Annotated in this window: 54 protein-coding genes and 2 tRNA genes (2 of these 56 running past the window's edge); 26 read left to right on the top strand and 30 right to left on the bottom strand. The window is 44.8% G+C overall.

The annotated features are described in order from the left end of the window. The 4 genes in view from purN to VC82_RS06200 are tightly spaced (at most 27 nt apart) and all read left to right on the top strand, a layout consistent with a single transcriptional unit that may run on beyond the window. Positions 1–459, top strand: the 3' portion of a protein-coding gene (gene purN / locus VC82_RS06185; protein WP_045801598.1) for a phosphoribosylglycinamide formyltransferase. It extends 111 nt beyond the left edge of the window; 459 of the gene's 570 nt are visible here — the last part of the coding sequence; its start codon lies beyond the left edge, outside the window; the stop codon is at positions 457–459. After that, entirely contained in the window at positions 452–1,084 is a 633-nt protein-coding gene (locus VC82_RS06190; RefSeq protein ID WP_045801599.1) for a ribonuclease H1 domain-containing protein, read from the top strand. The genes purN and VC82_RS06190 overlap by 8 nt, the downstream gene beginning before the upstream one ends. Positions 1,085–1,111: 27 nt before the next feature. Continuing rightward, a complete protein-coding gene (locus VC82_RS06195; RefSeq protein ID WP_045801600.1) occupies positions 1,112–2,053 on the top strand; it encodes a PfkB family carbohydrate kinase in 942 nt (313 codons plus the stop codon). A gap of 26 nt (positions 2,054–2,079) precedes the next feature. Next, positions 2,080–3,993: an amidophosphoribosyltransferase gene (locus tag VC82_RS06200; protein WP_045801601.1), complete on the top strand. Its 1,914-nt coding sequence runs from the start codon at positions 2,080–2,082 to the stop codon at positions 3,991–3,993. A gap of 658 nt (positions 3,994–4,651) precedes the next feature. Here VC82_RS06200 and VC82_RS06205 read toward each other — a convergent pair. Further along, entirely contained in the window at positions 4,652–5,260 is a 609-nt protein-coding gene (locus VC82_RS06205) for a superoxide dismutase (RefSeq protein WP_045803289.1), read from the bottom strand. 138 nt (positions 5,261–5,398) lie between these two features. Here VC82_RS06205 and VC82_RS06210 point away from each other — a divergent pair, with 138 nt between their 5' ends. The 4 genes from VC82_RS06210 to VC82_RS06225 all read left to right on the top strand — a co-directional run bounded on the left by VC82_RS06210 (position 5,399) and on the right by VC82_RS06225 (position 13,950). Beyond that, entirely contained in the window at positions 5,399–8,470 is a 3,072-nt protein-coding gene (locus VC82_RS06210; protein ID WP_262491914.1) for a UvrD-helicase domain-containing protein, read from the top strand. A gap of 12 nt (positions 8,471–8,482) precedes the next feature. After that, entirely contained in the window at positions 8,483–9,676 is a 1,194-nt protein-coding gene (gene kbl, locus VC82_RS06215) for a glycine C-acetyltransferase (RefSeq protein ID WP_045801603.1), read from the top strand. Positions 9,677–9,789: 113 nt separating this feature from the next. Next, positions 9,790–11,130: an OmpA family protein gene (locus VC82_RS06220; RefSeq protein WP_045801604.1), complete on the top strand. Its 1,341-nt coding sequence runs from the start codon at positions 9,790–9,792 to the stop codon at positions 11,128–11,130. A gap of 66 nt (positions 11,131–11,196) precedes the next feature. Continuing rightward, complete coding sequence (locus tag VC82_RS06225) at positions 11,197–13,950, top strand: PD-(D/E)XK nuclease family protein (RefSeq protein ID WP_045801605.1); 2,754 nt, start codon at positions 11,197–11,199, stop codon at positions 13,948–13,950. Here the strand turns inward: VC82_RS06225 and VC82_RS06230 are convergent, their stop codons facing one another. The 3 genes from VC82_RS06230 to VC82_RS06240 all read right to left on the bottom strand — a co-directional run bounded on the left by VC82_RS06230 (position 13,951) and on the right by VC82_RS06240 (position 15,750). Next, positions 13,951–14,661, bottom strand: coding sequence for an SDR family oxidoreductase (locus VC82_RS06230; protein WP_045803290.1), 711 nt, complete (start codon positions 14,659–14,661; stop codon positions 13,951–13,953). It abuts the gene before it with no gap. A 132-nt stretch (positions 14,662–14,793) separates the two neighbouring features. Further along, positions 14,794–14,867: transfer RNA gene (locus VC82_RS06235), tRNA-Ala, on the bottom strand. A gap of 85 nt (positions 14,868–14,952) precedes the next feature. Beyond that, positions 14,953–15,750 carry a universal stress protein gene (locus tag VC82_RS06240; RefSeq protein ID WP_045801606.1) on the bottom strand — a complete coding sequence of 266 codons (798 nt, stop codon included), beginning with the start codon at positions 15,748–15,750 and terminating at the stop codon, positions 14,953–14,955. 53 nt (positions 15,751–15,803) lie between these two features. Here VC82_RS06240 and VC82_RS06245 point away from each other — a divergent pair, with 53 nt between their 5' ends. The 5 genes from VC82_RS06245 to VC82_RS06265 all read left to right on the top strand — a co-directional run bounded on the left by VC82_RS06245 (position 15,804) and on the right by VC82_RS06265 (position 20,553). Further along, positions 15,804–16,304, top strand: coding sequence for a GNAT family N-acetyltransferase (locus VC82_RS06245; protein ID WP_045801607.1), 501 nt, complete (start codon positions 15,804–15,806; stop codon positions 16,302–16,304). A 5-nt stretch (positions 16,305–16,309) separates the two neighbouring features. Beyond that, positions 16,310–17,650, top strand: a complete 1,341-nt coding sequence (locus tag VC82_RS06250) for an MATE family efflux transporter (protein WP_045801608.1) — start codon at positions 16,310–16,312, stop codon at positions 17,648–17,650. Between the two features lie 19 nt (positions 17,651–17,669). Beyond that, positions 17,670–18,437, top strand: a complete 768-nt coding sequence (locus VC82_RS06255) for an enoyl-CoA hydratase/isomerase family protein (protein WP_045801609.1) — start codon at positions 17,670–17,672, stop codon at positions 18,435–18,437. A gap of 145 nt (positions 18,438–18,582) precedes the next feature. Continuing rightward, positions 18,583–19,764: a Gfo/Idh/MocA family protein gene (locus tag VC82_RS06260; protein ID WP_218917639.1), complete on the top strand. Its 1,182-nt coding sequence runs from the start codon at positions 18,583–18,585 to the stop codon at positions 19,762–19,764. A gap of 21 nt (positions 19,765–19,785) precedes the next feature. Beyond that, positions 19,786–20,553 (top strand): UDP-2,3-diacylglucosamine diphosphatase, encoded by a 768-nt coding sequence (locus VC82_RS06265; protein ID WP_045801610.1) that lies wholly within the window; start codon positions 19,786–19,788, stop codon positions 20,551–20,553. 226 nt (positions 20,554–20,779) lie between these two features. Here the strand turns inward: VC82_RS06265 and VC82_RS06270 are convergent, their stop codons facing one another. Genes VC82_RS06270 through VC82_RS06280 form a run of 3 tightly spaced genes read right to left on the bottom strand, consistent with a single transcriptional unit; the run spans position 20,780 to position 24,163 of the window. After that, positions 20,780–22,030: an MFS transporter gene (locus tag VC82_RS06270; protein ID WP_045801611.1), complete on the bottom strand. Its 1,251-nt coding sequence runs from the start codon at positions 22,028–22,030 to the stop codon at positions 20,780–20,782. 6 nt (positions 22,031–22,036) lie between these two features. Further along, positions 22,037–23,725 carry a single-stranded-DNA-specific exonuclease RecJ gene (gene recJ, locus VC82_RS06275; RefSeq protein WP_045801612.1) on the bottom strand — a complete coding sequence of 563 codons (1,689 nt, stop codon included), beginning with the start codon at positions 23,723–23,725 and terminating at the stop codon, positions 22,037–22,039. 9 nt (positions 23,726–23,734) lie between these two features. Next, positions 23,735–24,163, bottom strand: coding sequence for an OsmC family protein (locus tag VC82_RS06280; protein WP_045801613.1), 429 nt, complete (start codon positions 24,161–24,163; stop codon positions 23,735–23,737). A 49-nt stretch (positions 24,164–24,212) separates the two neighbouring features. Here VC82_RS06280 and VC82_RS06285 point away from each other — a divergent pair, with 49 nt between their 5' ends. The 3 genes from VC82_RS06285 to VC82_RS06295 all read left to right on the top strand — a co-directional run bounded on the left by VC82_RS06285 (position 24,213) and on the right by VC82_RS06295 (position 25,560). After that, positions 24,213–24,815, top strand: coding sequence for a carboxymuconolactone decarboxylase family protein (locus VC82_RS06285; protein WP_045801614.1), 603 nt, complete (start codon positions 24,213–24,215; stop codon positions 24,813–24,815). Between the two features lie 140 nt (positions 24,816–24,955). Beyond that, the gene (locus VC82_RS06290) at positions 24,956–25,366 is read left to right on the top strand and encodes a hypothetical protein (protein WP_045801615.1); all 411 of its coding nucleotides are present in this window, start codon (positions 24,956–24,958) and stop codon (positions 25,364–25,366) included. Then, positions 25,363–25,560, top strand: coding sequence for a helix-turn-helix transcriptional regulator (locus tag VC82_RS06295; protein ID WP_045801616.1), 198 nt, complete (start codon positions 25,363–25,365; stop codon positions 25,558–25,560). Before VC82_RS06290 ends, VC82_RS06295 begins: the two co-directional genes overlap by 4 nt. Here VC82_RS06295 and VC82_RS06300 read toward each other — a convergent pair. The 3 genes from VC82_RS06300 to VC82_RS06310 all read right to left on the bottom strand — a co-directional run bounded on the left by VC82_RS06300 (position 25,544) and on the right by VC82_RS06310 (position 27,544). Continuing rightward, complete coding sequence (locus VC82_RS06300; protein ID WP_045801617.1) at positions 25,544–26,119, bottom strand: uracil-DNA glycosylase family protein; 576 nt, start codon at positions 26,117–26,119, stop codon at positions 25,544–25,546. The two genes, VC82_RS06295 and VC82_RS06300, sit on opposite strands and share 17 nt — an antisense overlap. Further along, positions 26,119–26,790, bottom strand: a complete 672-nt coding sequence (gene rsmI, locus VC82_RS06305; protein WP_045801618.1) for a 16S rRNA (cytidine(1402)-2'-O)-methyltransferase — start codon at positions 26,788–26,790, stop codon at positions 26,119–26,121. The genes VC82_RS06300 and rsmI overlap by 1 nt, the downstream gene beginning before the upstream one ends. Before the next feature lie 67 nt (positions 26,791–26,857). After that, positions 26,858–27,544, bottom strand: a complete 687-nt coding sequence (locus VC82_RS06310; protein ID WP_045801619.1) for a hypothetical protein — start codon at positions 27,542–27,544, stop codon at positions 26,858–26,860. 156 nt (positions 27,545–27,700) lie between these two features. On the opposite strand from VC82_RS06310, the gene VC82_RS06315 reads away from it, so the two are divergent. The 6 genes from VC82_RS06315 (at position 27,701) to VC82_RS06340 (ending at position 34,533) form a co-directional block, all read left to right on the top strand. Next, the gene (locus tag VC82_RS06315) at positions 27,701–28,345 is read left to right on the top strand and encodes a thymidine kinase (RefSeq protein ID WP_045801620.1); all 645 of its coding nucleotides are present in this window, start codon (positions 27,701–27,703) and stop codon (positions 28,343–28,345) included. Continuing rightward, positions 28,338–29,444, top strand: a complete 1,107-nt coding sequence (gene alr / locus VC82_RS06320; protein WP_045801621.1) for an alanine racemase — start codon at positions 28,338–28,340, stop codon at positions 29,442–29,444. Before VC82_RS06315 ends, alr begins: the two co-directional genes overlap by 8 nt. Positions 29,445–29,517: 73 nt before the next feature. Then, positions 29,518–29,913 (top strand): large conductance mechanosensitive channel protein MscL, encoded by a 396-nt coding sequence (mscL, locus tag VC82_RS06325; RefSeq protein ID WP_045801622.1) that lies wholly within the window; start codon positions 29,518–29,520, stop codon positions 29,911–29,913. Between the two features lie 254 nt (positions 29,914–30,167). Continuing rightward, a complete protein-coding gene (locus VC82_RS06330) occupies positions 30,168–31,157 on the top strand; it encodes an aspartate-semialdehyde dehydrogenase (protein ID WP_045801623.1) in 990 nt (329 codons plus the stop codon). 171 nt (positions 31,158–31,328) lie between these two features. Beyond that, positions 31,329–33,482, top strand: coding sequence for a prolyl oligopeptidase family serine peptidase (locus VC82_RS06335; protein WP_045801624.1), 2,154 nt, complete (start codon positions 31,329–31,331; stop codon positions 33,480–33,482). Between the two features lie 67 nt (positions 33,483–33,549). Then, entirely contained in the window at positions 33,550–34,533 is a 984-nt protein-coding gene (locus VC82_RS06340) for an ABC transporter ATP-binding protein (protein WP_045801625.1), read from the top strand. 16 nt (positions 34,534–34,549) lie between these two features. Here VC82_RS06340 and VC82_RS06345 read toward each other — a convergent pair whose 3' ends face one another. The 7 genes from VC82_RS06345 to pdxA all read right to left on the bottom strand — a co-directional run bounded on the left by VC82_RS06345 (position 34,550) and on the right by pdxA (position 40,745). Further along, positions 34,550–35,662: an NAD(P)/FAD-dependent oxidoreductase gene (locus tag VC82_RS06345; RefSeq protein WP_045801626.1), complete on the bottom strand. Its 1,113-nt coding sequence runs from the start codon at positions 35,660–35,662 to the stop codon at positions 34,550–34,552. A 32-nt stretch (positions 35,663–35,694) separates the two neighbouring features. Continuing rightward, positions 35,695–37,047, bottom strand: coding sequence for an acetyl-CoA carboxylase biotin carboxylase subunit (gene accC, locus VC82_RS06350; RefSeq protein ID WP_045803292.1), 1,353 nt, complete (start codon positions 37,045–37,047; stop codon positions 35,695–35,697). A gap of 93 nt (positions 37,048–37,140) precedes the next feature. Continuing rightward, entirely contained in the window at positions 37,141–37,632 is a 492-nt protein-coding gene (gene accB, locus VC82_RS06355) for an acetyl-CoA carboxylase biotin carboxyl carrier protein (RefSeq protein ID WP_045801627.1), read from the bottom strand. Between the two features lie 25 nt (positions 37,633–37,657). Next, positions 37,658–38,647, bottom strand: a complete 990-nt coding sequence (locus VC82_RS06360) for a beta-ketoacyl-ACP synthase III (RefSeq protein ID WP_045801628.1) — start codon at positions 38,645–38,647, stop codon at positions 37,658–37,660. Between the two features lie 178 nt (positions 38,648–38,825). After that, complete coding sequence (gene rpmF, locus VC82_RS06365) at positions 38,826–39,026, bottom strand: 50S ribosomal protein L32 (RefSeq protein WP_045801629.1); 201 nt, start codon at positions 39,024–39,026, stop codon at positions 38,826–38,828. Positions 39,027–39,032: 6 nt separating this feature from the next. Then, complete coding sequence (locus VC82_RS06370; RefSeq protein ID WP_045801630.1) at positions 39,033–39,563, bottom strand: YceD family protein; 531 nt, start codon at positions 39,561–39,563, stop codon at positions 39,033–39,035. Positions 39,564–39,692: 129 nt separating this feature from the next. After that, complete coding sequence (pdxA, locus tag VC82_RS06375; protein WP_045801631.1) at positions 39,693–40,745, bottom strand: 4-hydroxythreonine-4-phosphate dehydrogenase PdxA; 1,053 nt, start codon at positions 40,743–40,745, stop codon at positions 39,693–39,695. 47 nt (positions 40,746–40,792) lie between these two features. Here pdxA and VC82_RS06380 point away from each other — a divergent pair, with 47 nt between their 5' ends. After that, entirely contained in the window at positions 40,793–41,380 is a 588-nt protein-coding gene (locus VC82_RS06380; RefSeq protein WP_045801632.1) for a riboflavin synthase, read from the top strand. Here the strand turns inward: VC82_RS06380 and VC82_RS06385 are convergent. From VC82_RS06385 to VC82_RS06395, 3 genes are all read right to left on the bottom strand, one after another. Further along, positions 41,322–45,146 (bottom strand): DUF3857 domain-containing protein, encoded by a 3,825-nt coding sequence (locus tag VC82_RS06385; RefSeq protein WP_045801633.1) that lies wholly within the window; start codon positions 45,144–45,146, stop codon positions 41,322–41,324. The two genes, VC82_RS06380 and VC82_RS06385, sit on opposite strands and share 59 nt — an antisense overlap. A 180-nt stretch (positions 45,147–45,326) precedes the next feature. Then, a complete protein-coding gene (locus VC82_RS06390; RefSeq protein WP_045803293.1) occupies positions 45,327–46,424 on the bottom strand; it encodes an acyltransferase family protein in 1,098 nt (365 codons plus the stop codon). Next, complete coding sequence (locus VC82_RS06395) at positions 46,424–48,235, bottom strand: sodium:solute symporter family protein (protein WP_045801634.1); 1,812 nt, start codon at positions 48,233–48,235, stop codon at positions 46,424–46,426. Before VC82_RS06395 ends, VC82_RS06390 begins: the two co-directional genes overlap by 1 nt. 84 nt (positions 48,236–48,319) lie before the next feature. On the opposite strand from VC82_RS06395, the gene VC82_RS06400 reads away from it, so the two are divergent. Next, positions 48,320–49,060 carry a sulfite exporter TauE/SafE family protein gene (locus VC82_RS06400; protein ID WP_045801635.1) on the top strand — a complete coding sequence of 247 codons (741 nt, stop codon included), beginning with the start codon at positions 48,320–48,322 and terminating at the stop codon, positions 49,058–49,060. A gap of 216 nt (positions 49,061–49,276) precedes the next feature. On the opposite strand, the gene VC82_RS15535 is transcribed toward VC82_RS06400, so the two are convergent. The 8 genes from VC82_RS15535 to mce all read right to left on the bottom strand — a co-directional run bounded on the left by VC82_RS15535 (position 49,277) and on the right by mce (position 54,144). Next, positions 49,277–49,450, bottom strand: a complete 174-nt coding sequence (locus tag VC82_RS15535) for a hypothetical protein (RefSeq protein ID WP_157518001.1) — start codon at positions 49,448–49,450, stop codon at positions 49,277–49,279. Positions 49,451–49,642: 192 nt separating this feature from the next. Next, complete coding sequence (locus VC82_RS06405; RefSeq protein ID WP_157518003.1) at positions 49,643–49,888, bottom strand: hypothetical protein; 246 nt, start codon at positions 49,886–49,888, stop codon at positions 49,643–49,645. A gap of 245 nt (positions 49,889–50,133) precedes the next feature. After that, positions 50,134–51,666, bottom strand: coding sequence for an ATP-binding response regulator (locus VC82_RS06410; RefSeq protein ID WP_045801637.1), 1,533 nt, complete (start codon positions 51,664–51,666; stop codon positions 50,134–50,136). Next, positions 51,659–52,156, bottom strand: coding sequence for a Rab family GTPase (locus tag VC82_RS06415; RefSeq protein WP_045801638.1), 498 nt, complete (start codon positions 52,154–52,156; stop codon positions 51,659–51,661). Before VC82_RS06415 ends, VC82_RS06410 begins: the two co-directional genes overlap by 8 nt. Further along, positions 52,143–52,994 (bottom strand): hypothetical protein, encoded by an 852-nt coding sequence (locus VC82_RS06420; protein WP_045801639.1) that lies wholly within the window; start codon positions 52,992–52,994, stop codon positions 52,143–52,145. The genes VC82_RS06415 and VC82_RS06420 overlap by 14 nt, the downstream gene beginning before the upstream one ends. An 18-nt stretch (positions 52,995–53,012) precedes the next feature. Continuing rightward, positions 53,013–53,369 carry a hypothetical protein gene (locus VC82_RS06425; protein WP_045801640.1) on the bottom strand — a complete coding sequence of 119 codons (357 nt, stop codon included), beginning with the start codon at positions 53,367–53,369 and terminating at the stop codon, positions 53,013–53,015. Positions 53,370–53,605: 236 nt separating this feature from the next. After that, a tRNA-Ile gene (locus VC82_RS06430) sits at positions 53,606–53,679 on the bottom strand. A 48-nt stretch (positions 53,680–53,727) separates the two neighbouring features. After that, positions 53,728–54,144, bottom strand: a complete 417-nt coding sequence (gene mce / locus VC82_RS06435; protein ID WP_045801641.1) for a methylmalonyl-CoA epimerase — start codon at positions 54,142–54,144, stop codon at positions 53,728–53,730. 108 nt (positions 54,145–54,252) lie between these two features. Between mce and rbfA the strand changes: the two genes are divergently transcribed. Further along, complete coding sequence (gene rbfA, locus VC82_RS06440; RefSeq protein ID WP_045801642.1) at positions 54,253–54,645, top strand: 30S ribosome-binding factor RbfA; 393 nt, start codon at positions 54,253–54,255, stop codon at positions 54,643–54,645. A gap of 2 nt (positions 54,646–54,647) precedes the next feature. Next, on the top strand, positions 54,648–55,859 hold the full coding sequence (locus VC82_RS06445) for an ABC transporter permease (protein ID WP_045801643.1): 1,212 nt from the start codon (positions 54,648–54,650) through the stop codon (positions 55,857–55,859). Positions 55,860–55,941: 82 nt separating this feature from the next. Here VC82_RS06445 and dusB read toward each other — a convergent pair whose 3' ends face one another. Further along, the gene (dusB, locus tag VC82_RS06450) at positions 55,942–56,934 is read right to left on the bottom strand and encodes a tRNA dihydrouridine synthase DusB (protein WP_045801644.1); all 993 of its coding nucleotides are present in this window, start codon (positions 56,932–56,934) and stop codon (positions 55,942–55,944) included. 75 nt (positions 56,935–57,009) lie between these two features. Continuing rightward, positions 57,010–57,671: the 3' portion of a M20/M25/M40 family metallo-hydrolase gene (locus VC82_RS06455; protein ID WP_045801645.1), read on the bottom strand. It continues 562 nt past the right edge of the window; only the last 662 of its 1,224 coding nucleotides appear in the window; its start codon lies off the right edge, out of view; its stop codon occupies positions 57,010–57,012.

The raw sequence follows: 57,671 nt of genomic DNA on the forward strand, positions 1-57,671 counted from the left end.
TCTGAAGCAGCAGTGCTGCAACGGTGCGACCGTTTGGGCATACCGGCCCTTTACTTCAACAGACATGCCTTTCGGGCCGGGGCCGTGCTAAATATGGTACGGTCAGAAAATCCGGATTTGATCGTATTGGCAGGATTTTTATGGAAAATCCCGGCAGGTTTCATAGAGGCCTTCCCAGATAGGATCATCAACATACACCCGGCATTGCTTCCCAAATATGGGGGCAAGGGCATGTATGGCAACAAGGTGCACGAGGCCGTTAAGAAAAATGGCGAAAGAGAAACGGGCATCACCATTCACTATGTCAACGAACAGTATGATGAAGGGGCCATCATCCATCAGGCAAAAACAGCAATCGACCAGCACGATTCGGTAGAGGCCATTGCCGAGAAGGTTCATGCCCTAGAATACGAACACTATCCGAGAGTCATCGAAAAACTATTGCGAAACAATGGCTAAGAAGAAGTTTTATGTGGTCTGGAAAGGAAAGCATCCTGGCATTTATGAGTCATGGGATGATTGCAAGGCACAGATAGCTGGCATCAAAGGGGCGCAGTACAAGTCTTTTGCAACCTTTCAGGAAGCAAAAAAGGCCTATAACAGCAACTATCTTGAATATAAGGGAAAGAAAAAAGGGAAACCCAAGCTCTCACAAGAAGAGCTCTTGAAAATAGGGGAGCCCAACTACCACTCCATCGCCGTTGATGCCGCCTCAAGTGGCAATCCAGGTGTTATGGAGTATCAAGGCGTGGACACCAAAACAAAGAAGGTATTGTTCAAACAGGGTCCTTTCAGGGAGGGAACCAACAACATTGGTGAATTTTTGGCCATTGTACATGGTCTTGCATTCCTAAAAAACCAGAAAAGCGACCGCATTATTTATTCCGATTCGAGAATTGCCATTGGCTGGGTGCGTAAAAAAAAGTGTGGCACCAAGTTGAAGCCCTCGAAAAAGAACCAAAAAGTATTTGAGTTGATTGCCCGCGCCGAAGAATGGCTGAAGACCAACCGATACAACACCCCGATCGTCAAATGGGAAACCGCTGCCTGGGGTGAAATTCCAGCAGATTTTGGCCGGAAATAATTGTATCTTTGCACCAAAATTTGCTTGATGGGCAAACTCTTGATTGTAGGCACCTTGGCCTTTGATGCCATTGAAACGCCTTTTGGAAAAACCGATAAAATTTTGGGGGGCGCCGCAACCTTTATAGGCTTGGCCGCTGCTCAGTTCGAAATAGCCTCTGCCATTGTATCGGTAGTCGGAGACGATTTTCCCGAATCGTATCTCGACCTGTTGAAAGACCGAAACATTGACCTGTCAGGGGTCGAAATCGTACAAGGAGGGAAAACGTTCTTTTGGAAAGGCAAATACCAAAACGACCTGAACACCCGAGATACACTGGTGACCGAATTGAACACCCTGGCCGATTTCAAACCGGTGGTGCCCGACAATTTCAAGGATGCCGATGTGGTAATGCTCGGCAACCTTCACCCAAGCATACAGATGAGCGTCATCGACCAAATGACAGAACGGCCAAAACTTATCGTTCTCGATACCATGAACTTTTGGATGGACAATACTTGGGATGAGCTGATGCAGGTCATTGGAAGAATCGACGTCATCACCATCAACGATGAAGAGGCCCGGCAGATGACCAAAGAGCATTCGTTGGTGCGTGCTGCGGCCAAGATTCAAGAAATGGGCCCCAAATATGTGGTCATCAAAAAAGGTGAGCATGGCGCCCTATTGTTTCATAAAGAACAAATATTTTTTGCCCCTGCCCTGCCGCTCGAAGAAGTGTTCGATCCAACAGGGGCGGGCGACACTTTTGCCGGTGGTTTTGTCGGGCACCTGGCAGAAACGAGAAACACCACCTTTGAAAATATGAAGAACGCGGTGATACACGGCTCAAACCTTGCCTCTTTCTGTGTTGAAAAATTCGGCACAGAACGAATGCAGCAACTGAAAAAAGACGAAGTCAATCATAGACTGTTGCAGTTTAAAGAATTGACACAGTTCAATATTGAGTTAGAACAACCCCATGCCCTGTAGACACAGGGTATTTTTATTTTAATGATATGAGCGATGCCATTAAGCACGAATGCGGAATTTCATTGATACGCCTGCTAAAGCCCCTAGAATATTATCAAGAAAAATACGGGTCTGCCTTTTACGGTGTCAACAAGATGTATTTGATGATGGAAAAACAGCACAACCGTGGGCAAGACGGCGCAGGGTTTGCCAGCATCAAATTGAACATGGACCCAGGTGAGAGGTATATGAGCAGGGTGCGTTCGGCACAGCAGCAGCCCATTCAAGATATTTTTGACCAGATCAATGCCCGTATCAATACCGCAATAAGCGAGAACCCCGATCACGCTGATGATGTGGCCTGGCAAAAAAAGAACATTCCCTATATCGGCGAACTATTGTTGGGCCATGTTCGCTATGGCACCTTTGGCAAGAACAGCATTGAAAGTGTGCACCCGTTCTTGAGACAGAACAATTGGATGCACCGAAACCTCATCGTGGCGGGCAACTTTAATATGACCAATGTAGATGAGCTCTTCGGAAATCTAGTCGAATTGGGGCAACACCCAAAAGAAATGGCCGATACGGTGACCGTAATGGAAAAAATTGGTCACTTCTTGGATGATGCAGTGGCCAAATTGTACAAACAAATCAAGAAAGAAGGTTTTAACAAACGTGAGGCCTCGCCCTTGATCGCCGAGCGGCTGAACGTGGCCAAGGTTTTGCGAAAATCATCGAAAAATTGGGATGGCGGCTATACCATGGCCGGTCTTTTGGGCCATGGCGATGCCTTTGTGTTGAGAGATCCGGCCGGCATCAGACCTGCCTACCACTACCAAGACGATGAGATCGTGGTGGTTGCCTCAGAAAGACCGGCCATACAGACAGTTTTCAATGTTCCCTACGAGGGCGTAAAAGAACTAGACCCAGGACATGCCATCATCATCAAAAAAGATGGCGGTGTGTCGGTCAAAGAAATCATAGAACCGGTCGAGAAAAGGGCATGTTCGTTCGAACGGATCTATTTTTCGAGGGGCAGTGACAAAGAAATCTATGAAGAACGAAAAAGATTGGGGCAGTTGGTGTTTCCACAAATATTGCAGGCCGTCGATGGCGACCTGTTGAATACCGTGTTCTCATACATCCCCAACACGGCCGAAACGTCGTTTTTTGGTATGGTGAAAGAAGCCCAAAACTATTTGAACAAGAAAAAGGAAGACCAAATTTTGGCCTTGGGCCCGGGCATCACAAAAGAACAGCTCCACGAGATTCTTGATATTAGGCCACGTATTGAGAAAGTTGCCATTAAAGATGCCAAACTGCGAACTTTTATTACCCAAGACAGCAGCAGGGATGATCTGGTGGCCCACGTATACGATGTTACCTACGGCTCTGTCAAAGAAACGGATAACCTAGTCATTATTGACGATAGCATTGTACGGGGCACTACCTTGAAAAAAAGTATTCTCAGAATGCTGGATCGTTTAAACCCGAAGAAGATAGTAGTGGTTTCTTCGGCGCCCCAGATCAGGTATCCCGACTGTTATGGAATCGATATGGCCAAACTGGAAGATTTTGTTGCCTTCAAGGCCGCTTTGGCCCTTCACAAAGAACAGGGCTGCATGCACCTTGTCGACGAAATCTACTATAAGTGCAAAGACCAAATTGAGTCGAAGGAAAAAGCCCCTATCAATTACGTACAGGATTTTTATAAGCCATTTACCGCCGACCAGATTTCAGATAAAATCGCCGAGATGCTCAGTTCAGAAGACGTAAAGGCCGAGGTCAAGATCATCTATCAGACCATTGAAAACCTTCACGCGGCATGCCCGCAGAATTTGGGCGACTGGTATTTTACGGGCAACTATCCAACGGCCGGGGGCAACAAGGTTGTAAACCGCGCCTTTGTCAACTTTTACGAGGGAAAAAACCAAAGAGCGTACTCTGAAATTACCATTTGACGGAAGATTCTTGCTTTTTGTCGATGAAAATGACTTTTTACCGTCTTTTTGTACCCATTGGCACAACATAGGCTTACCTTAGTTATTGCCATAGCATAAGTAGGTTAAGTTCATGGTAAGATTTGGGGCAAAAAAGGTGGAGACTTCTCCACCTTTTTTATTTCGTACGACTGCATGCCAACGGCCGTAATACTTTTCTTCAGCAATTATAATCCGTTTTGATATAGCTGGCATTTCAACTGATTAAAGGGGCGTTTGTCTAAAAGCTTTTTTGGTTCACAAGCCTTGGAATACATTTGGAAAACCATAGCATAAGTAGGTTAAGTTCATGGTAAGATTTGGGGAAAGAAGGCGGAGTTAACTCCGCCTTCTTTATGTTTGAAACTCAACCACTTAATATTGTTTTATGTTGGAATTTTCTGTCAGAAGACATTTTTCCAATGAAAAAAATGTTAAAATTCCTTTGTTATTTTACACAATACCAGTAATTTAGTACTGCCATAGCATAAGTAGGTTAAGTTTATGGTAAGATTTGGGACGAAAAGGGTGGGGGCTTCCCCGCCCTTTTCTATTATATAAAAACAACCTTTTTCAGGCAACAAAAAAGGGGAGGGCCACTCAGGCCCTCCCCTTTTCCTGTAATGAATCTTACTGCCGCCTATTTGTTGTCGGCATATCGTTTTGCGACCTCATCCCAATTGATGACATTGAAAAATGCCGAGATATAATCAGGTCGTCTGTTCTGATAGTTCAGGTAGTAGGCATGCTCCCATACATCAAGCCCCAAAATCGGATACCCCCCACATCCTGTGTTGGGCATCAAAGGGTTGTCTTGGTTCGGGGTAGAGCAAATTTCAAGCTTGCCGCCCTTGTGTACACACAACCAGGCCCAACCTGAGCCGAACCGGCTTCCTGCGGCAGCACTGAACTTGTCTTTAAACCCGTCAAAAGAGCCAAAGGCATCGTTGATGGCATCGGCCAGTTCACCAGATGGGTTTCCGCCCCCGTTAGGCGACATTACCTCCCAAAAAAGGCAGTGGTTAAAATAACCGCCCCCATTGTTTCGAACCGCTGAGTTCGACATGTCCAAATTCTTCAAGATATCCTCGATTGACTTGCCCTCCAAGCCTGTGCCTTTTACGGCATCGTTCAGTTTTGTGGTATAGCCATTATGGTGCTTGGTATGGTGAATTTCCATGGTACGTGCATCGATATGTGGTTCCAACGCATCATAGGCATAAGGCAAATTGGGTAATTCAAAAGCCATAATTTTCTCAATTTTTAAGTTAATATTGTTCTTCTTCAAAAGTACGATTTTAACAAATAAATACTCAAAATGTTATGTTAAGAAGACGATAAGAATCAGTACTTTGCAATTAAAAACCTACCCATCGAAACCTTTAAGATATATAATGCTTCAGCTGGTTCTGGCAAGACCTATCAACTTGCCAAAAACTACTTGGGATTATTGTTAGACCCCAAGCGGCGCGTGGGCCATCGGCACTTACTCGCCATCACTTTTACCAACAAGGCCGTTGGCGAAATGAAAGAGCGCATTTTGGGCAACCTACAGCTTTTCTCTGAACTGGATGATTTAGGGGCGAACAGTATGGCGTGCGAACTCTGCGAAGAGCTTTCGATATCTATCGATGAGCTGAGAGAACGCTCGAAAAACGTTTTGAAAATCGTGTTGCACAACTATTCGCTGTTCGAGGTTTCGACCATCGACCGGGTAACCCATAACATCATCAGAACCTTTGCCCGCGATCTAAAGATTTCGCAGGGTTTTGAGGTGACCCTCGAAACGGATCTGTTGCTGGAGGAGGCCGTTTCCCGTACTCTCGGCAGGGCCGGTATTGATGAAGGTCTTACGGAATTTTTGATGGACTTCTCTTTGGAGAAAATAGAAGATGACAAGAGCTGGAATATTTTTAAAGACCTCTTTGATATGGGGAAACTGTTGTTTGAAGAGGTTCATGCCCATCACTTAAAAAAGTTGAAAAACAAGTCGTTGGATGATTTCAGGCAGCTTCAGCAAAAACTGAAGACCGACATCTGCACAAAAGAGCAACAGATTCAAAAGGCGGCCGACAAGGCGCTGGATATTATTGCATCGAACAGTTTGGCGTTTTCAGACTTTACCGGGGGCTACTTTCCAAAATTTATGCAAACATTACAAGAAGGCAATTTCAATGTCAATTTTAATGCCGCATGGAAACAAGACTTCCGCGAGAAGCCCCTTTATAACAAAAGTGCCCCCCAAGGCATTAAGGATGTACTCGACACCCTTCATGAAGCCTTCGCGGAAATCTTTGACCAAATCAAACATAGGTTCTGGGAGCGCTCCTTTCTAAAAAATTGCTATAAGAACCTAGTGCCCATGAGCGTTCTGAACGAAATTTCCAAAGAGGTGAAAAGCATTCAGGCCGAACGTGACATACTGCCAATCTCTGATTTTAACTCCATTATCGCCGAGACCATCAAAGACGAACCCGTGCCCTTTATCTATGAACGCCTGGGCGAAAAGTTCAGGCACTATTTTATAGATGAATTTCAAGACACCTCTGCCATGCAATGGCAAAACCTGATCCCGTTGATCGCCAATGCCCTTGAGGGTGCAAACGAAGAGCAACAAAAGGGATCGTTGACCTTGTTGGGTGATGTAAAGCAATCGATTTATCGATGGCGGGGTGGCGAGGCCGAGCAATTCTTAAGGCTTATCAATGGCGAAGAAGCGCCGTTTGTGGTAAAGCCTTCGATAAACGATCTTGTCTCGAATTGGCGTAGCCATGATGAAATCATAGCCTTTAACAACTCGTTCTTCGCCCATGCTTCCAAATTTCTGATCAATGGTTCGTACCGTCAATTGTACGAAGGCGCCACCCAGCAGCAATCCCGATCAAAAAAGGGCGGTTTTGTTGAAATCTCCTTCCTTGAAAAAAAAGAAGACCTAGACCCCTATTGCGTCAAAACCCTTGAGATCATTGGGCAAGTAACTGACAAAGGCCATAATTACAGCGATATTTGCATTCTGGTAAGGGACAATAAGAAAGCGGCCCAGATGGCCACCTTTTTAACAGCGCAAAACGTTCCATTGGTATCGCCAGACTCTTTGTTGCTCAAAAACAATGGGGAGGTACGCTTTCTATTGGCCTTGCTCCAATGGCTCGAAAACCCCAAAGACAAAGAATCGTGCTATGATATTTTGGTGTTTTTGTTCGCACAAAAAAAAGAACTGCACGATTGTTTGGTACCACACTTGTCTTCCCTTGAAACACATCTTGCGGAAACCTATGGATTTGACCGAAAAGCCTTGTCTTCAAAATCCACATATGATATACTGGAGCTTGCCATAGCCAAATTTGGCCTTCACGGGCCCTCTGATGGGTATCTCTTTTCCTTGCTTGATGAGGCCTTTATGGTACAGGGCAAACAGGGGCCACAAATCACGTCGTTTCTTGAGCATTGGCGATTAAAAGAAGATTCCCTCAGTCTGACCTCGCCCTCTGGTGTCGATGCCGTGCAGATCATGACCATCCACAAGGCCAAAGGGCTCGAGTTTGAGATAGTCATATTTCCCTATGCCGATGCCAAATTGATAGATGGCAAGGCCAAAAAACTGTGGGTATCCGTAGAGGCCGAGAAATTTCTGGGCTTTGATCGCCTCTTGTTGAGTTCGAACAAGATGATGACCCATTTTGGGGAGAGCGTGGCAAACATCTACCAAGAAGAGCAGGAAAAGACCCAACTAGATGCTTACAACGTGCTGTATGTAGCCATGACCAGGGCTGTAAAAGCGCTATACATACTGTCTTCTGCGGAGGTCTCATCACAAACAGAAACCTATTCGGGACTTTTCAAAAACTTTTTGGACGAAAAAGGCCTTTGGCAAGACAACCAGCTTACATATACTTTCGGAAATCTTACCGGGCAAACAGAAAAACATTCCCCGAAAGACCGGGAGAACGTTCCGTTAATGCCCACCGCAATAGAGTATTCGACCCTAAAAAGGGCACTATCGCATATGGCCTTGGCATCTCCTAAGAGAAAAAAGGCCCTGGCCAAGGGCAATCTGTTACACAATGCCATGAGCCAAATCAGGTATCGGAATGAAATCCCTGAAACCATTAAAAGAATCCAATCGCAGAGCGACCTATCCAAAGAAGACGTTGAATTCCTACAACAAAAGATAGACGAGATCGTCAACCATGAAGAACTTAGGGCTTTTTTCATGGATAATCTAGAGGTATTTAACGAGCAAGATATCATTGGTCCAGACAACCAGTTGATGCGGCCGGACCGAATTGTCATTAAAGAGGGGGTTGCTTCCGTGATTGACTACAAAACGGGCAATCCCTCAAAGAGCCATCAAGACCAATTGCAGGCCTATGCCCAAATCTTGGCCGATATGGGGCTGACCATTGAAAATAAGGTGTTGATATATATTAATGATTCGATAACCCCGATATTTGTCTAAAACCAGAAAACCATGTACGGAAAGATCAAAGACCATCTTCAGAATGAATTGGAAGAAATAAAGAATGCCGGGCTGTTCAAGAAAGAACGCATCATTACTTCGCCCCAAGATGCGGTCATCAAGATTTCGACCGGCCAAGAAGTCATCAATTTTTGTGCTAACAATTATCTGGGCCTCTCATCGCACCCAGAAGTGATAGCAGCTGCCAAGGCCACATTGGACTCACATGGTTTTGGCATGTCGTCGGTACGCTTCATCTGTGGCACCCAAGACATCCACAAAGAGCTTGAAGCCAAAATTGCACAGTTCTACGGCACAGAGGATACCATTTTGTATGCCGCTGCCTTTGATGCGAACGGTGGGGTGTTCGAGCCGCTTTTAACGGCAGACGACGCCATTATTTCAGATTCGCTCAACCACGCTTCAATCATCGATGGGGTACGCCTGTGCAAGGCCAAGCGGTATCGGTATGCCAACAATGATATGGCCGATCTTGAAAACCAGCTGAAACAGGCCGTGGAAGATGGGGCAAGGTTTAAGATCATTGTCACCGATGGCGTGTTTTCAATGGATGGATTGTTGGCCCCACTCGACAAAATCTGTAATCTGGCCGAAAAATATGATGCCCTTGTAATGGTAGATGAATGTCATGCTGCCGGCTTTATCGGTGAAACAGGTCGCGGCACCCTAGAGGAAAAAGGGGTCATGGGCCGTGTTGACATTGTTACGGGCACCCTTGGCAAGGCCCTGGGTGGTGCCATGGGCGGCTACACAACAGGCCGAAAAGAGATTATTGAAATGCTTCGCCAGCGATCAAGGCCATATCTGTTCTCAAACTCCCTGGCTCCCACCATTGTTGGTGCTTCCATCAAGGTTTTTGAAATGCTCGAGAACGACACCAAGTTGCGCGACACCCTTCAACAGAACACAGAATACTTCAAAAAGGGTATGAAAGAAGCCGGATTTGACATTATTGACGGTGACTCGGCAATCGTACCCGTAATGCTGTACGATGCTAAACTCTCCCAACAAATGGCCGATATGTTACTTGAAAAGGGCATCTATGTGATCGGTTTTTTCTATCCGGTTGTGCCAAAGGGAAAGGCCCGTATAAGGGTGCAGTTGTCGGCGGCCCATACCAAAGAACATCTTGATAAGGCCATAAACGCATTTACCGAAGTTGGAAAGGCTTTAAATGTCGTTTAAGTGCATTAAAAAATCCATGAAATGCGCAAAAAAAAATAAGTGATTGATTTTGTTAATAGTTTTTAACAACTTACATTTGCAGCTGATAAACACTTAAACTTAAAATTTTGAACATGAAACATCTTAGCAAATTAGTAGCCATTGCGGTTGTCTTTTTTGGCTTGAACAGCATACAGGCTCAAGACGAGAATAACCCCTGGCAGGTAAGTATCGGTGCCAATGCTATCGACGTATACCCTACAGGTGATGTTAGCTCCTTTGGTAATGAGTTTTTCAATGTTAACGACCACTGGAATATTATTCCTTCGGTTTCGTACATTTCGGTTTCTCGCTATGTAGGTGATGGTTTCTCAGTTGGTGCTAGAGGATCACTTAACAGAATTGATAAGCTTGGAGATGTTAGCGTAGACGATTTGTCTCACTATGCCATTGATGGTACCATTAAGTACAACTTCTTGAAGAACACCAAACTAGACCCCTTCTTGGAAGTAGGTGGTGGTTATACTTGGGTTGACGAAATCGGTGCCGGTACCGTAAACGGTGGTGTTGGTTTGAACTACTGGTTCTCTGACAACTTTGGTTTCACGCTTCAAACACAATACAAGCACGCCTTTGAAGATTACGGCGTGAAGCACTTCCAGCACTTGGCCGGTTTCTCTATCAAGTTTGGAGGCACCGACACAGATGGTGATAGCATTTATGACAAAGATGATGCCTGCCCAGAGGTCGCTGGCCTTGAAGCATTCAACGGTTGCCCAGATTCAGATGGTGATGGTATCGAAGATGCCAAAGACGACTGTCCGAATGCTGCTGGTTTGAAAGAATTGAACGGTTGCCCAGATGCTGATGGTGACGGTGTTGCCGACAAAGACGATGCTTGTCCGAACGAGGCTGGTCTTGAGTCTTTGGCAGGATGCCCAGATGCTGATGGTGATGGTGTTGCCGATAAAGATGACGAGTGCCCTAACGAGGCCGGTCCTGCTGAGAACAAAGGTTGCCCATGGCCTGATGGTGATGGCGACGGCGTTCTTGACAAAGACGATGAGTGCCCAGAAGTTGCTGGTACTGTTGCCAACAACGGTTGCCCAGAAGTGACCGAAGAGGTTCAGAAGCAATTAAACGATTACGCCAGAACTATCTTGTTTGACACCGGTAAGGCAACCTTGAAGCCAGAATCTACTAGTGTATTTGTTGACATCATCAGGATTCTCAACGAATATCCTAACGCTAAGTTTACTGTTGAAGGACACACTGATAGCGTAGGTAGCGCTAAGTTGAACCAGCAACTTTCTGAGAAGAGAGCTAATTCAGTACGTGATTTCTTGATCAACGAAGGTATTGCTGCCGACAGATTGACTGCGGTTGGTTACGGTGAAGACAAGCCTATCGCCACCAACAACACCAGAGCAGGTAGAGCCCAGAACAGAAGGGTTGAAATCAACTTGGTGAAGTAAGGAATAAAAACCTTTTTCGATATATCAAAAAGCTCCGCAAATGCGGGGCTTTTTTTATTTTTAAGAATGCAATCTTTTTTAGAGGACGTAGCCGACGACATTCAAAAAAACCACCCCTCCCTTCAAGGATTGGTGCTTATATTGCCCAGTAAAAGGGCCGGCGTGTTTTTGAGAAAGTACCTCACAGAGCGTATAGAAAAGCCCGTCTTTTCACCTACCATACTGTCGATTGAAGAGTTCATCGGTCAAATTTCGATATTGGTGCCCATTGCCGAGCACAACCTGTTGTTTGAACTGTACGGTGCTTATTCCGAGGTGGTGAAAAAAGACCGCGATGACTTTCAAACCTTTATGGGATGGGCACCCACACTGCTGCAAGATTTCAATGAGGTTGATAGGTATTTATTGGATTACAAGCGTTTATTTGGTTATTTGGCAGAAATCCACCGAATAAAAAGTTGGAGTCCAACAAACGAGAGTACACCATTGTTAAGTGGCTATGTTCAATTCTGGAAAAATGCATTGCCCATTTACGAATGCTTGGCAAAAAGATTGAAAGAAAAGCATCTTGGCTTTCAAGGCCTGATTTATAAAGAGGCCAGCAAGAAAGTTGGCGAGTACTTGGCCCGTCATGACCAAAAGCACATTTTTATTGGATTCAATGCGCTAAATACCGCCGAGACTAAGATTATCCAATCATTTCTGGAAAATGGAAATGCCACTATTTATTGGGATTTAGACTCCTATTTCTTGGAAGACCCAATACATGATGCCGGTTTGTTCATACGGCGTTACAAAGAAAGTTGGCGCCATTTTGAAACCAATGCCCTAAAGGGTATTTCACAACATTTTTTAATAGAGCGGCCAATCAAAATCACTGGGCTCCCAAAGAATATAGCTCAGGCAAAATTTATTGGCGACTTAGTACGAAAAATAAGTTCCTCAAACCCTGCCGCGCTGAACAAGACGGCTATCGTACTGGCAGATGAAAGCTTATTGACCCCCATTTTACATGCCCTGCCCAATGGTATTGACAAAGTGAACGTGACCATGGGCCTCCCTTTGGGTCAAACCCTGATGTCCGACTTCTTTTTGGCCTTGATTGATCTAGAAATAAACCGTTCGCCGAATGGATGGTACCACAAGAACGTTCTCTCATGGTTAGACAACCCCTATACCAAGATTCTGTTCCAATCGGGTGAGAATGGTTTTGTTCAATCGCTCAGGTCGTCCATACAATCCCAAAACTTGGCGTACCTCAGCACGTACCACATTATGCAACACTTGAACGATGGGTCACAGAAGAACATCATCGCATCATTGTTTTCAGAGAAGCCCACAAGTCTCTTGACATTTATCAACGTATGCCTGCAAATAATTGAGCGGTTCCATGGCCATTACAATGAGCATAACAGTCTGCATGAACTAGAACAGCTTTCATACTTTCATGAAATTTTCAGTGATCTGGACCATTTTGTTTCGCAACACGATTTTCTTACAGAAATGATTGTTTTGCGACAATTGCTTTCAAGGCAAGTGGCTGAAAAAAAACTTGATTTTCAAGGCGATTCAACTGAAGGTCTCCAAATATTGGGCATGTTAGAAAGTAGAAACATCGATTTTGAAACCGTTATCATCGCTTCGGTCAATGAGGGCATTCTACCCTCGGGAAAACGGAACAATTCGTTCATCCCCTTCGATGTTAAAAAAGAATTTGGCCTGCCCACACACAAAGAGAAAGATGCCATTTATACCTATCATTTTTATCGGTTGCTGCAAAGGGCCCAAAACATTCATTTATTGTACAATACCGAGGTCGATGTGCTAGAAGGTGGCGAAAAAAGTCGGTTGTTGACCCAATTACTATCAGACAACAACATCAACCATTGTATTGCCCACTCTATTGTGGCCCCCGCAGTGGCCGTTACACCAAAAATCCTCTTAGAGGTACATAAGACAAAAAGTCTGCTCGAAGACCTTGGTGTACTGGCAAGAAAGGGACTTTCTCCTTCATCACTGGCCAATTACATCAGAAACCCTCTGGATTTCTATAGAAAAAACCTGCTGAAAATTGCCGACAGGGAAGAAGTTGAAGAAAATATTGCGGCGAACACTTTTGGCACCATCGTACATGATGCTTTGGAAGCCATTTACAAACCTTTTGAAGGCTGCTTGTTGGACAAAAGGGCTCTTTTAGAGGCCAAAGAAGGTATTCGGCCTATCGTGCACCAACAATTCACGAAGTTTTACGCAGCAGATAGCCTGAAAAGCGGACAGAACCTATTGGTGTTCAACGTAATCGTACAATACTTGCAAAACCTGGTTGAAAATGACCTCTTACACATCAAAAGTCACGAAATCAAGATTTTGGGCATTGAAAGAGAACTATTGACCACCATAGATATTCCTCAGCTCGGCTTTCCAGTGGTTTTGAAAGGTAAAATAGATAGGATCGACATGGTAGATGGTCAGGTGCGTATTTTAGATTACAAAACAGGACAAGTAAATGCTTCGGAAGTGGCTATTGTTGATATGGTTGATGCGGTCACCGAACCAAAATATAACAAGGCCTTTCAATTGCTCTGTTATGGGCTACTATATTCGAAGACCACCGATCCAAAGACTCTTACCGCAGGAATCATCCCTGTAAAAAAGAGGAATCCAAATCCCGTTTTGTTTGCCGTTAAGCCAAGCACCGACAGCAAACAAAAAAACCATCTGATACATTCAGAGCTGTTAGAAGAATTTGAAAACAAGCTCAGCGGCTTGGTTTTGGAATTGTTTGATCCCAATGTTCCCTTTATTGAAAAGGAGGTCTGATTATTTTAGGTCGGGCCTGGTTGGGCGCACCTCAATCTTACTGGGCAATGTTCTGGGGTGTATTTTCAATAGATCAAGAACAATTTCGCCAATATCCTCCGGTTGAATCTTCCATGCATCTTTTTCTGAGGGTTCGTTGCCATTGAAATGTGTGGCCACCGAGCCGGGCATGATGGTTGTTACCTTGATATCGAACTTTCGAAGGTCGAGCATGGCCGCTTGTGTAAAACCGACCACCCCGAACTTTGTGGCATTATATCCCGCCCCATTTGCAAAAAAATTAGTGCCTGCCAGACTTGCCAACGACATAAAATAGCCTTTTGATCGCTTCAAGGGTTCAATGGTAGCTTTCATGGTATAAAACACCCCGGTAAGGTTGGTATCGACCATCTGTTGCCACTGTTCTGGGGTCAACTCATAGACCGGTGCAAAATGTCCCACCCCCGCATTGGCCAGGACCACATCTAAGGTGCCCCATTTTGCAAGTATTTGGTCTATGGCTTCCTCTTCGTTCTCGAGCTTTGTAACATCCGATTGCAGTGGCAGTACGGTATCTGCATCTCCGAGCCCCGAAGCCGCTTCTCGAACGGTTTCCAATGTTCTTCCACTGATGGCCACCTTCATTCCGGCCTTCAACAGAGTCTTGGCAACACCATATCCGATGCCCTTGCTGCCTCCTGTGATATAGGCCACTTTTCCCTTCAAATCCATATACTGCGTTTTAGAACAGGAAAGATATGAACCGTTTTGCTTTATTTGAAAAAAAGGAATGTCATTGTTTTCAAAAAAACTAACCAATGGAAACGGCAGAAACAAAAAAACCATCCCGTAGGATGGTTCAAGTGGAGCATATCGGAGTCGAACCGATGACCTCTACGCTGCCAGCGTAGCGCTCTAGCCAGCTGAGCTAATGCCCCAAAAACAAGTGCCGAAAGGTAAATACCTTTGGGAGCGCAAAGGAAATACATTTTGCCCAAGTTTCAAAATGTAAGCCCCCTAAAACTAGTCTTTTTTGACGCTCAGCACCAACACCGGTATGGGCGCATAGAACTCTGATTTGAGAATGGTGTTCTTTTCCAAAAGCTTTTTGAAAAACCCCCGTCTTCTGCGGAAAACACACAACATATCTGGGTGCGCTTTTTGAAAATGTTCCAACACACCATGATAGGTGGTCGGATTTTCTGAGATGGTCACATTCTTGCTCAAATCCAACAAGGCAGTGTTGATTTTAAGGTCGTCTTCAGAATAGCCCGGAGTCTTTACCAACAAGAGATTGATTTCAGAACCATATTTATTCTTTATTTCGCTCAAAGGGTACAAAATTTTACTCCTTTTTAAAATGCCCGATCGAAAAGCGCACAAAATTTTCTTAATTGGGGCATGCTTCGTTCCCTTTGGCACAATTAGGGTGGGTATATCGGTTTGTTTTATAATGCGGCCAGAGGTATGGCCCAAATAGTATTCTTCATTAATATCATTGCTTCTAGGAGCCAGAATGATCAAATCGATGCCAAGCTCTTTTTCTATATCGTTCAAACCATCTATGATGTCTCCATTATACGAGGCTATTTTAATGTCAATACCTTTGGTGTCAATCTTTGATATGACTTGCTTGATCTGTTCTTTCCCGCTTTGGGCCACTTTTTCGGTAACCTTTCCAAGGGCTCCGGCGCCAGTGCTAACGGTAAAAACATCCATCACGTAAATCTGTGCGCCAAAATCGGAGGCAAAATCTACTGCATATTGGAGCGTTTCATGGGAATCTGGTGAAGTGCCCACCGGCACCAATATATTGTTCATAAGCTTGGTTGTTATGATTATGACCTAAATTTACAATTTAATCGCTTTCTTGAATGATCCGACAGGCAAAGTTATCTGAAATACCTGAAATTTTGGCGATTACAAAGGCCTGTTCGCTAGATATGCAACGAAAGGGCATCTACCAATGGAACGAAAATTACCCCTCGAGAGCCGCTTTCATAAAAGATATCAAAAGACAGGAACTCTATGTAAAAGTGCTTCGTGAAGAGATTATTGGTGCCACTGTCGTTTCTACCGTCAAGGATGAAGAGTACAAGGCCATAGAATGGTTGGCGTCGAACGACAACAGCATATATGTACACCGCCTTTGTGTACACCCCGATTTTCAAGGCCAAGGGCACGCCCAATCGCTAATGGACTTTGCCGAAAAGTTGGCCCGAAAAGGTAACTTTGCATCCGTAAGGCTTGATACCTTTTCGCAAAACCTACGAAACCAACGTTTCTATGAAATAAGGGGGTACAAACAATTGGGCGATGTTTACTTTCCAAAACAGAGCAAACATCCCTTTCACTGTTACGAGCTGCTGCTATAAAAGCTATGATTACACGAACCGCGGTTACTTTTAAGAACATTAACAAACTAGCAATTCCGGCAACCATTTCCGGCATTGCCGAACCTGTGCTGTCCATAACCGATACCGCCATTGTGGGCAATATTCCCGTTGATGGGTTGGAGTCGTTGGCTGCGGCAGGTATCGTGGGCTCATTTTTATCGATGCTGATCTGGGCGTTGGGCCAGACACGAAGTGCCATTTCGGCAATTATTTCACAATATCTGGGGGCGGGCCGCATACAAGTGGTTGAAGACCTGCCCGCCCAAGCCATTTTTTTGAACCTTCTGTTGAGCTTGGTGGTTTTGGGGTCCACCATATTCATTGTTGATGATATTTTTAGGCTTTTCGAGGCTTCAGGCAAAATTCTTGATTATTGTATCAGTTACTATTCGATTCGGGTCTGGGGTTTCCCGTTGACTTTATTCACTTTTGCCATATTTGGCATTTTCAGGGGACTGCAAAACACCTTCTACCCCATGATAATAGCCGTAGTGGGGGCCGGTCTCAATATTATTCTCGATTTTGTTTTGGTATATGGTATCGAAGGCTTCGTTCCGGCCATGTACCTCGAGGGTGCCGCGTGGGCAAGCCTCATTTCGCAGGGGGTAATGGCCATTATGGTCTTTTTTCTCTTGAAAAGAAAGACCCGTATCAGTCTTAGGCTTCGGGTTCCTTTGAATAAAGAACTAAAACGATTGGTGTACATGAGCCTAAACCTGTTTGTTAGGACCTTGGCGCTGAACGTGGCCCTTATCATTGCCGTGAGGGAGGCCACCTCATTGGGCGACCGGTTTATTGGGGCCCACACCATCGCCATCAACCTTTGGCTGTTCGCGGCATTTTTTATAGATGGTTACGCCGCTGCGGGCAACAGTATGGCAGGCAAGTTGTTAGGGGCGAAAGACTACAATGGACTTTGGACATTGGCCAAGAAAATATTGGCCTATGGCATGGTGGTCAGCTTTGCGCTGATGGTTGCCGGCTTTCTGTTTTACCAGCCGCTCGGCCGTATTTTTTCCAATGAGGCAATTGTTTTGTCTACTTTTTACAGTGTTTTTTACCTCGTGATCATAGGATTGCCCGTCAATACCATCGCCTTTTTGTTTGATGGTATCTTCAAAGGGCTCGGCGAGATGAAGTATCTTAGAAATGTATTGCTCATGGCCACATTTTTAGGGTTTGTGCCCACCTTGTATATCGGCAAGGCATTGGGCTGGGGCTTTTATGCAATTTGGATTGCCTTTCTGGTATGGATGATGGTCAGGGGCGGGGCGTTGGTCTGGAAATTCCATCGAAAATTCAGTCCCTTGCTTCAAAAGACTTAATTTTGGATAAAACAAGATTATGGGAACAGACCGCCCCAACGGAAGTCTATACACCAAAATTGAAAACAGGATCGCCACCATTGAATTCGCACACCCGGCAAGCAATTCGTTCGTATCGGAAATGTTGAAACGCTTGGCCGATGAATTCAATACGCTCTCCAAAAACCCTGAAGTATCCCTTGTACTTTTGAAATCAGAGGGTGAGCGTGCCTTTTGTGCCGGGGCATCTTTTGACGAGTTGTTGGCCATTTCAAATTCAAGTGAGGGCAAGGCCTTTTTTAGCGGTTTTGCGCACGTAATCAACGCCATGCGAACCTGTAAGAAGCCCGTTATTGGCCGGGTGCAGGGCAAAACCGTTGGTGGGGGCGTAGGGCTGGCCGCCGTCTGTGATTATGTGTTTGCCACAGAGGCCGCTGCCGTCAAGCTGTCTGAAATTTCCATTGGAATTGCACCCTTGGTCATTGCCCCCGCTGTTGAGAGAAAAATTGGAAAGGCTGGTTTGGCAGAGCTTGCCTTATCGCCGACCGAGTGGAAAAATGCCTACTGGGCAAAGGAAAAAGGCCTTTATGCCAAGGTTTTTCAATCCACAAAGGAAATGGACAAAGAGCTGGATTTCTATCTTCAGAAGATGGCGTCCTATAACCCCGAAGCATTGGAAAAGATGAAAAGGGCCCTATGGATCGGAACAGAACATTGGGATGCATTGTTACTGGAACGGGCAGAGCAATCAGGACAGTTGGCCTTATCAGAAGATACCAAAAAAACCCTCGCCGCCTTTAAAAAGTAATCTATGGACATCCTATCCATTTTAAACAGTGACCTTCTGCTGCCCCTGCTGGCCATTTTGGTCATTGCCGCTTATATAGTTTTGCCCGCATTGGAAATAACCAGCGCTTCAAACGTTAATAGCAGAACATCTCAAACTCCTTAAGATGACCCAATTTCTTCGACCGATCGGCTTCGCCATTTTCTTGGCTATTTGCATGGGCCACACAGAAAAACCATCGCTGAAAACTGAAAAGTCAAATCATTCAATACAAGAATCTGCCCAAGACCTGAAAGAGCCCCTAAAAGTGGCCGTAATCGGTCTGACGCACACCCATGTCCACTGGATATTGGGCAGGGAAAAACTTGGTGATATTGAGATTGTGGGCATTGTAGAGCCTAACCGTGAGCTGGCAAAAAGGTATGCAGAACAGCATGGATACTCAATGGATATTGTCTACGATTCAATGGAGGCTCTTTACGAAAAAGTCAAACCAGAAGCGGTTACCGCCTTCAACTCCATTTATGGACATCTGGAGGTGGTGAAGTTTTTTGCGCCGAAAGGGGTACACATTATGGTCGAAAAGCCCTTGGCGGTCAGTTGGCAAGACGCACAGAAGATGGCGTCCTTGGCCCGAGAACACAAGGTACACCTGCTCACGAATTATGAGACCTCTTGGTACGGTTCTAACGAAAAGGCATATAAACTGGTCAAAAATGACCAGATAATTGGCCCTATACAGCGGCTAGTTTTTCACCATGGCCATCCAGGACCAATTGAGATTGGATGCAACGATGAGTTTCTAGAGTGGCTGACAGACCCCATATTGAACGGTGGGGGTGCACTGACCGATTTTGGGTGTTATGGCGCAAACCTCGCCACATGGCTTCTTGAGGGTCAGGCGCCCGAAAAGATTACCTGTGTCACCAGACAGTACAAGCCCCAATTGTACCCGAAAGTGGAAGACGATGCCTCCATTGTACTTGACTATGCCGATGTACAAGTAATCATACAGGCCTCTTGGAACTGGTCCCACAACCGAAAGGATATGGAAATATATGGCAAGAACGGCTATGTTATCTGTAAGGATGCCGAGCGGATAGAGGTACTCGAAAATGAAAAGGAAGGTCCCAAAGCTTTGCGCGCCCAACCAATTGCAAAAGGCGTGCATGACCCTTTCGCCTACCTGTACCAAGTGGTAAAGCATAAGATGCCGGTCGACTCGTTCGGTGTATCTTCCCTCGAGAACAATTTAATCGTGACACAGATTTTAGAGGCGGCCAAACATTCGGCCAAAACGGGAAAGACAGTGATATGGAAAGACTTTTTCACAGGTTCTACCCCCTAAGTTTGTATTTTTGACAACTAGATGGACCCAATAACTCTTTCAAAAGGCAAAAAGATTTACTTCGCCAGTGATAACCATCTTGGGGCGCCTTCGGCAGTAGAGAGCCTTCCGCGAGAGAAAAAATTTGTCGCCTGGTTAGACCTTGTAAAAAAAGATGCCGAGGCCATCTTTCTAATGGGCGACCTTTTCGACTTTTGGTTTGAGTACAAAAAGGTTGTGCCCAAAGGCTTTACTAGAACCTTGGGGAAACTGGCCGAGCTTACTGATTCTGGTATTTCTGTATTTTATTTTGTGGGCAACCATGACCTGTGGATGAACGGTTACTTTGAAGAGGAACTGAACATTCCCGTATTTCGTAGGCCACAAGAGCTAACTATCAACAATACTGCTTTCTTTATCGGGCATGGCGATGGCCTTGGTCCCGGCGACAAGGGCTTCAAGCGAATGAAAAAAGTATTTACCAACCCCTTCGCAAAATGGTTGTTTCGTTGGTTGCATCCTGACCTAGGCGTACGGTTGGCACAATATCTTTCGGTCAACAACAAGATTATTTCTGGAGAAGCCGATGCACAGTATTTGGGTGAAGACAAAGAATGGCTCGTTCAGTACTGTAAGCGCAAACTTGAAGGGCAACACTATGATTATTTTGTGTTTGGTCACCGCCATTTGCCGTTGGAAATCGACCTCAACGGAAAATCAACATATGTTAATCTCGGTGATTGGATAAAATACTTTACCTACGGTGTTTTTGACGGGGAAGAGATGAAGCTTTTGACCTTCAACGATTAGGGTGCCAACCCAATATAACATGTAATCTTTTTCTTATAATAAAAAGTGGCTTTTCACAACATTTTTTTATGCCCTTTCTGGACATACATTAATTTTATGTCGTTGTTCATAGAAAGAGGCCAAAATCTTTCTTAACCTAAAAACTGAGTGTAAACATCTATGCTGAGGCAAACCCGAATCTTTAGACCTACAACCAGAAAAAAAGATCCTTGAAAAAGGATCTTTTTTAGTTATGTTCTTCCACATCTGCTGAGAGATCGAGCTTTCTAAAATTAGGAGCGAACATAGCGGTCGCCCCTGCGGTCAATATGGTCATACACCCCCCAAAGACAACCGCAGTGACAGTGCCCATCAATTTGGCCGTCACACCACTTTCAAACGCTCCCAGTTCATTGGAAGAGCCAACAAAAATCGAATTCACCGAGGCCACACGCCCCCTCATGTTGTCAGGTGTCTTTAACTGCAGTATGGTTTGGCGTATGATCATTGAAATCCCATCAACGGCCCCACTCAAAAACAACGCCACCACAGAAATCCAAAATATTCTTGAAACCCCGAACACTACTATGCATAGGCCAAAACCAAAAACAGCCCACAGCAGCTTTTCACCTGCCTTTTTGTGCAGGGGAAACCTGGTGGACCCCAACATGGTAATCGAGGCCCCTACGGCGGGTGCGGCCCTTAAAATGCCAAAACCCTCAGCGCCCACATGCAAAATATCCTGTGCATAAATGGGAAGCAGGGCCACTGCCCCACCGAACAATACCGCCACCATATCAAGGGTTAGGGCTCCTAAAATCGCCTTAGTGCCAAAAACAAACCGGAGCCCGTCTTTTAGGCTTTGTAGTACGGGCTCACCCAACTTCGGGTTCATGATGGGTTTTTTTGAAATCTTGAAAAGAAAGAGCAGGGCCATTATCGAAAAGAAAAATATAAGGCACATAGACCAATGAACCCCCATCCACCCAATGGAGAACCCCGCCAATGCCGGGCCCAAAACAGAGGCCAACTGCCATGTGGAGCTGCTCCAAGTCGCTGCGTTTGGGTAAATCTTCTTAGGAACGATCAAGGCAATCAATGAAAAGATAGTGGGGCCCAAAAAGGCACGGACAATCCCGCCCAGAAATACCAGTCCATAGATAGTGTACAAGACCGTTTTTGCCGGCAATATCTCTTCTAGCCCTGGGTCAGTAATGATAAAGAGCCCCAAACTGATTACGGAAAAACCAAGAATACATTTGACCAAAAGATTTCGTTTCTCTTTTTGGTCAACGATATGGCCCGCGAAAAGCGCCATGGATATTGCAGGTATGATTTCCATCAAACCGATAATGCCCAACGAAAGGGGGTCTTTTGTGAGGGAATATACCTGCCACTCAATAACTATAAACTGCATTGACCAAGCAAAGACCATGGCAAAGCGCACCATCAAAAAAATGTTGAATTCTTTAAAGCGCAATGCTGCGTAAGGATCCATAACGCATCAACGTATATCGCGGAGTTTCAATTGGAGACTTACCTGACCATTCCACTCGTTTTCGTCCAAAGAAAAAACTATGTCAAAGCTGTTTTTGTTCTTCACCACTTCCAGTTTATCCCCAAGATTGAAACCGATGGCCCCAATGGGCTTCGACCCTTTTTGGGTTAGTGTCAGTTTCAGGTGTTTGCCATCTTCACCCACGCCTTTTGCATAGCCCGTATCTTGAACGCCCCTGGCCAAAAAAACGGGTGTCATGTTCCCGGGGCCGAAAGGGGCAAATTGGCGGATGATCCGCATCAATTTTGGTGTAATCTGTCGTAGTTCTATTTGGGCATCGATATTGATTTCTGGGGTCAACAACAGGGGGTCTATGGTTTCAGAGACCACTTTTTCGAACCGTTGCTTAAAGGTCTCAAATTGTTCTTCGAGCAAGGTGAGCCCAGCAGCGTACTTATGGCCCCCGAACTGCTCTATACAATCTGCGCAACCCTCCAGGGCCTCATAAACATCGAATCCTTTCACAGATCGTGCCGATGCAGCAAGTTTGTCACCACTTTTGGTGAAGACCAAGGTAGGCCTATAGTAGGTTTCTGTCAACCGCGAAGCCACAATGCCAATGACCCCCTTGTGCCATTGCTCGTTATAGACCACTGAAGTGAACCGTTTTTCTTCTTTATTGTCCTTAATTTGCTGTAAGGCCTCTTCGGTGATTTCTTGGTCAAGACCCCTTCTATCTGTATTAAACTGTTCTATCTCTTCGGCAAACTTTTTTGCCTGATCATAATCTGTTTCGGTGAGCAGGTTGACGGCATGCTGGCCATGCTTTATTCTGCCAGCGGCATTTATTCGTGGTGCAATGATAAAAACCACATCGGTAATGGTCAATGTACGTTTTTTGATTTGGTCGATGATGGCCCGAAACCCAATTCTCGGATTTGAATTGATGACCTGAAGTCCGTAGAAGGCCAAGATCCTGTTCTCACCTGTTATGGGAACAATATCAGCGCCTATAGCCGTGGCGACCAAATCAAGGTAAGGAGTTAGGTCATCGATGGTTTTTGCCTTTTTATGGGCCAACGCCTGTATCAGCTTGAACCCCACACCACAACCACAAAGCTCTTTGTACGGATACTCACAGTCTTCTCTTTTGGGGTCCAATACCGCTGCAGCTTGCGGCAGCCTATCACCGGGCCGGTGGTGATCGCAGATAATGAAATCTATTCCCTTGCTCTTCGCGTAGTTGACCTGCTCAATGGCCTTGACACCACAATCAAGGGCAATGATCAGCGAAAAGCCATTGTCGTCGGCAAAATCAACTCCCTGAAAAGAAACCCCATACCCCTCGACATAACGGTCAGGAATATACGTGGCTACGTTTTCATGACAATTGCTCAAGAAAGTGTACATAAGGGCTACTGCCGTGGTGCCGTCAACATCATAATCGCCGTACACCAAAATATTTTCATTGTTGGTGATAGCCTTTTCGATGCGCTCCACAGCCGCACCCATGTCTTTCATCAAAAAAGGGTCGTGTAGATCTGAAAGTTCAGGTCTGAAGAACTTTTTAGCATCCCCATAATTGTTGATTCCCCGCTGAAGCAACAGATGCGCAACCAACCCATCGACTTTCAGTTCTTTGGAAAGGCGGTCAACTTCTGACCGTTCAGGTTTCGGTTTGATCGTCCAGCGCAATCCCTTGAATTATTTGTGATGAAAAATGGTTTCAATCTCAAGTTCGGCAAATTGTCTGAACATCTCCATAACACCACAGTACTTTTCTACCGACAAGTCTATTGCCCTTTGCAGCTTGCCCTCATTGAGGTTAGACCCATAAAAATAGTATTCAATTCGAACCTTGTTATAATACTTGGGGTGCTCATCGGTCAAATTAGCAATGGTCTCAATATGAAAGTCGTCGACTTCCAACTTCATTTTTTTGATCAGCGAAGCCACATCCAGTCCAGAGCAACCGGCCAAAGCCGATAGCATCAAGGCCTTTGGCCGAAGGCCTTCGCCTTGGCCCCCATCTTCGGTTCCAGCATCAATCTTCAAATGTAGTCCGGATGGATTATTGCTCTCAAAGGCCATTTGCCCGAGCCACTTAGTGGAAACATGGTTTGTTGTTGCCATAAAATTTTGTTTCTTGTAAAAATCAAAAATACAATAAAATCAACCCCCGATGGCACTAGTAGAACCCTTAGACCCAAACCATGACCCCGAAACCAAACAACTGGCCGAATTCTTTAACGAGACCTTGGGCTTTTGCCCAAATTCAGTCTTGACCATGCAGCACCGGCCGGCAATTTCAAAAGCATTCATCAATTTGAACAAAGCGGTCATGGCCAATGAGGGACGGGTCACCTCAGCCCTAAAGCGTATGATTGCCTGGGTCAGCAGCAATGCCACCGGTTGTCGCTACTGCCAGGCCCATGCCATTCGTGCCGCTGAACGCTACGGCGCCAGTCAAGAACAATTGGACAATATTTGGGAGTACCGCACCCACGAGGCCTTTTCAGATGCCGAACGCGCTGCATTGGACTTTGCCCTGGCCGCCTCACAAGTGCCGAACACCGTAAATGCAGACATCAAAAAGCGGCTGCACGAACATTGGAACGATGGTGAGATTGTTGAAATGCTGGGGGTTATAGCACTCTTTGGTTATTTGAACCGTTGGAACGACTCTATGGGCACCTCAATCGAAGAGGGAGCAGTAGAAAGTGCGGAGCAATATTTGGGGAAATACGGCTGGGAAAAGGGTAAGCATGATGGGTCTATATACTAGCTGTTAGATACAAGATCGCTTCGCTTTTAGGTTTTTTGTTTGTCATTTTTATTTAAGCAAATTTTAGTATAGCTGTTTTAAAGAAAATAATTGTTGATATTTTGTAAAGTTTTATTTACTTTTAGTAAAAAAATGTAGAAATGGATTTTCAAATATTGCCAAATTGGTTCAAGAAAATAGGTCTAATGCTTTTTGTCATTGCTTCATTGTTAACTGCAGGAGATTCATTTATGGATGGACTTAGAGGGACGCCAAGCGGTACTCACCATTATTTAAAAGATTTATATGGAGAAAACCTATACAGCATCCTATACATCTTACCCACCCTTGGCCTTTTGATATATATGTTTTCAAAAGAGAAAATCGAGGATGATTATATCAAACTTATAAGATTGAAATCATATCAAATAACCATTACCATTTTCCTTTTGATCGCCTTTGTTGTTCATATTTTTGACCCCTCTATTAAATTTAAGGTTGAGGTAGTATTATCTCTGTTCATGTGTCTGTTTCTTCTCATATTTTATTTCAATAAAAATCAAGAGCTTTGAAAAACCTTGTTAAAGTAGAACGGGCTCGATTAAATCTTACCCAGGCTGAACTAGCAGAGAAATTGGGGGTTTCCAGACAAACTATTCATGCCATTGAAAAAAACAAATTCAATCCCTCCGTTGTTTTAGCCATAAAGATGGCTCGCTTGTTCAATTTATCAGTGGAAGAACTTTTTTTTATTGACGAAGAATAGTCTCAACTATTTTCTTTAAATGGGGTAAGATGTTTTCATCAAACCACGGGTTTTTGCTTAACCAAAACCTGTTTCGCGGCGATGGGTGGGGCAGTACAAAATAATCGGGCAAGTAGTTTTTATAATTCTTGACTGTTTCGGTAAGGTTCTTTTCTTTTTTGTCGCCCAAATAATGGTGTTGAGCATATTGCCCGATCAGAATGATCAACTGCAAATTGGGCATTTGTTTTAGCAGCGGCCCATGCCATAATGGGGCACATTCGGGGCGTGGCGGCAAATCACCGGATTTCCCCTTTCCAGGGTAGCAAAAACCCATAGGAATCAACGCTATCTTGGTTTCATCATAGAAATCCTCGTCGCTGACCCCCAGCCACTTTCTGAGTTGCTTTCCGCTGGGGTCATCCCACGGTACTCCTGTTTGGTGTACCTTTTTGCCCGGTGCCTGTCCGATGATAACGATTTTGGCTTCCTTATGGGCGGTAACAATGGGGCGAGGCCCCAAGGGCAGATGCTTTGTGCAAACAGTGCATCTTCTGATATCAGATAGCAGTTTTCGCATTATTTCCTTCCCTCGACCACAATTACAAACTCCCCTTTGGGAGGATTTTCCATAAAATGCTGTAGTACCTCTGAAATGGTTCCACGAATGGTTTCTTCATATAGCTTGGTGAGCTCTCTTGAGACCGAAACGCGACGGTCTGCCCCAAAGTGTTCAACGAATTGGCCAAGGGTCTTGACCAGTTTATGGGGCGATTCATAAAACACCATGGTGCGGATCTCTTCGGCCAATTGTTGCAAGCGGGTCTGCCGCCCCTTTTTAATGGGCAGAAAACCCTCGAACACAAAACGATCGTTCGGCAGACCACTATTTACCAATGCCGGAACAAAAGCGGTGGCTCCCGGCAAACATTCTACGGCTACCTCGTATTCAAGACAGGCACGAACCAGTAAAAATCCGGGGTCAGAAATGGCGGGTGTACCAGCATCTGAGATAAGGGCATGGGTTTCGCCGGCCAGCATTCGATCTACCAGCCCATTTACTGTTTTATGCTCGTTGTGCATATGGTGGCTCAGCATAGGGGTATTGATGTCGAAATGCTTTAGAAGCTTTCCACTGGTACGGGTATCTTCGGCAAGAATCAGGTCTGCCTCTTTCAGCACCGCTATGGCCCGAAGGGTCATATCCTCTAAATTACCGATAGGTGTCGGCACCACATACAGTTTTCCCATTTTCTAAAAATAAAAAACCAACTACGCACCGGCAATTGGTCTTTTGTTTTTGAGCAAACTTTTAATGCTAAGAAAATTTTCGTGAGATAAGGGTCTTGAACCTTGTCTCGTATTCTTCCTTTCCTTCCCAATTATTGTATTCGGGCTTCACCATATTATCGATGAACGATAAGGATCGTTCTTCACTTTCAATGGTATTCAATTGCGAAATGACACGATTGTACTCTTCAACATTGTCATTGAACAAATGCTTCACGAAGGCAAGGCGGTCGTTGAGCCCAATTTGAAGTTTCTTGGTGTTCAGCTTATCGTTTAGCGATTTCTGCTTGGGTTTTTCGGTTTTGGTGTCGGGCACTTCAGGGGTCAAGATTTCCTTATCGCTTTTCATGTTGCCGGGCTTGGCGATGAAATCTGAAAAAATATGCTCAATGGCCTCACTGGGCATCTCAGAAACCATGTCTTTGATGGTCTGCATTCCCGGGGTGATGATATCTTCTTCGTGCGGGTTGGTCTCGGGTACAGAGGTGTTGCCGCTAAGAACGGAAGTGGCCATTTTTTCAAAGCGGGCCGCCAACACGTTTTTTGAAACATCAATCTCGACATCGTTCAATTTTTCTTCAATAAACTTTAAAACTGCCAACTTTTCATAAAGATCCCTGGCCCTTTCGTAGAGGTCTGCCAACTGGTGGTCTTCTGTCGAAGTTATGATGTCGGTCGAAAGTTTTACAAGCTCTTCCCTAATCTTTCGTTTCATCTTTCTGGTTCTTTGTATAAATGTACTACCAAAATCCGTGCCCCGTTTTGAATAAAAGGTTAAAATTTACCGTTAACCGAGCATGGATTTTTTAGTAATTTTAGGTTCTTCTTTAATAGAAACGTAAAACGGCTTACTTTCGTTTAAAAGTACAACATGTTTCTCGAAAACACGGTCAATCATAAAGAACAGTTCGGGTGGATAGAGGTCATCTGTGGGTCTATGTTCTCAGGTAAGACCGAAGAGTTGATCCGACGGTTGAAACGTGCCCAATTTGCCAAGCAAAAGGTTGAAATATTCAAACCTATTGTTGATACTCGCTATAACGAGGAAATGGTGGTGTCCCATGATGCCAATGAAATTCGCTCTACCCCTGTGCCCGCTGCCGCAAACATACGGCTGTTGGCCGATGATTGTGATGTGGTCGGCATTGACGAGGCCCAGTTTTTTGATGATGAGATAGTTACCGTGTGCAACGATCTTGCCAATAGGGGGGTCCGTGTGGTGGTTGCGGGATTGGATATGGACTTTAAAGGAAATCCGTTCGGGCCGATGCCTGCCTTAATGGCCACTGCCGAATATGTAACCAAGGTACATGCCGTGTGTACCCGCACCGGAAACCTTGCCAACTATAGTTTTCGAAAATCGAATGACGACAAACTGGTGCTTTTGGGCGAAACCGAAGAGTACGAGCCCTTGAGCCGGGCAGCATTCTACAAGGCCATGTTAAAAGAAAAACTGAATAAGATGGATGTCGAGGTGGAAGAAGTGGTAGCCAACAAAAAAGCTGCAAATGGGTAAGATTGGCGAGACCACACTTGAAATTGACCTTACTGCACTCGAACACAATTTCAATCACCTAAAATTACGGTTGCAACCGAAGACCAAGTTTTTGGCGGTAGTAAAGGCCTTTGCCTATGGGAGTGATATGGTCGCCATTGCACAAAAGCTCGAAAATCTCGATGTAGATTATTTTGCGGTTGCATATGTAAAAGAAGGGAGGGTGTTGCGAGATGCCGGCATTACAAAGCCTATTTTGGTGTTGCACCCGCAGATAGCCAATTTGGGCGAAATGATAGACCGTTGTCTAGAACCCAGTCTTTACTCACCCAGAATGCTTCGTGAATTTCTAAAGGTCGCTTCAGAAAAAGAGCAAAAAAACTATCCGGTACACCTAAAATTCAACACGGGTTTAAACCGTTTGGGGTTTTGGTCAACAGACGTAGATTACATTCTTGAACAATTGAAAGACAGGGATGCACTGAAGGTAATTTCTGTCTTTTCACACTTGGCCGCCTCAGAAGATTCCGGTGAGCGTGAATTCAGCCTTCGACAAATCGACACTTTTAAAAGAATCAGTGTTGAAATCTCCCAGAAACTGGGTTATCAACCCATGCGCCATATATTGAACACCTCGGGAATCATCAACTACCCCGAAGCACAGTTTGAAATGGTGCGCAGCGGAATCGGATTGTACGGTTATGGCAACGACCCCAAAGTTGACCCCCAGCTTCGCCCGGTAGCGACCCTAAAAACCATTATCTCGCAATTGCACAAAATTGAGCCCGGCGAGAGCGTTGGGTACAACAGGGGCTTTGTCTCAGATGGCTACCGCATCACCGCGACCCTACCAATTGGCCATGCCGATGGTATCGGCCGCCAATATGGGGGCGGTAAAACATTTGTTCTCATAAATGGTAAAAAGGCCCCGATCATAGGCAATGTGTGTATGGATATGATTATGGTCGATGTCACGGATATCGACTGTAAGGAAGGAGATGAGGTTTTGGTATTTGGCGGTGATCTTTCGGCCGAGCAGTTTGCGAATACCGCCAATACCATTTCGTATGAACTATTGACGGCCATATCACCCAGGGTACATCGTATCATTATTGTATAAAATCCTTAAAATGAGGGTAGACCACTTTTTTTTGGCTACATTGCATACCAATAACCATTAATACTTTATTCAGATGCTTAAAGAATTCAAGGATTTTGCCATGAAAGGAAACCTCGTCGACATCGCCGTTGGTTTCGTTATGGGTGCTGCTTTTAACAAAGTGGTGGCCTCATTTACCGGAGGTATTGTCTCTCCATTGATCGGTCTATTGTTCGATGCCGATTTCAAAGATTTAAAATACATAATCAAGGAAGGAACCATGAACGATGCAGGTGAAAAGGTGGGCGAAGTGGCTGTACTCTACGGCGATTTCATCACCAATGTAATCGACTTTATCATTGTGGCCTTTGTCATGTTCTTGATCGTGAAAGGTGTCAATAAGATGAAGAAAAAAGAAGAACCGGCACCCGATCCAGGGCCATCAGAAAAAGACCTTTTGATGGAGATTCGGGATGCACTGAAAAAATAATGTCCGTTCGGGCACGGCCCTGAAAAAATTCAGGGAAGGCCGCTACATCACGTTTAACCTAAACCGCCCTTCACTTCGACTATGCTCAGTGACAGGCGGTTTTTTTATGAAGCCCAGTGTGCAGTATTCTCTGTAAGGAAAAGGCATGAGCATTTGTTTCAAATATAACTTATTGTTGTATTTTTCTAAATTATTCAATTTTCATTTGCCCTTTCCGGCTTTGGCAGTACCTTTGGCTTCTCAAATCAAAAAAGATGAAAGTAGCCGTTGTAGGTGCCACCGGAATGGTAGGCGAAGTAATGCTAAAAGTACTGGCCGAACGTAATTTTCCGATTACCGAATTGCTCTTGGTCGCCTCTGAGCGTTCCGTCGGCAAAAAACTGACCTTTAATGGAAAAGAACATACGGTCATCGGTTTGGCCGATGCGGTGGCTGCAAAGCCCCAAATAGCCATTTTTTCGGCTGGTGGCGATACCTCGTTGGAATGGGCCCCAAAATTTGCAGAAGTAGGAACCACTGTGGTTGACAACTCTTCTGCATGGCGAATGGATCCCAGCAAAAAATTGGTGGTGCCCGAAATAAACGCCCATGTGCTCACCAAAGAAGACAAAATAATCGCCAACCCCAACTGTTCGACCATACAATTGGTCATGGCGCTGAACCCCCTGCACAAAAAGTACAGAATGAAACGGGTCGTTGTCTCTACCTATCAATCCGTTTCGGGTACAGGCGTAAAGGCGGTGCAACAACTCGAAAACGAAATGGCGGGGGTGCAGGGCGAAATGGCCTACCCATACCCCATTAACCGAAACGCACTGCCCCATTGCGATGTATTCATGGAAAACGGCTACACCAAAGAAGAGATGAAACTTGCCCGAGAACCCCAAAAGATATTTGATGACCGCACCTTTTCGGTAACCGCCACAGCCGTACGCATTCCGACTTCAGGCGGGCATTCTGAGTCCGTCAATGTGGAATTCCATAATGATTTTGACCTCTCTGAAGTGCGTCAACTGTTGAGTGAAACCCCAGGGGTGGTGGTGCAAGACAACCCTGAGACCAACACCTACCCCATGCCCATCTATGCACATGACCAAGATGAAGTCTTCGTGGGTCGTATTCGTCGCGACGAAACGCAGCGCAATACTCTCAATATGTGGATTGTCTCTGACAACCTGCGCAAAGGTGCTGCAACCAATGCCGTACAGATTGCTGAATATTTGGTAGAGAAAGGCCTTGTGTAAGATGGTCATTCCTGAATCCGCATGAATCAAAAAAACATCGTTATTTTTCGTGATGGATTCCTGTTTTTGCGGGAATGACAAATCATGCGTTAAAAAAAGTTAACACTTTTCGGTATTGCTCTGACTTTCCTTGGTTTAATGGTATTTTAGCAAGACTAATTCCTATCGAAAATGAGAAAAATAACCATCCTCGCGTCCGTTCTTATCTTTGCCGCCTGTAATATGGAAAAAAAGAGAGACCCTATTGTTGTGAACTATCCGGAAACCAAAAAAGTAGACACGGTTGACACGTATTTTGGAACCGAGGTGCCAGACCCGTATCGCTGGCTCGAAGACGACCGAAGTGCCGAGACCGAGGCTTGGGTAAAAACCCAGAACAATGTTACGTTTGGGTATCTTGACAGCATTCCCTTTCGTGATGACCTGAAGCAACGCTTGGAAAAAATATGGAACTACGAAAAACTAAGTTCGCCCTTTAAAGAAGGCAATTACACCTACTTCTATAAAAATGACGGACTTCAGAACCAATATGTGGTCTACCGGAAAAAAGAAGACGGCGAAGCCGAGGTATTTCTAGACCCCAACACCTTCTCGGAAGATGGCACTACCTCTTTGATGGGCCTTAGCTTTACCAAAGATGGTTCAATGGCGGCCTACCTGATATCAGAGGGGGGCAGTGACTGGCGCAAGGCGGTCGTTATTGATGCCGAGAGCAGAGAGATTGTAGAAGACACCTTGGTCGATATCAAGTTCAGTGGCATTTCTTGGAAGGGCAATGATGGTTTCTTCTATTCAAGCTACGACAAGCCCAAGGGCAGCGAACTTTCGGCCAAGACCGATCAGCACAAACTATATTACCATAAACTGGGCACGCCCCAGTCAGAAGACGAGCTTATCTTCGGCGGCACACCCGAGCAAAAACACCGGTATGTAGGGGGCTATGTCTCTGAAGATGAAAAATATCTTTTTATTTCGGCATCCGTTTCCACTTCGGGCAATAAATTGTTCCTGAAAGATTTGACGGAGCCAAACAGCGAGTTGGTGACCATCGTAGGCGATACCGATTCAGACACTTATGTAATCGACAATGAGGGCTCCACCCTTTACCTGGTTACCAATCGTAATGCTCCCAATAAAAAAGTGGTGGTTGCCGATGCTGCCAATCCTTCCCCTGAGAACTGGAAAGACCTGATTCCCGAGACCGAGCACGTTTTAACGGCCGGTACCGGCGGAGGCTATTTCTTTGCCGAATACATGGTCGATGCCATCTCGAAAGTGTTGCAATACGACTATGAAGGCAATCTGGTTCGTGAAGTGGAATTGCCCGGTGTGGGAAGCGCAGGAGGTTTTGGTGGCAAAAAAGATGACAAGGAATTCTATTTTTCATTCACCAATTACAAGACCCCAGGATCATCATATAAATACAATGTGGAAACCGGTGAGTACGAATTGTATTGGCAGCCTGACATTGATTTCAATCCTGATGATTATGAGTCGACACAGGTATTCTATACCTCTAAGGACGGTACCAAGGTGCCCATGATCATCACCCACAAAAAAGGGATTGAACTCAACGGAAAGAACCCAACGATCCTATATGGTTACGGTGGCTTCAACATCAGCCTTACGCCCTCTTTCAGTATTGTGAACGCCGTTTGGATGGAACAGGGCGGCGTGTATGCCGTACCCAATCTTCGCGGTGGGGGCGAATATGGAAAAAAGTGGCACTTGGCGGGCACCAAAATGCAGAAACAAAATGTGTTCGATGATTTTATCGCCGCTGCCGAGTACCTTATAGAAAAGGGGTATACCTCAAAAGAATACCTGGCTATTCGCGGGGGATCCAATGGCGGTCTCTTGGTGGGTGCTACCATGACCCAGCGCCCAGACCTGATGCAGGTTGCGTTACCAGCCGTTGGTGTGTTGGATATGCTCCGTTACCATACCTTTACCGCTGGTGCAGGCTGGGCCTACGACTACGGCACGGCTGAAGAAAGCAAAGAAATGTTCGAATACCTAAAAGGATATTCCCCCGTTCACAACGTCAAGGAAGGGGTCGAATACCCTGCCACCCTGATCACAACGGGCGACCACGATGACCGTGTAGTACCCGCCCACAGCTTTAAGTTTGCCGCGGAACTACAAGAAAAACAGGCAGGCGACAATCCCGTGCTAATACGCATCGAGACCAAGGCAGGGCATGGCGCAGGCACCCCTGTAAGCAAGACCATCGAGCAGTATGCCGATATTTTCGCCTTTACTTTGTACAACATGGGATATGATGAAATACCCAATCAAGCCGTGTTAAAAGAGTTTAAGGATTAGGGATATTTGAAATAATGTGATATTAAAATCCGTTTCTAATAGAAGCGGATTTTTTCATGACCGAACAATGCTCGAACTAAAAAACGTTTCATTCGCCTATCACAAAAAACCAGTGCTCGACACCATTTCACTGCGGCTTGAACGGGGTGGGCACTTGGCCATTATGGGCGAAAGCGGTTCGGGCAAGAGCACCTTGCTCAAGGCCATTTACGGACTTTTGGAGTTGAAACATGGTGAGGTACACTGGAACGGCCATCAAGTATTGGGGCCAAACTTCACTCTTATTCCTGGCGAAAAGTACATGAAATACGTTTCGCAAGATTTTGAGCTCATGCCCTTTACCACCGTTGGTGAGAACATCTCAGCACATCTATCTGCCTTTAATCTAGAAAAGCATGACCAACGGGTTGCAGAACTGCTACAGGTCATCGAGATGGAAGATATGGGTGAGGTAAAGGTCAAAAACCTGAGCGGCGGTCAAAAACAACGCGTTGCACTGGCACGGGCATTGGCACAAGAGCCTGAAATATTATTGCTGGACGAGCCTTTCAGTAACATCGATCAGTTTAAAAAGAACAAATTGCGGCATCGCCTTTTTCCATATTTAAGGGAAAAGAACATAACCGTGGTCACGGCCACCCATGACCCGGACGACGTGCTCTCATTTGCAGATGAGGTACTGATCCTGAAAGATGGGGAAGCCCTTGTTCAAGAAGCGACAACACAGCTGTACCACAACCCAAAATTACCCTACGTGGCAGGTTTGTTTGGCAGGGTGAACCATTTGCCCATAAAGCTCTTAAAAGACTATGCCAAGACCGAACATCAGGTATTGGCCTACCCGCACGAATTGCGGCTGGCCAAAAAATCTGGCTTCAAGGTGGTGGTGAAAGACTGTTTCTTTAAGGGCAGCCATTATCTTATCGAGGGCATTCGAGAAGACTCAGGACCTATTTTCTTTAATCATGATGAGCCTCTCGAAATAGGCCGTCTGGTGTATTTGAACATCGCCCTTCATATTATCAACAAACGATTGAATTTAGTAGGGTAAGATGTAGCTTACGGCCCTATGCCATTGAAGCCAATTGCCTGCCCACCAGGCTGCCTATTGCAACCCCCATACCGCCTAGGCGTATACCACAGTATACGTGGTCACTATGTTGTTTTACAATGGGTCTCTTTTTGGGGCCAACACCCATGATACCGCTCCAACGGCGATCAATTTCAACCGCCCTTCCCGGTAGTATCACCTCGGCGAGAAGTTGTTCCAATGCTTCTTGAATATGCCCTGTGGTGCCGAACCGGGCCGTTTCTTCTCCTTTAAGGTCAAGGTTGCGGCCGCCCCCAAACAGAATTCGACCTTCTACGTTCCTGAAATAATAATACCCCTCTTCAAAATGAAAGGTGCCCTTGATACGAAGGTTTTCAATCGGGTGGGTGACCAAAACTTGGGCCCGTGCGGGCTTTACTTTTTCGTCTAGTAATTGTGCCGCAAAACCGTTTGTGGCCACAAACAGTTTCTTGCTAAAAAATTCGAGTTGTTCGGTTTTTATATGCACTCCATTGGGGCCATGCTCAAAGGCATCTACCCTCATTCCGTTTAAAACGATAACACCGAGGCGTTGTGCTTTCTTCAGTAAGTGAAGCATCATCTTGCCTGTGTGCAACTGCCCCTCAAATTGGTGTGTTATATACGTGTCTTGAACGCCTTTAAAGCCAAAGTGGTTAGGCTGTTCCTTAAAGGGGTTTTCTTTAAAAATGGGCTTCAATAACTTATTTATCCTTCCCATCTGTCCTTTACAGCGGTCATATAGGTAGGTATCCTTCTTTAAAAAAATCTCATGCCCGCCAAGGCGTTCGTATTCTATGTTTTTATCGCCCAGCATATGTCGAAGCAACTGAATGCCCTCAAACCGTTGGCGCACCAACTGTGCCACTTCGTCTTCCCTATGGGATTCTAGATCGGCGGTGATTTCAGAAATGCTGCCAAAACAGGCAAAGCCCGCGTTTTTGGTGCTGGCACCTTGCGGCAAAAGGCCCTTTTCAAGTACAAGTACTTTTGAGCTTGGATATGTTTCCATTAAAAAAATGGCCGTGGTCAAACCCACGATACCGCTTCCTACTATGGTGAAATCAATATCTGAAAACCATATCCTATCCTCCCAATAACTTAACTCCATATAAAAAAACCCCGACTAGGTCGGGGCGCTCTTTAATATTTATATTTTGGATCCATCTTAAAGTCTTCCATAAACTTGGTGGTGTAGTTGCCCGCCAAGTAATCGGGGTGCTCCATGAGCTGTCTGTGAAAAGGTATCGTTGTTTTGATACCTTCGATGACGAACTCATCCAATGCCCTTCGCATCTTGTTGATGGCTTCTTCCCTAGTCTGGGCCGTTGTAATCAATTTGGCTATCATGGAATCATAGTTCGGAGGAATCGAATACCCACTGTACACATGGGTGTCTAACCGCACACCGTGACCCCCCGGGGTATGCAATGTGGTTATCTTTCCAGGTGATGGCCTAAAATCGTTATATGGGTCTTCGGCATTGATCCGACATTCAATGGAATGTAGTTTTGGCGTATAGTTTTTGCCAGAAATCGGTACTCCGCCCGCCACCAAGATCTGTTCACGGATCAAATCGTAATCGATGACCTGTTCGGTGATTGGGTGCTCTACCTGAATACGGGTATTCATTTCCATAAAATAGAAATTGCGGTGCTTGTCTACCAAGAATTCGACAGTGCCCGCACCTTCATATTTGATATATTCCGCTGCCTTTACCGCCGCTTTTCCCATTGCATCGCGCAATTTATCGGTCATAAAAGGCGATGGGGTCTCTTCGGTCAATTTTTGATGCCTACGTTGCACAGAGCAGTCACGTTCGGAGAGGTGGCATGCCTTGCCGTATTGGTCGCCCACAACCTGAATTTCAATGTGTCGGGGCTCCTCAATCAATTTTTCCATGTACATGCCACCGTTGCCGAAAGCGGCCTCTGCCTCTTTTACGGCACTTTCGTAGTTTTTCTCAAGGTCTTCTTCCTTCCAGATGGCGCGCATTCCTTTTCCGCCGCCACCGGCAGTGGCCTTTATCATTACGGGGTATCCCATTTTCTTGGCGACCTTTTTGGCTTCCTCAACATCTTTTAGGATACCATCAGAACCGGGAATGGTTGGCACCCCGGCTTTCTTCATGGTCTCCTTGGCCGTGGCCTTATCGCCCATTTTGTCTATCTGCTCCCCAGAGGCGCCGATGAATTTGATATCGTGCTCGGCACAAATTCTAGAGAACTTTGAGTTTTCGGAAAGAAACCCATACCCTGGGTGAATGGCATCTGCATTGGTTATTTCAGCCGCAGCGATGATATTCGGTATTTTAAGGTACGATTCGTTACTGGGTGCCGGACCGATACAAACGGCCTCATCTGCAAAACGGACATGGAGGCTCTCTTCATCTGCCTTTGAGTAGACCGCGACGGTTTTGATACCCATTTCCTTGCAGGTACGAATAACCCGTAGTGCAATCTCCCCCCTATTTGCAATCAATATTTTTTTGAACATAGCTTCTTGTTTAAAATTCAAATTCCAAGCACCAAAATCCAATCAAAAATGTAAGATTCGGTCCCGATGGCCATCGGGATTGGTATTGAAATTTTAACTGGGATCAACCAAGAACAATGGCTGGTCAAACTCAACCGGTGAAGAATCTTCAACCAAAATCTTGACAATCTTACCAGAAACTTCAGACTCGATGTCATTGAATAGTTTCATTGCCTCAATTACGCAAAGCACATCGCCTGGTTTGATTTCTTGACCAACCTCAACGAAAGGAGGCTTGTCAGGAGACGGCTTTCTGTAGAAGGTGCCGATTATGGGTGACTTAATAGTGATGTATTTAGAATCATCTTCTTCTGATTTCTTTTCTTCAGCAGAAGGTGCCTTTGGCACCTCGGCTACAGGTGCTGCAGGTGCAGCCGCCACCGGAGCTTGCGCCATCGGTATCTGCTGCACTATCGTGGTTTCCGGTGTGTTGGTGTGCGAACCTGTGCGAATGGTAATCTTTAACTCTTCGGTCTCAAGTTTTACCTCGCTGGCCCCAGACTTGGCCACAAACTTGATCAGACTTTGAATTTCTTTGAGATCCATGAAATTTGATTTAGTTAGTTTATAATCAATAGGCCCATTTCAAATATACGGAGCCCCAAGTAAATCCGCCGCCAAAGGCTGCGAATATCAAATTATCGCCCTTTTTGAGTTGTGCTTGATAATCATGCAACAAAAGGGGAAGTGTCGCCGATGTGGTATTGCCATATCGGTGTATGTTCATCATAACCTTGCTTTCGTCAAGGCCCATTCTATTGGCCGTGGCGTCTATGATTCTTTTGTTGGCCTGGTGCGGTACCAACCAGTTTACATCTTCGTGGGTCAGGCCGTTGCGCTCCATGATCATGGCCGATACGTCTGCCATGTTAGATACCGCGAATTTAAATACCGATTTCCCATCTTGATAAACATAATGTTGCTTGTTCTTGACTGTTTCCTCCGATGCGGGTAAAATGGAACCCCCGGCATCTATTTTTAAGAATTGGCGCCCTACCCCATCAGATCTCAGATGTTCATCTTGAACCCCAAGCCCTTCGTCGTTGGGCTCGAATAGCACTGCGCCGCCCCCATCACCAAAAATGATGCATGTGGTTCGGTCGGTATAGTCAATAATAGAAGACATTTTGTCGGCACCTATCAATAGTACTTTTTTGTAACGCCCGGATTCTATATAACTGGCGGCAGCCGACATACCGAACAAAAAACTTGAACAAGCGGCCTGAAGGTCATATGAAAATGCATTTTTCGCCCCAATTTGTGACGCCACATAGGCCCCAGTAGATGCAACGGGCATATCGGGCGTGGCCGTGGCCATGATAACCAAATCGATTTCAAGTGGATCGAGGCCCTTTTTCTCGATAAGGTCTTCAGCAGCCTTTATCGCCAAAAAGGAGGTGCCCTTGCCTTCTTCCTTCAAGATCCTTCGCTCTTTGATTCCGGTTCTGGTCGTGATCCACTCATCGGTGGTCTCAACCATGGTTTCCAACAATTTGTTGGAGAGTACGAAATCGGGCACATAGCCCCCCACAGCTGTTATCGCCGCTGTCTTTTTGCTCATTTCAGTATCCTTTTCTAGTCAAAAATGCCCCAATTTGACCCAAAAACAGGGAAAAATAGTGATTTTTTGTGATTTTATGCGGTGTGGCCAAGGCTTTTTGGAAATTTGGTTGCCCCCATAAAAAAACTCCCGAAGTGTTTTCAACGGGAGTCTGGTGTGTCTTTAAAATGTACCGGTCTTAGGCAACGGTCTCTTCTTCGGTTTTATCGATCAAAACCTGCCCACGGTAGTATAGTTTGCCTTCATGCCAATGTGCCCTGTGGTACAGGTGCATTTCGCCGGTGGTCGCATCTTTGGCGATGGTAGGCATGGTAGCCTTGTAATGGGTTCTTCTTTTGTCCCTTCTTGTTTTTGATATTTTTCTTTTAGGATGTGCCATGTTTCCCTATTTATCTGTTAAAAATTTTTTCAGTCCGTCCCATCTAGGGTCGGTATTTTCTTCATTGTTGTTTTGCTCTTTCGGTTGCAGCTCTTCAAGCCTGTCCAACATTTCTGATTTCAACGTGCCATCGGCCACCCCGGGATGAATTCTTTTCTGCGGCATCCCGAGCACCAACATTTCAAACACGTACTGGGCAATGTTGAACTGATGTTCGCCATGGGGAATTATCAAGATTTCATCGTCTTCATCGTTGTATTCTTCCCCAAATTTCACCACAAGGTGCAGGTCTGAGCTAATGGCTTGGTTATACGGTTCATTGGTCAAGTCGCAATCGACATTGATGGTTCCGGTCGCCGCTATGTCCATTTCCATGGTAGTGCTCATCTTATTGAGCACTGCCTTAACGTTGACCTCGGCGGCATTGAACTCGTTGTAATCAAAGGCTTCAAAGAACTCGTTCCCTATCTTGTAGGCAAAACCGTGGTTTCCTTGTTTCAATCCCGAAAACGGAATTGTGAACTCCTTCAGTTTCATTTCTCTACTTTCAGTTTGCCAAATCCTTGATAGGATGCCAAAACGTTTACTTTCTGGCGGGTGCAAAGATACCATTTATTTGCAAATGCCCAACAGTTGGGCCCATTTAATTGCATGGGCAAGAACACACTAGGCAGATTTTCTGATTTTTTGCTTTTTCAAGGGATTTTTGGTCAATTCGATGTACTCTTTTCTATTCCTATAAATTTGGATAGCTGTAAAGACCGCCTCTTTGAAAGAGCTTTCATCGGCCTTACCCTGACCCGCAATTTCATATGCCGTGCCGTGGTCGGGTGAGGTGCGAACCTTTGACAGTCCGGCGGTAAAGTTTACCCCTTTGCCAAAAGAAAGTGTTTTAAAGGGTATTAGCCCCTGATCATGGTATGCGGCCAAGATGGCATCGAAATTTTGGTACAGGTTAGAGCCAAAAAAGCTATCGGCCGAATAGGGCCCGTACACCAAATGGCCCTTGTCAAAAAGTTCGGTGATTACCGGCTTTACGATTTTGTCATCTTCTTGGCCTATAGTGCCGTTGTCACCGCTATGGGGGTTTATGCCTAGCAGGGCAATCTTTGGCCTGCGGATGCCGAAGTCCATTTTCAACGATTGCATCATCGTGGACACTTTTTCCCGCACCAATTTTTGGGTAATGGCCTGGGCCACATCTTTTACGGCAATATGGTCGGTCAACAACCCTACCCGTAGCGTGTCGGCAACCATGAACATGAGGCTTTTGCCTTCGAGTTCTTGTGCCAAGTAATCTGTATGCCCAGGAAAATTAAAGTCTTCGGCCTGAATATTGTTCTTGTTGATGGGCGCTGTGACCAGAACGTCTATCGCACCCTCTTTAAGGGATGCCACAGCCGCCCTGAGGGATTTGATGGCATAACGACCGCCTTCTTCGGTGGGTTTGCCAAATTCAATCTTTGGAGATTCGCGCCATACGTTCACCACGTTGACCTTGCCGTCTATGGCCTTTGATGCCTCGTTGATGCCATTGAAATTTATGTCGATAGACAATTCCCGTTTTTGGTGGGAAATGGTCTTGTTTGAGGCAAACAGCACCGGCGTGCAAAAATCGAGCATACGACTGTCTTCAAAGGTCTTCAGTGCCACCTCACAGCCAATTCCATTTAAATCACCCACAGAAATACCCAACCTTATTTTTGCTTGCTCTCCCATAAATATGGCTACTTTTACACTGCAAAACTAGCTAATTTAAAAGAGACATGTTTACGGGCATTATCGAAACTTTGGGGCGGGTCGCCGCCCTTGAAAAAGAGAACGGCAACCTGCATATAACCATTGCCACTGCATTGGCCCCTGAGCTAAAAATCGACCAAAGTGTGGCCCACAACGGCGTTTGCCTGACCGTAGTGGGCCTTGACGAACAGACGTATACCGTAACGGCCATCGATGAAACCTTAAAAAAATCCAATCTTGGTGACCTTCAGGTAGGCGATTTGGTCAACCTTGAGCGGGCCATGGTACTGGGCACCCGGTTAGACGGGCATTTGGTGCAGGGGCATATAGATCAGACGGGCATTTGCAGCGCTATTGAAGAAAAAGATGGAAGCTGGGTGTTCACTTTCGAATACGACCCCATACAGAGCAATGTAACCATTGAAAAGGGGTCCATTACCGTAGATGGTGTAAGCCTGACCGTGGTCAATTCACAAGAAAACCGGTTTAGTGTGGCCATCATTCCCTATACCTATGGGCATACCCGTTTTAAGACTTATGAGGTAGGTAGCACGGTCAATCTGGAATTTGATGTGATTGGGAAGTACGTGGCGCGGTTGATGAGGTTGGCTTGACTTTGGTACTTAGCCCAATCACTCTTTCTCTAGCGTCCAAAACTTTCAACACGTATTTCTTAAACTCTTCATAGTCTTTCACTGTAATCCTGTCTCTTGGAGTATTGGCGATTGATTTTACTTCAAGTTTACCGTCTGGATAAAGCTTATATGTTAGCTCAAAACTATGGTTTTTGAAGGAGTACCTCACATCTTCAGGTATCTGAACAAACTCTTTTCCTTTACCTACCACAATAAAATAAGTGGATACATATCGGTCAACATTCTCATATAACACGTACTCAATGGGGTACTTGCGTTCTGAATAGTTAACTATTGAAGAGCTATATGGATGGCTGATAAGAGGAAGCTTGAAAAGCTTGGTTTCTCCAAAATTGTCCATCTTGGTATTTAGGGTCAGCGAGGCCTCATAAATTAGTTCAGATGATCCGAGGTCTTTGCTTATGTTGTATACCGAATCTAAAACAATATTGTTTGTCAATCGTGCTTGAAAGTCATCGGAAATACTTTTCTTAATGGACCTGTAATTGTTGTCCCTAAAGATTTTTATGTAACCAGAGCTAATCTCTCCTTGTACCGTTGATTTAACCCTCATTTCTTGATAATTGTCAGACAAGCTCAGTTCTACCTGTGCATCCAACATCGAGTTTAATTTATTTGGTTTTTCAAGTAAATATATGCCTTGCCTGACATTTGTGAAATTTTCATTGGGAATGTCGAGTAAAGTGGCATACTCTAAACTGGATGGAATTGACCTGAATGGAAGATTCTTGTCTGTGAGTTCAAGGTATTGATTTTTGCCGTCTATAACCACTTTGACGATACAATGGTTAAAATCTTGACTGGGAAGTACCATTGAATTTCTGCCATAATCTGAGGTCAGCACCAAAACCAAATGTGATTTGAGCCCAGCCATGTCTGCCAATACCATATAGAGGGTCGACAGATCTTTGCAGTCGCCTAACTTTGTGGATAGGGTTCTGGCCGGCTTTTGGGGAATAAATCCACTCTGCCTAAACGAAACATGGCTATAATTTACATTGTTTGAGATGTAGCGATAAATTTGTTCTGCCTTTTCATTGTCTGATAGCCCCTTTGGGCCATTTGGGAATATTTCTTCAAAGGCTTTTTTAACCTCTTCATTGATTTTAATCTGGGGCCGAACCAAATCTTTGTACCAATTGGCAATTTCATCCCAATTTTCTATGGTACTGATATGGACATTGCGAAATAAATCGCTAGTGCTTGGCATGTAGTCTTCTTGCTGCGGCATGGGCTTAACTTCATTCAGTTGCCAAGTGTAGCACAGAAAATCGTTTATTTCATTTATTTTCACATCAACCGCCCCATTGGTATTGGTATAGAATATGGGTTTGTTTTTGGGGGTCAATAAGACATATTTTCTTTTCAGTGCGGGATGATACGAGTCAAATTGGTAATAATCAACATAGTCGTTGAAGAACCTGCCTGTATTTGACCAAGTGGTCGTATAATCTATATAAATGACATCGCCCACCTCAATATTTTTGAAAACCATATTTGATCCGTTTCGAGATGCCGGGTTCAAAGAACCGTCACTCTTTATCAACTCCGCCTTTAAGATTGTGTAGCTCCCATTGAGACCCAAATTTATTTCTTTGAGTAGTTCAACACCATTGTCAGAGGTAATCTCCACAAGATATCTAATAATTGATTTGCCACCTCCCTGTTCGTACAATTGCACCAAACTTTCATCGAGCAGGTAGTTGTAACCATAATTATTATGCATTTGTATTCCTCGATTGTCATCTACATACTTATAAATATTGTTGGTTTTTAGGTCTTCGAGCAGGCCATCGGTTTTGGTAAGCTCTTCTATTTTCTTTCTGACCGAAGTGTTTCCACCATTATGCTCGAGGTGTTTTTTAAAATAGTGAAGTGCTTTGTCTTTGTCTCCTCTTTGGTAATATGACTCTCCCAAATATTGCATCGCCCTAAATGAGTATGGAAAATTCTCAAGTGCCCTCAACATAATGCGTTCTAGTTTTTCATAACGCTTATATTTTTGCAGGTAATGCCCATAATCGAATAAGAACCCATTATCCATGGACAGATGATCCCTGTTTTCTTCAAACAATGTCAATAACTTCTCCTTTTCTCCTTTTCTGTCATAAAATCCAGCTAGTTTTAGCAAAGCCGGATAATCGAAATACCTCTTATTTACATTTTCATAAAAAGCTACTGCCTTTTCTTCTTTCCCTAAAAAGTCTTTATAGAGATCTGCGTATGCCTTTAAAAGGTTTAGTTGGTCTGAATGGTTCTGAAAAATATTATCCAACTGACTTTCCATCAACAACTTGTCCTGTTTTCTCAAAGAGAGCAAAAGTTTTGTTGTTTTTTTCAGTATCTCAAAATCGGTTGCTTGTTCAAAACCCTGAACATATTTCTCAAACTCGTCAATGGGCAGTTTAAACAAAGAATTGTAGTCTTGCATTCTAAAAACATACGAAAGATAGTAGTCTTCGTCGTCCAGTATTATGTTTTTTGCCAATTCATCAGCAGATGAGTCATCTCCCTCAAGCTCGTAACAGATTTTCAAAAGTACTTTTAGCATGGAGCTTTGGGGGTATTCCTGTAAAAAACGAAGAATTATAGGCTTTGCCTCTTGATATTTGGAATTTCTGAGATAAGTACTGATCAATGATAGGGCATAGAAAAAATCATCTTGGTTTTGCTCCCATTTCTTTTTGAAGTAATGCTCAACAGGATGGTTTCTGACTACAGCTCCAATTTCATCTGCCTCGACTTCGTTATATGTTGTAACTCTAGCGGTACTTTTAATAGATTTAAGCGGCTTGTGCTCCAAGTCTGTAAAACGGGCGATAAAATAAGGGGTGGTCGAAACATCACTACATTTAACCAAAAGCCTATTTACCCCTTTAGGCAGTGTCAATTCAACAGAATAGGCATCTATGTCGTTAAATCGGTTTTCTTTCTTTTCAAAAATAGGCACGTTGTTCAACCACACCTTTACCTCTGCCGATGCCCCAATTTTGAAAAGTACCCTTTGGTCATGATCATTCTCAATAAACGTTTGGGCATAATTTACCGCGCTGCCATATTCTTTATGATTGGAATAAAACTGATATGCTTCTTTTGCTCGATTTGGGTCTTCATACCAGTTGATTGTACCATTGCTGTTAGCGTCGAAGCCCTTATCTGAGTGGGCCGATTGTTCGGGAGGATACACTATGTCAAGACCTCCTCCGTTGAGGTTTTCAAAACTGCCACAGTACTGCCAATGCTTTAATACCGGTATTTGCGCATTTAACTTGTAGTAAAGATTCCAATCATTGTTGCTTCTAGCCACAATAGACTTTAAGTACCGAAGAGCTTCTTTGGTGGTGTTTTGAGAAATCTCATCAATATCAAAAGAGTCAATGTGCTTAATATTCTTGTTGTTGAATCCTGATTTGGTGTATTCGTCGAAAAGAAAATTTCTGTTCCAAAAAGCATATAGATAATATTCAAAGTCGGTGAACAGCTTGAACTCCGCAATAAAATTATCTTGTGTTTTAAAAATGCCATTTTCATTTTGAACTATCTGACGGGTAATCAGTTCTTCTATGCTTTTTGGCTTTCCTTTTTTAAGGGTTTTTAAGGCCTCTTGTCTTTGATTGTTCAGTAGATATTCCCATGTTTTGGGGTTTGATGATTGGGCATTGGCATAAAAAATAGTAATGAAAAAAATTGCCTTAGAGACAATCCTATATCTAAAATAAAGCATACAAGGTATTTTAAAACTTGAAATAATATAACGCCGATTATATAATTTTTATATGTCTTCGAATAATTTATTGAAGCAATTATTTGGTCTACACTTTTCTTTCATTAGTAGGGAATGCCATGACAACTGCCATCTAAAAAAGTGCACGTTTTTGGATTATTGATCAAGACCCTTTATATACTACACCTTAATAAAAATCCCCTTTTTGTACATCACATAGGCCAAGAGACAGTAGAAAGCCACAACGGTAAGGCCGTATAGTAGTGAAGACAGTTGTAGCGGCATAAATTCGTGAACATAAATCGTATCGAACAACCACCCATGCAATGAGGTATCGGCGCTTACTTTTATCGAATAAAAAAGTTTGGTGATAAAGCTTGATAAAAAGTACACAACAATAGCGTTTGCCCCCGCATAACGAAAGATGCTGCCAAACTGCAGGCCTTTGACATCGGTCAGGTAGTAAATAAGTGCCAAGAACATATTGGCCCAGCCAGCGGTGACCAATACAAAACTGCTTGTCCAGAGGGCTTTGTTGATCGGAAAGACCAAATCCCATAGATGGCCGATCAAGAGCATTGAACCACCGAGACCGACCATTATCCTGACTTTTTGGGATTGTTTCGAGGTCAAGATCAATCCCGTAAAGATGCCCAAGAGTGCACTGCAGATAGCGGGCAGGGTACTCAAAAGACCCTCTGGGTCGTAGTCGGGCTGCCACATATGGGTGCCCAAAACGTTCAAATCAACATAATTGGCCAGATTGTTCGGTGCCCGATCAAGGGTGGAAGGCACCCCTTCTACGGGCACCAAGGTCATCAATAGCCAATAGCCCACCAAAATGGAAATACAGATGCCCAAAAGTGTTTTCCAATTAAAATTCAAAAAGAGTACCGCGGCAAAAAAGAAGACTACCCCGATACGCTGCAGAACGCCGGGAAACCGTATTTCAGAAAACTCCTTGATAAAGGGGAAACTGATTGTAAAAGCCCCCAAAAAGAGCCCCAGCCCGATCAGCTTCAAGGTTCTGACCGTAATTTTTTTATAGGTGGCCGCATTGGGGGTTTTGTTCTTGTAGGCAAACACAATAGAGGTTCCCACGATGAACAGGAAGAACGGAAACACCAGGTCAGTGGGTGTGTAGCCATGCCAGTCGGCATGTAAAAGAGGTGGGTACACGGCTGACCACGTGCCCGGGGTGTTGACCAATATCATCAACACAATGGTTAGCCCCCTAAAAATATCGACTGAAATTATCCGGTTTTGAAGTTTTGCCATTACAGTATCGTATCTTTCATTTTGTTCCATGCGCGTACAAGCAAGATGCCCGATAGCAGGGCAACACCTGTCAGTATCAAGGCGGCCGTGGTGCGGCCGTATATCCAATACCCCGTGGCAAACATGGTGGAATATACCAGGGCCACGCCCAACAACATCGCCACAATGCCCTTGGGCACGCTCCATTGCTCGTTGCCTATCACTACCTCATCATTTTCTTCACGGGCCTCTTCAACAACTTTTGACCAGCCCGGCCCACCTGGCTGTATTTTTTTGTAGAAGTTTCTGAGCACTTCTTTCGACTCGGGTTGTGTCAAGAAAGTGGCCGAAAGCCAGATTACCGAGGTAATCAACATGATAAAGGGCAGTTCGCCCCATTCCGGCAACAATCCAGTGGCAGGGTCGAACAACATGGCACGCAACGATGTGGTCTCCAATAAAATGGCAAGGATCCCTGAAGAAAACATCGCGGTAATCTCACTCCACGAATTGATGCGCCACCAAAACCATCTAAGGATAAAGATCAATCCCGTACCGGCCCCGAACGAGAGCAACAGATTGAAAATGCCCATGGCGTTCTGCATGGCCAAAGCCAAAAAGGCACTGAGCACCATCAAAACAACGGTAGAGAGCCGGCCAACCCGTACCATTTGTTTTTCAGTGGCATTCGGATTTATCTGCTGTTTATAAAAGTCAAAAACCATGTACGAAGACCCCCAGTTCAATTGGGTCGATATCGTACTCATATAGGCTGCGATCAACGAAGCCAAGACCACCCCCAACAATCCGCTCGGCAATTTGGTCAACATGGCCGAATAGGCCAGATCGTGCCCTAATTTATCAGCTGGAACATTGGGGAACGCCTCTGAAATACTTGCAATATCGGGGTACACCACCAACGATGCCAAGGCCACCAAAATCCATGGCCATGGGCGAAGGGCGTAGTGCATTATATTGAAGAAAAAGGTGGCCCCAATAGCATGGTTCTCGTTTTTGGCCGCCAACATCCGCTGTGCTATATAGCCGCCACCGCCCGGCTCACCGCCCGGGTACCAAGAACTCCACCATTGAACTGCCAATGGAATTACTAAAATGGTTATTACAGCCTTTGTATCACTCAAATCTGGTAGAATATTGAGCTTATCCTTAACATTTTCGTTATCGATAATGGCCTGAATGCCCCCTACCTCTGGGATGTTGACCAAATAATAAGCGGCCCCAACGGCACCGGCCATGGCCACAAAAAACAACAGAAAATCAGTGTAGACTACCCCTTTGAACCCCCCTAGGGCACTAAAAGTTACGGTGATAAGACCGGCACTGACCACTGTTTCCCAAGGTTCAAGCCCCAACATAATGCCGCCGATCTTGATGGCTGCCAACGTTACGGCAGACATGGTAATGACGTTGAAAAAGATACCCAAGTAGATGGCCCTGAACTTTCTCAAAAACCTGGCTGGGGCGCCTCCATATCGCAATTCATAAAACTCGAGGTCTGTCTTTACGTTCGATTTTCTCCAGAGTTTGGCATATACAAAAACTGTCAGCATGCCCGTGAGCAAGAAACACCACCAGCCCCAGTTGCCCGAAACCCCATTGGTTCTGACCAGGTCTGTTACCAAATTCGGCGTGTCGGTGGAAAATGTGGTGGCCACCATTGACAGGCCCAAAAGCCACCAAGGCATGGTGCGGCCGGAAAGAAAATACTCTGAGGAGTTTTTGCCGGCCTTTTTGGAGACATACAAGCCTATTGCCAAAACAATGGTAAAAAATAAAATGATGAAGCTGTAATCTAAAGTGCTCAGTTCCATGGTTTGGTGGTTGTTAAGGGATAAATATACTATTTTAACAAGTACTTTTGCCGCAATTATTAGCTGGATAACACTGTTCAACCCATGAACGAGGTCTCTTTATTGGATTGGTTTCTGGCCTTCACTGCCATCTTCTTGCTCGGCATTTCAAAATCGGGGCTCAAGGGACTCTCTATCTTCAATGTAACCTTGCTGGCACTGGCCTTTGGGGCTCGTGAATCAACCGGAATTTTGATACCATTGCTCTTGGTCGGCGACGTATTTGCCGTGCTCTACTATAACCGCCATACCCAGTGGCGCTATATTCTGCGGTTTTTGCCATGGATGATCTCCGGGATACTCATCGGTGTATTTCTTGGAAAAAATCTGCCGGAGACACAATTTAAGATTGGAATGGTCATTGTGATCTTCATCAGCTTAGGGGTTTTGACCTATTGGGATCGGCGCAAATCAAAAAAAGTGCCCACCCATTGGACATTTGCCGGGGGGGTCGGTATTTTGGCGGGTATCTGCACCATGATTGGAAACTTGGCCGGTGCCTTTACGAATATTTTCTTTTTGGCCATGCGCTTGCCCAAAAACGAGTTTGTGGGCACGGCCGCTTGGCTCTTTTTGATTACCAACCTGTTCAAATTGCCTTTTCATATTTGGGTCTGGAAAACCATAACCCCAGAAACCGTGGGCATCAACCTAAAACTTTTGCCCGCCATTTTGGTCGGATTGGCCATTGGCGTTAGAATTGTAAGACGCATCAACGAGAAGCAGTACCGACGCTTTATTCTGATCGTTACGGCCATTGGGGCGGTGGTGATTTTGTTGCGTTAAATACACTGCCACTTGTGGCAACTCCAATGAATAATTTGGCTCGGGTAAAAAAATGGGGCACTCGAAGAACTCGAATGCCCCGAAGGGGTGACACTAAAAAACAAAAAACTCAAAATGTATCCAAAAAGTTGCTATACTCAGCATTGCCACCCCTATAACAATAAGCAACATATGTTCAATAAGGCTGCAAGAACAAAAAACAGCAGCAACGTTCTTTCAAAAGTTGTTCTCATCGACAGCATCTTGATTTAAACTGGGCACGAACACCATGTCATTTTTAAAACTGTTCTTCGATTTGGGTTTTTCTTTCCAATCAAAGGGCAGGTCTTCTGTAAAAACCGCCCCCACAAAACATGCTTCGTTATCGACCATATAAATTTTTCTCTTCACTTTTGGTTTCTGCCCCCAACGGACTTGTGTTCTAGTCAAACCTTTTTAAGACAAAGCCCTGGCAAGCAGGGCTTTGCTCTAACCAACTCAATACCCGTTCCCCCGAACGAAACCCTTAAGCAAAGCCTAACGGTATTGTGGTTGATTAGGATAAAGCCATGGTTAGTGTTTGCATAGCGCTATCCTACTGATTTATCTTATGAGCAGCCATAGTAGATTGGTAAGCCCGTAGGCCATTCTATTATGGTTGTCAGATTCTTTTTTCCCCTTACGCATGGTTACAAGCTTTTGAAGCCTGCGCAACATCTCTTTCAGCCGGTGTCGCAACGAGGCCAGCTTTTCTCGAGAAACCATATCGGGCACGATGATCATTATCGCTATAAAAAATGCGATAATGCTAACAACAAAGAGTATCTTTTCCACTACTTCAATAATCATGGCCCCGATGGTTTTTTTGGTTGCTCAACTTGTTATTTTTCAATAACAGAATAAAACTAAGAAGTGGGTTCGACCTTTCGTCACGACAAAAGGCACCTAAATAAAAAATCGATTAAGTGTCGTGTTTTTCCGATGAAACACTTCATAAGTAAGAATATTCTGACTTTATAGGATTTTTATTCGATTTTGGCACAGGAAACGTTTGTGGAAATCATCAACGGAAGCTACTTGCCTTAACAATCTTTTTACCGTAGGTGCCTATCGATTGCATCCAAAAGGGTGGTGATCTCAAAAGGTTTAATGAGAATGTCGTTCATGCCGGCTGCCCTGCATTTCTCAACATTGTTGTCAAACAGGTGGGCAGTGATTCCAATAATGGGTATTTTGTTTACCTTTTTAAAGGGCAGTTCCCTAATTAAACGGGTTATGTGATCGCCCGAAATATTGGGCAAAATGGCATCTAAGACCACTACGTCATATTCATTGTTGATGACCATTTCTAAAACCTCGGCACCATCTTCGGCCAAATCAATGTAGAACCTTTGCGTATCGATCAACGATTTGAACAGCGCCATTTGTACCACCTCATCGTCTTCGACAAGCAACAATTTATATTTGCCCTTCTTTTTTGCATATTTTTTCGTCGTTGCTCCTTTTTTCAGCTTTTTTTGGGCTTTCTCTTCTTGTACGGCTCGCAAGGGATACTTCAATGAAATGTCAAAATAAAAAGTGGAACCTTTGCCCTCGGACGATTGCACTTTGATCTCACTCCCCATGAGTTCAAGAAGACCCCTTACGATTGTGAGACCGAGGCCACGGCCTTGGATTTTGGTCGAATTTTCAACCCTTGAAAAACTATCAAAAATAAGTGTGAGGTTCTCTTGGGCTATTCCAGGGCCTGTATCTGAAACCTCAAAGCGCAGGTTTACTTTGTTGGCCCACTTTTGGTTCAAAGAGACTTTAAGTTGAACCTTCCCCTGTGCTGTGACCTTGATGGCATTGTCCAAAAGATTGGTAAGCACTTGGTACAGCCTCAGTCGGTCACCTTCAACGTACGACGGCATGCGGCCATCAAGTTCCATGGTAAATGAGATGCCCTTAAGCTTGGCCTTGGCCTCATAGGTAAAGCGTAAAAGGTCAAACAACCGCGCCAGGCCAAAGAGCTTGTTTTGAAGGTCTAGCTTGCCCGCTGACATCATGCTAAGACTCAGCACATCTTCGAGCATCAGTCTAAGATTGTTGTTTGACTCTTTCAGAAAATCGAGAATTTGCTTTTGCTCTGGGTTTAGGGGCGTGTTGGCCAAAACATTGTTCATGGCCAAGATACTGGTCAGCGGATTTCGAAGCTCATGGCTGAAATTTTGTATGAAGCGATCCTTAAACTTTTCGCGCTCTTCAAGTTCTTTGTTCTTGATGGCGACAAGCTCTGAACGAATAATGGACTCGTTTCGGGCCTGGGCGACCATTTGATACTCATTGTAGTGTTCTGTCAGGTCGAAAATCACGATCAGTATCCCAGTTTCTTCTTTGACCATTTTGATGTCAACGATATACTCCCGTTCGCCAATGGCTAAATGCACACAGTTGAACAAAAATTCATTTTCCGTGGCTCTAGCCACCGAAGAAATACATTCAAAAAAAAGATGTGCCTCAGTAATGTGGGCGCCTTTCTCAATGGTAAAAATGGCATAGTCGCTCTCTTGCACAACTCCCTCGGAATCGGTGAAGATGAACTGGATATTCTTGCCTATGTACCGTTGCTTATACTGTTCAAGCATCGTTGTTCAATAGCATTGCCATTTCATGAAAAACTTCTTCTACGGAACCACCGGTCTTGGCGCTGGTCAAAAAATCACAGGAGATATGGTTCTCGTCCAAAAGGGTTTTTAAATCGCCTTGGTCCACCAAGTCGAGTTTGTTTCCCACGACCAAAATAGGCGTATCAGGAATTTTTTCCGACACCAAAGCCAAGTCTTCATTGATATTCTGAAAAGTCGAGGGCCTTGTTACATCGAAAACAAAGAGTGCTCCATGGGTGCCCAAGAGGTACGGGGCCCTGATAAATCTAACATCATCGGTACCCTCAAGGTCCCACAAAATCATGGAGATGGATTGATCCCCTTCTAGTTGCACCACTTTTTTGGAGATATGCACCCCAATGGTAACTTTATATTTATCTGAAAAACTGTTCTCGACGAACCTTCTGATCAATGAGGTCTTGCCCACCCCAAAATGGCCCAAGACCACTACTTTTTTAGATTTTTGCATTTCCGAAGCTTGATGCCAATTCTTTTTCTATGGCCCTTCTACCCGATTTTCTAGACCCTTTGGCAACACTGGGAAAATCGACCACCAAGTCTACGTTCATGGCCATATACCTATTATAAAAGTCAAATATGATATCTTGAAGTTTGTTCTTTGATTTTAGCCCAAACGGCCCTGAGATGACCACGGCAATATAGTGGGTCACAAAACTTTGCAGGTGTATCTGGTATAGCTCGTATTCAATAAGTTCAAGGCTCTGGTCTTTTTGATTGAAGGCATCTTCAACAAAGGTTTTAATGGCCGTGAGCATGCCCGAGATCATTTCTTCATCGATACTCTTGGTCTTCGAATAGCTTGCCTTTAGTATTCCTGAATCTTTCTCTATCAAAAGTACCTGCTCTATTTTGGCCGTGGCCAGCTGTTGCAGAAGAAGCTCTTTCTGCTTTTTACCACTAAATAGGGCTTTAATCCTTATTTTCAAGCGCGTGAGAAAATTGAACTGATTGTCGATCTTTTCTGAAAGCACCTTGATTTCTTGCGCGATGTATTTTTTGATCATTTTTCCCAGAATGGGGAAAAGTGCATCAACAACCTCGTCTCTTTGGGTTCGTATTTGCTCCCGCAGGGTTTCCGTAATTGTAGGCCCCAAGGTTGTGGGAATGTTCTTTGTGAACTCGCTTAACTGGTTTTCAATAATGGGGTCGACCTTTGATGATAGGCGTTCTTTTTCGTTGACGGTTTTTTCGAGCAGTTCAATTCGTTGAGAAATCTTCTCAATGTACTGCCGGTCGTCAGTAAAAAGAATGTCTTTTAAGACCTCGAGCCTATCTTTCTCGTTCATCAAGGTAGTATTGACAAATTACTCCTTGGCGATTTTTTCACCCAGATCGATCAATAATTGGCCCAGGGTTTCTTTATTCACCGTATCGGATTGCAGCTCATCAATCTTCCCTTCAAGGTTTTGCTCTACTTCGGTGATGCGGATGTTCAAATCTGTGGAAACATTGTCGATAGACTTGGTAAGCTCTGTTCTTACTTCTTCAATGAGCTCGTTCAGGGCTTTCTTTTTGCTAAGGATTTCCTTTTTCAGTTTTTCAAATTCAGAGTCGTACTCTTTGATCTGTTCACCGAAAATCAGCTCTTTTATCACCTCTATTTTTGAGGAGGCATCTTCAGCCTTGTTGTTCAGCTCTATGACGGGTCGGTTCTTTGACATGGATATAATTTTATTGGTTTAATCGGTTTAAAGAGGCGGCCTACAGTCAGCAAGAAGCGTTTACTTCTGAAATCTGCTAAAGGTTCGTGAGGGGGCAGAGGGCTAATATAATGAAACTCATGTGAATTCACCAAGCCTTGGGTCTTAGAAAGGCGGTTCTTGCAAGGTTCTTTGGCTACGATGCCGTTTCCACAGAAAAGAAAAAGCCTTGGCAAGCGCCAAGGCTTTTGTCGATGTGGTCCCACCTGGGCTCGAACCAGGGACCCCTTGATTATGAGTCAAGTGCTCTAACCAGCTGAGCTATAGGACCTATAATTGCGGACGCAAAACTAGTATTTATTTTTTGTTGCCACAAGGGTTACGTGTTCTCTCGCACAGGTATTTCTTGGCACAGTTCGATCAATACCCCGTTACCGTCTTTGGGGTGCAAAAAGGCGACCCACTTGTTGTCGGCCCCTTTTTTTGGTTCTTCATTCAATATTCTAAAGCCTTGGGCGCGCAAACGGTCCATTTCTTTTCTTATATCAGTTACGGCAAATGCGATGTGGTGAATGCCCTCGCCCTTTTTTTCAATAAACTTGGCAATAGGGCTGTCATCTTTTGTGGCCTCTAACAATTCAATCTTATTGGGGCCCACCTCAAAAAAAGAGGTTCGCACCCCTTCTGAGGCCACTTCTTCAATCTTATAGTGGGGCATGCCAAATATTTTTTCAAAAAGCTTGTTTGAGGCAGCCAAATCCCTTACGGCAATTCCGATGTGCTCGATTTTGTCCATATCCCTAACTTTTCCTTTATAAATCCTTTTTATCTTTAGAAGGGCCAATTTAGGCAATGTTACGGTGCCAAATCATGAGAAACATCATTTAATGCCTATTTTTGCAGTATGGAAACACAGCGACAAAAGAAAATTGCCAAAGTAATTCAGCAAGATTTGGCAGATATCCTACAAAGAGCCTTGACCGAGGGCGGCACTTTGGGGGTAATCGTTTCTGTGTCGAAGGTATATGTGACCGCCGACCTTTCGATTGCCAAGGCATACATCAGCATTTTTCCGAACGATAAGGCGCCGCCCTTGCTCGAAGAAATCAAATCGCTGGGGGCACAAATCAGACATCAGCTGGCCCAACGCACAAAACACCAGTTGCGCCGGGTACCGCAACTCGCTTTTTTTCTTGATGATTCTCTTGACTACATCGAGAACATAGAAAAATCTCTGAAGGGTGATGAAAACCCAATCGAGAATCCTGAACTGTTGCCCAAAATAAAGAAGTCGTAACGTTGAATTTTCCGCTGTACATCGCCAAACGATACCTGCGTTCAAAAAGCAGTCAAAATGCGGTCAACATCATCAATTTTATCACCTTTTTGGTCATCATCATAGGAGCGGCCGCTCTTTTTGTGGTATTGTCTGCCTTTTCAGGTCTCAAGACCTTCAGCCTTCAATTTACCAACACCTTTGACCCCGACCTAAAAGCCATGCCTTCATCTGGAAAAGTGTTTTCCGTAGGGCCCAAGGAAGAACAGAAACTGGCCGCCATCGAGGGTGTGGCACACTATTCAAAAGAATTGGAAGAGCGCGTTTACCTTTCTTTTCGCGAAAAAGGAGATCTGGCTTTCATCAAAGGGGTAGATGAAAACTACCGGAAAACAACGGGAATTGACAGCACGCTCTATTTTGGCAGTTGGGGCATTGCCAAGCACAATGCGGTCATGGGCATTGGCATTTACAACCTGTTGGGGGTGCCCATAAACAATTACAGAACTCCGATGATGGCCCTGGCCCCAAAACCGGGCAGCGGTTCGTTTTCGCAATCTGGTCTGGGTTCAAAACCCTATAACGAGCTGCCATTGGTGGTCAGTGGGGTATACGCCATTGAAGAGGGGCTTGACAAAAAATATGTTTTTACCGAACTATCACTGGTCCAAGCCTTTCTAGAGAAAGACAGCACCCAGATATCGGGCATCAATTTCAAGCTCAATGGCAAAAGACCGGCTGAAGAGATCCGGCAAGAAATCGCATCTGTATTGGGCGATAAGGCAAAAATATTGAGCAGAAGGGAGCTCAACCGAACCCTTTATCGAATGCTGAATACCGAGAACTTGGCCACCTACCTCATTTTTACGCTTGTATTGATCATTGCGCTGTTCAATGTGGTGGGTGCCATCATCATGATGATCCTGGACAAACGTCAAAACTCTAAGACCCTTTATAACCTTGGGGCCACGATCAAAGAATTGCGCCGTATCTACTTTATTCAAGGCTTGTTGGTTACCACATTGGGGGGTTTGATCGGAGTGCTGTTGGGCGCATTGTTGATAGGATCGCAATTGGCCTTTGGTTGGTTAAAGATCACTCCGTCACTGGCCTATCCCGTGGAATTTGACCTCACGAACGTAATGGTGGTGGTGGCGACGATTGTTGTCTTGGGCATCATATCCTCAAAAATTGCGAGTAGCCGAATCTCAAAGAAGCTCATCAGCAGTATTTGACATGGGCCAAGTGGGCTTCTGCCCGCTTTCATTGGTAGTAGCTGCCAAGATGGTTATCGTCTAATTGAACCGAAAGATATAGCTAGGCAAACTCGTAGTCACCGAATTTTTCCAAAACCTCGTCAAATGCCGCAAAGACATCCGCTGCCACATCGCTGGTCACCATTTTCATTCGGTATTCCTTAAAATGGGGAATGCCCTTGAAGTAATTGGTATAGTGCCGTCTTGTCTCCAACACTCCCAATTTTTCCCCTTTCCAGTCTATGGCCATCTGAAGGTGCCGCCTAGCAGCGGTTACCCGTTCTTGCATTGGGGGTGGCGCGAGGTGAGACCCTGTTTCAAAATAGTGCTTCACTTGGTTAAAAAACCATGGGTTGCCGATACTGGCTCGCCCGATCATGGCGCCGTCCAGCCCAAATTCATCCCTCATTTTCAGGGCCGCCTCAGGGGTGTTCACATCGCCGTTGCCAAATACCGGAATATGCATTCTAGGGTTGTTCTTTACCTCAGCAATGGGCCGCCAATCAGCTTCTCCCTTGTACATTTGAACCCTTGTTCGGCCATGTATCGATATTGCCTTTATACCGACATCTTGAAGCCGCTCGGCCACCTCGATTATCTTGATGGAACTTTCATCCCAGCCCAATCGTGTTTTTACGGTTACAGGCAACTTGGTTCGCTTGACCATGGCCTCGGTGAGTTTGACCATCAACGGAATATCGCGAAGTATACCGGCCCCGGCATTTTTGCAGACCACTTTCTTGACCGGGCACCCAAAATTGATATCGATGATATCGGGGCCGGTCTGCTCCACTATGTCAATGGCCTGTAGCATGGAATCCATTTCAGCGCCGAAAATCTGAATGCCCACCGGGCGCTCTTTTTCGTAAATATCAAGTTTGATGACACTCTTTGCCGCATCGCGTATCAAGCCTTCGGAAGAGATGAACTCAGTATAGACCACATCGGCCCCATTTTCTTTGCACAAGGCACGAAAAGGGGGATCGCTCACATCTTCCATAGGGGCAAGAAGCAAGGGAAAATCAGGAAGCTCTATGTCTCCAATCTTGACCATTTACATTTTTTAACGGGCTGCAAAGTTACATGAAAAAAGTAAGCTGTTAAAAATGAGTCTTTTATAAAACGTCTTCTAAAACTTGATGTCAACGGTGATACTGTCGCCTTCTCGCACAATTACCGCCTTTGTCTCATCGCCCTCGTCGAAAGTTGACAGGGCCCGCATATAGCCCATCATATCAACCACAGTGCTATCGCCCAGTTGAATCACGATATCGCCCTTTTGCAGACCTGCCCTTTGGGCGGGCTTGTCTTCGCTCACCCCATCGATACGCATGCCCTTGCCGTCAAAAAGATAATCGGGTATCACCCCAAGACCCACTTTAAAACGTGGCACTTCTTCACTTTCGTTCTTGGTTTTTTTGAAGGATAGCGGAGCATCATCGTCCAAATCAACACAGATGGCAGTGATATACGCTACGATATCGCTGATGCCTTGATAATTCAGCTTTTCAGGATCATCGGTCGGTTTGTGGTAATCTTCGTGCTGGCCCGTAAAAAAATGTAGTACTGGAATGCCTTGCAGGTAGAACGAAGTATGGTCAGAAGGGCCCACACCGCTTTCTTTTAACACGAGTTTAAAATTCTTGTTGTTGGCGTTCAACGTTTGTTTCCAGATGGATGACGTACCGACACCGCTGATGGAAAGGGTGCGATCTTTGCGCAATCGGCCCACCATGTCCAAATTGACCATAAAATGTGCCTTGTCAAGGTCAATCGTTGGGTTCTTGACAA

The organism is Flagellimonas lutaonensis (assembly GCF_000963865.1).
Taxonomy (GTDB): Bacteria; Bacteroidota; Bacteroidia; order Flavobacteriales; family Flavobacteriaceae; genus Flagellimonas_A; species Flagellimonas_A lutaonensis.

What these genes read in the sequence shown, in the direction of transcription:
- VC82_RS06395 (WP_045801634.1), bottom strand. Translation starts at nt 48,235, where the DNA reads ATGGAACTGAGCACTTTAGATTACAGCTTCATCATTTTATTTTTTACC.
- VC82_RS06230 (WP_045803290.1), bottom strand. Translation starts at nt 14,661, where the DNA reads ATGGATTTGAAGGGAAAAGTGGCCTATATCACAGGAGGCAGCAAGGGC.
- accC (WP_045803292.1), bottom strand. Translation starts at nt 37,047, where the DNA reads ATGTTCAAAAAAATATTGATTGCAAATAGGGGGGAGATTGCACTACGG.
- VC82_RS06345 (WP_045801626.1), bottom strand. Translation starts at nt 35,662, where the DNA reads ATGGAGTTAAGTTATTGGGAGGATAGGATATGGTTTTCAGATATTGAT.
- VC82_RS06380 (WP_045801632.1), top strand. Translation starts at nt 40,793, where the DNA reads ATGTTTACGGGCATTATCGAAACTTTGGGGCGGGTCGCCGCCCTTGAA.
- VC82_RS06340 (WP_045801625.1), top strand. Translation starts at nt 33,550, where the DNA reads ATGCTCGAACTAAAAAACGTTTCATTCGCCTATCACAAAAAACCAGTG.
- VC82_RS06285 (WP_045801614.1), top strand. Translation starts at nt 24,213, where the DNA reads ATGGCACTAGTAGAACCCTTAGACCCAAACCATGACCCCGAAACCAAA.
- dusB (WP_045801644.1), bottom strand. Translation starts at nt 56,934, where the DNA reads ATGGTCAAGATTGGAGACATAGAGCTTCCTGATTTTCCCTTGCTTCTT.
- VC82_RS06190 (WP_045801599.1), top strand. Translation starts at nt 452, where the DNA reads ATGGCTAAGAAGAAGTTTTATGTGGTCTGGAAAGGAAAGCATCCTGGC.
- VC82_RS06360 (WP_045801628.1), bottom strand. Translation starts at nt 38,647, where the DNA reads ATGAGCAAAAAGACAGCGGCGATAACAGCTGTGGGGGGCTATGTGCCC.
- VC82_RS06300 (WP_045801617.1), bottom strand. Translation starts at nt 26,119, where the DNA reads ATGCGAAAACTGCTATCTGATATCAGAAGATGCACTGTTTGCACAAAG.
- VC82_RS06265 (WP_045801610.1), top strand. Translation starts at nt 19,786, where the DNA reads ATGGACCCAATAACTCTTTCAAAAGGCAAAAAGATTTACTTCGCCAGT.
- VC82_RS06310 (WP_045801619.1), bottom strand. Translation starts at nt 27,544, where the DNA reads ATGAAACGAAAGATTAGGGAAGAGCTTGTAAAACTTTCGACCGACATC.
- rpmF (WP_045801629.1), bottom strand. Translation starts at nt 39,026, where the DNA reads ATGGCACATCCTAAAAGAAAAATATCAAAAACAAGAAGGGACAAAAGA.
- VC82_RS06195 (WP_045801600.1), top strand. Translation starts at nt 1,112, where the DNA reads ATGGGCAAACTCTTGATTGTAGGCACCTTGGCCTTTGATGCCATTGAA.
- VC82_RS06205 (WP_045803289.1), bottom strand. Translation starts at nt 5,260, where the DNA reads ATGGCTTTTGAATTACCCAATTTGCCTTATGCCTATGATGCGTTGGAA.
- VC82_RS06405 (WP_157518003.1), bottom strand. Translation starts at nt 49,888, where the DNA reads ATGATTATTGAAGTAGTGGAAAAGATACTCTTTGTTGTTAGCATTATC.
- VC82_RS06370 (WP_045801630.1), bottom strand. Translation starts at nt 39,563, where the DNA reads ATGAAACTGAAGGAGTTCACAATTCCGTTTTCGGGATTGAAACAAGGA.
- VC82_RS06415 (WP_045801638.1), bottom strand. Translation starts at nt 52,156, where the DNA reads ATGCAAAAATCTAAAAAAGTAGTGGTCTTGGGCCATTTTGGGGTGGGC.
- VC82_RS06385 (WP_045801633.1), bottom strand. Translation starts at nt 45,146, where the DNA reads ATGCTTTATTTTAGATATAGGATTGTCTCTAAGGCAATTTTTTTCATT.
- mscL (WP_045801622.1), top strand. Translation starts at nt 29,518, where the DNA reads ATGCTTAAAGAATTCAAGGATTTTGCCATGAAAGGAAACCTCGTCGAC.
- VC82_RS06250 (WP_045801608.1), top strand. Translation starts at nt 16,310, where the DNA reads ATGATTACACGAACCGCGGTTACTTTTAAGAACATTAACAAACTAGCA.
- VC82_RS06335 (WP_045801624.1), top strand. Translation starts at nt 31,329, where the DNA reads ATGAGAAAAATAACCATCCTCGCGTCCGTTCTTATCTTTGCCGCCTGT.
- VC82_RS06240 (WP_045801606.1), bottom strand. Translation starts at nt 15,750, where the DNA reads ATGAACAATATATTGGTGCCGGTGGGCACTTCACCAGATTCCCATGAA.
- rsmI (WP_045801618.1), bottom strand. Translation starts at nt 26,790, where the DNA reads ATGGGAAAACTGTATGTGGTGCCGACACCTATCGGTAATTTAGAGGAT.
- VC82_RS06390 (WP_045803293.1), bottom strand. Translation starts at nt 46,424, where the DNA reads ATGGCAAAACTTCAAAACCGGATAATTTCAGTCGATATTTTTAGGGGG.
- VC82_RS06200 (WP_045801601.1), top strand. Translation starts at nt 2,080, where the DNA reads ATGAGCGATGCCATTAAGCACGAATGCGGAATTTCATTGATACGCCTG.
- VC82_RS06425 (WP_045801640.1), bottom strand. Translation starts at nt 53,369, where the DNA reads ATGTCAAAGAACCGACCCGTCATAGAGCTGAACAACAAGGCTGAAGAT.
- VC82_RS06255 (WP_045801609.1), top strand. Translation starts at nt 17,670, where the DNA reads ATGGGAACAGACCGCCCCAACGGAAGTCTATACACCAAAATTGAAAAC.
- VC82_RS06400 (WP_045801635.1), top strand. Translation starts at nt 48,320, where the DNA reads ATGAACGAGGTCTCTTTATTGGATTGGTTTCTGGCCTTCACTGCCATC.
- VC82_RS06290 (WP_045801615.1), top strand. Translation starts at nt 24,956, where the DNA reads ATGGATTTTCAAATATTGCCAAATTGGTTCAAGAAAATAGGTCTAATG.
- mce (WP_045801641.1), bottom strand. Translation starts at nt 54,144, where the DNA reads ATGGACAAAATCGAGCACATCGGAATTGCCGTAAGGGATTTGGCTGCC.
- VC82_RS06245 (WP_045801607.1), top strand. Translation starts at nt 15,804, where the DNA reads ATGATCCGACAGGCAAAGTTATCTGAAATACCTGAAATTTTGGCGATT.
- alr (WP_045801621.1), top strand. Translation starts at nt 28,338, where the DNA reads ATGGGTAAGATTGGCGAGACCACACTTGAAATTGACCTTACTGCACTC.
- VC82_RS06280 (WP_045801613.1), bottom strand. Translation starts at nt 24,163, where the DNA reads ATGGCAACAACAAACCATGTTTCCACTAAGTGGCTCGGGCAAATGGCC.
- VC82_RS06225 (WP_045801605.1), top strand. Translation starts at nt 11,197, where the DNA reads ATGCAATCTTTTTTAGAGGACGTAGCCGACGACATTCAAAAAAACCAC.
- VC82_RS06315 (WP_045801620.1), top strand. Translation starts at nt 27,701, where the DNA reads ATGTTTCTCGAAAACACGGTCAATCATAAAGAACAGTTCGGGTGGATA.
- VC82_RS06330 (WP_045801623.1), top strand. Translation starts at nt 30,168, where the DNA reads ATGAAAGTAGCCGTTGTAGGTGCCACCGGAATGGTAGGCGAAGTAATG.
- VC82_RS06270 (WP_045801611.1), bottom strand. Translation starts at nt 22,030, where the DNA reads ATGGATCCTTACGCAGCATTGCGCTTTAAAGAATTCAACATTTTTTTG.
- VC82_RS06220 (WP_045801604.1), top strand. Translation starts at nt 9,790, where the DNA reads ATGAAACATCTTAGCAAATTAGTAGCCATTGCGGTTGTCTTTTTTGGC.
- pdxA (WP_045801631.1), bottom strand. Translation starts at nt 40,745, where the DNA reads ATGGGAGAGCAAGCAAAAATAAGGTTGGGTATTTCTGTGGGTGATTTA.
- kbl (WP_045801603.1), top strand. Translation starts at nt 8,483, where the DNA reads ATGTACGGAAAGATCAAAGACCATCTTCAGAATGAATTGGAAGAAATA.
- accB (WP_045801627.1), bottom strand. Translation starts at nt 37,632, where the DNA reads ATGGATCTCAAAGAAATTCAAAGTCTGATCAAGTTTGTGGCCAAGTCT.
- rbfA (WP_045801642.1), top strand. Translation starts at nt 54,253, where the DNA reads ATGGAAACACAGCGACAAAAGAAAATTGCCAAAGTAATTCAGCAAGAT.
- VC82_RS06420 (WP_045801639.1), bottom strand. Translation starts at nt 52,994, where the DNA reads ATGAACGAGAAAGATAGGCTCGAGGTCTTAAAAGACATTCTTTTTACT.
- VC82_RS06410 (WP_045801637.1), bottom strand. Translation starts at nt 51,666, where the DNA reads ATGCTTGAACAGTATAAGCAACGGTACATAGGCAAGAATATCCAGTTC.
- VC82_RS06260 (WP_218917639.1), top strand. Translation starts at nt 18,583, where the DNA reads ATGACCCAATTTCTTCGACCGATCGGCTTCGCCATTTTCTTGGCTATT.